The sequence below is a fragment of the Parendozoicomonas sp. Alg238-R29 genome, assembly GCF_947331445.1.
Classification (GTDB): Bacteria; Pseudomonadota; Gammaproteobacteria; order Pseudomonadales; family Endozoicomonadaceae; genus Sansalvadorimonas.
In genome coordinates, this window is the sequence record NZ_CAMZOG010000007.1 from 1 (window position 1) to 57,671 (window position 57,671).

Below are 57,671 nucleotides of genomic sequence, written 5' to 3' on the forward strand. Positions count from 1 at the left end.
GGGTTGTGATGCTACGTGTTCGACGAGGCAATAAAATCGGTACTGCGTTAATTTACTCGACCGATACAGAACTGGAAGCCATGACAATTATCGAGTACTACAAAGCCAGGTTTCAGATTGAATTTATCTTCCGTGAAGCCAAGCAATACACTGGATTGATGGATTGTCAGTCTTGTCGGAAAGAAGCGATTCACACTCAAATCAACGCATCATTTTCAGCCTTGAATCTTCTGAAACTAGCTGACCGGGAAGAGAAAAACACGTGTGATGAAACAGTGATTTCGATTGCCAGCTGGAAGCGTCGCATGTTCAACCGCCACTTGATGTGCAGAGTTTTTGAGAAGTTAGAATTACCCTTGAGTGATGAAAAAGTCAGGGGTGCTTACGAGCAGCTGAGTAACTATGGAGCTATCGCCGCCTGAAAGTGTCCGCGGTATTGTGAATAGATAGAACGAAAAAATGTCCGGTACGACGTTGCAATGTTTATTCAAAATCATAACAAGCAAGGCTTTACTCTCATCGAGCTGATGATCGTTGCAGGAATTATCGGAATAGTTGCCGCCATCACCATTTCCGCTTATCGGCTTCGTTCGATTCTTGCCGGTGAGGTTTTACCTCTATTAAAGAAAGCAGCCAATGATTAAACCGAATACTATCCCCTCTGGGGACAACAGTTATACCGATGGGGTAGAAGTCACTAACAATGATCCTTGTTCCAATCAGGTAATTCCCCCTTCGGCTACATATTTTCTTCAGATTTCAGGAAATCATGCTTAACTGAATAGGTGACAAAAAGTGCACGGATTGCGTCCATGATCGAAAAAAAGGCGAAAAAACAAGGATTTACTCTTATTGAGCTGATGATCGTTGTAGCCATCATCGGCATCATCGTTGCCATGGCGCTGCCTGCGTATCAGGCCTACAGAGTTCGGTCTATTATTGCTGGAGAGATTCTACCAATACTAAAAAAGAGCGCCATTGACTTAACAGAATATTACGCATACAACAGCTCAATCACTGGTTACTGCAACACATATCAAGCAGATATAAACGTCGCAACAACATATATTTCCGATATTCAGTGCAATCCAAAAAGTGGGAGCAATCCCGTTCGATTTGTCGCCAATCTGAATTCAAGCATGATGCCAGGCGATTTTCCAAGCGATGCCCGCGTTCAATATTTCCCAGTCATTACCGAAGGCTCTATCCATTGGCACTGCGCTTATCACTCTGATGCCAATCGTCATCAGATTCCACAAGAGTACCTACCAACATCTTGCCGATTCAATGTTGCTGCAGGGCGTCTTTCTGTGAATGGCGTGGATGTCACTGCCAATGGCCTGTCCGCCGACCCATAGTTCCAGTGATAACCGGCCTTTTCCCAAGCATCGCCAGACTGCTGCTCTACCCTCTCCTGTGAATCACATCGTTAAACAGCTATTCGTACTCAGCCCCAAGGCAGGTATACTTGTTCGTTTCGATTTCCCGCCTCCAGACTGAAGCTGCATTATGGAAAAGACTTACAATCCGAGTGCCATCGAGAGCACCTGGTACAAAACTTGGGAAGAGAACGGCTATTTCGCGCCGTCCGGCTCAGGCACCCCCTACAGCATCATGATTCCGCCGCCGAATGTCACCGGCAGCCTGCACATGGGACACGCGTTTCAGGACTCCATCATGGACGCCTTGACCCGCTACAAGCGCATGCGGGGCAACAACACTCTGTGGCAAGTGGGTACCGACCACGCTGGTATCGCCACACAAATGCTGGTTGAGCGCAAGGTGATGGCTGAAGAAGGCAAAACCCGCCACGACTACGGTCGCGACGCCTTCACCAAGAAGATCTGGGAATGGAAAGCCGAATCCGGTGGCAACATCACCCGTCAGCTGCGACGTCTGGGTGCGTCTGTCGACTGGGACACCGAACGCTTCACCATGGACGACGGCTTTTACAAAGCTGTGCAGGAAGTATTCATTCGTCTGTACGAAGATGACCTGATCTACCGCGGCAAACGTCTCGTCAATTGGGATCCTAAACTGCACACAGCTATTTCTGACCTGGAAGTAGAAAACAAGGACAAGCAGGGCCACATGTGGCATCTACGCTATCCGCTGGCAGATGGCCAGAAGACTGGCGAAGGCAAAGACTACATCGTGGTTGCCACCACCCGACCAGAAACCATGCTGGGTGATACCGGTGTTGCCGTGAACGCGGAAGACCCTCGCTATAAAGACCTGATCGGCAAAGACATCGTTCTACCACTGGTTGGCCGTCGTATTCCTATCGTGGCCGACGAGCACGCAGACATGGAAAAGGGCACCGGCTGTGTAAAAATCACTCCGGCCCACGACTTCAACGATAACGAAGTCGGCAAGCGCTGTAATCTGCCCATGATCAACATCATGACCCTCAACGGTGATATCTGCGACGAAGGTCAGGGCTTTAACATTGATGGCAGCCTGAACAACGACATCGATACCACCATCCCTGAACAGTTCCGAGGCCTTGAGCGTTTCGCTGCTCGTAAAGCTATTGTTGCTGCCTTTGATGAAGCTGGCTTGCTGGAAGAAGTCAAAGATCACGCGCTGGTTGTGCCTTATGGCGATCGTTCTGGTGTGGTTATTGAACCTCTTCTGACAGACCAGTGGTTTGTGCACACAGCCCCTCTGGCAGAGCCTGCGATCAAAGCTGTTGAAAACGGCGATATCCAGTTTGTACCCAAACAGTACGAGAACATGTACTTCTCCTGGATGCGTGACATTCAGGACTGGTGTATTTCCCGCCAACTGTGGTGGGGCCACCGAATTCCAGCCTGGTACGATAACGAAGGCAAGGTTTATGTTGCCCGCACTGAAGTGGAAGCTCGTGAAAAGCATGGTCTGGGTGCAGACGTAGAATTGCGTCAGGACGACGACGTACTGGACACCTGGTTCTCTTCCGGTCTGTGGACATTTGGCACCCTGGGCTGGCCAGAACAGACTGAACGCCTTAAAACGTTCCACCCAACCGATGTTCTGGTAACGGGCTTCGACATTATTTTCTTCTGGGCTGCCCGGATGATAATGATGACCATGCATTTCATGAAAGATGAAGATGGTAAGCCTCAAGTCCCCTTCAAGAACATCTACGTACACGGCCTGATCCGCGATGAGAAAGGCGATAAGATGTCCAAGTCCAAGGGTAACGTGCTTGACCCTCTGGATATGATCGACGGTATTGATCTGGAATCACTGGTTACTAAGCGCTGCGGCAATATGATGCAGCCGCAACTGGCCGCCAAGATTGAAAAGAACACCCGTAAAGCCTATGCCGACGGCATCGCACCTCACGGCACCGATGCCCTGCGTTACACCCTGTACTCACTGGCTTCTACCGGCCGTGACATCAACTGGGACATGAAACGCCTGGATGGTTACCGCAGTTTCTGTAACAAAATCTGGAATGCCTCACGCTATGTTCTGCAAAACACTGTAAGTGAAGAGACTCTGGAAGCAGCTGGCGGTAAAACTGTCGAGATCACTGAAGCCATGAAGGCAGATTGCGGTGTTGGTAACGACGATGTAGAGCTGACCTTGGCTGACCGCTGGATAATCTCCAAGCTGCAGCGTGTTGAAGCGCAGGTTGCCAAAAACATTGACGACTTCCGCCTCGATCATGCCTCCCAGAACCTGTACGACTTTATCTGGAACGAGTACTGCGCCTGGTACCTTGAACTGTCCAAGCCTGTCCTATGGGATGACAATGCACCAGAAGCCCGCAAGCGCGGTACACGCCAGACTCTGGTTCGCGTTCTGGAAGCAATCATGCGCATTGCCCATCCGTTTATGCCTTATATCACTGAAGAAATCTGGCAACAGATTAAACCTTTAGCTGGCGTTGAAGGCGAAACCATTATGACATCGGCTTATCCTGTCGCGGATGAGAGCAAGATTGATGTGCAGGCTGAAGAAGATATCGAATGGTTGAAAGGCTTTATTTCCGGTATCCGTAATATTCGTGCCGAAATGAACATCGGCCCGAGCAAGCCTCTGGATGTGATCCTGCGCAATACTTCTGAAGAAGACCTGCGTCGTCTGGAAGATAACAGCACCTTCCTGACTTCACTAGCCAAGCTGACAAATCTCACTGCCCTGAAAGAAGGTGAAGAAGCACCTATGTCTGCCACTCAGTTGGTTGGCGAGATGGAAGTTCTGGTACCAATGGCTGGCCTGATTGATAAAGACAAGGAAATTGCCCGCCTCAATCGTGAAGTTGAAAAGCTGGTCAAAGAAGTCGCCCGCTTTGAAGGCAAACTCTCTAACGAAAAGTTTGTTGGCAAGGCTCCAGCTGCGGTAATTGAGAAGGAAAAAGCTAAACTGGAAGATGCTCGTGCTGCTCTTGGCAAGATGGAAGAACAGCTGTCAGCGATTAAGGCTCTGTAAACTTATTCTTCTGAAGTTACCTTCTTGAATCTTAAAAGGCGCTGTTTCTACGGCGCCTTTTTTCTAGAATCAACCTGCTTGTTCCGTTGCAGCCTGCCTTTGTTTTACTGTCAGAATGCTGCGCTGTTCCATAATTCGAACAATATTTTCAACCGCGACATCTGACATTTCCCGGTTTCTCTTTTCCAGCAAAGGTGCACCAACACGGAACAACCCCCTCACCTGATAATCCAGATTGCGAGTATAGCGAACACCTTTCTCACAGGGCTCAAACTGATAATGGAAATTAATCACGGCACCAACGGTATGCGCTCTTACCTTCCACGATGAAAAAGGCTCAACTTCGAGCACTTCATAGTGCAAATGTTTGGTGAGCATAATCGGCAAGCTTTTAAACAAACGTATTTTATAAATCTCAGAATACTCGTCGCCCACTCTAAGAGGCGTGCCCTGATTCGTCGCAGAAACAGAGTTGGGATGCCACTCGTGCCAGAGCCATGGCTGAGTCAGATACTCGAACAGTTCCTGTGGGGTACAGGCAATTTCAACTATATGCTTGATAATAGCCATGGCAGTTCTCTGTTTTTATTCTTGTTATAAGCCTGAGATGTTCACAGCTTCATTGCCTGATGTCTAGGTTCTGTTGAATCAGTTGCAGCTTTCAAGAAACTTCATAGTCCTCTCTTTGGCTAACGCTTCTACTTTTGGATAATAATCATCGGGAAACTCCTCCATATCAAAATTATGGGGAGCATCATAAATTTCTTCCTGAATAACACTATAACCAGCCTTTTTATTAATCACTGTATTAATGTTCTGACAATTCTCCATCCTGCATAGCGAATCCCGTTTCCCTAAAATCATAAGTGTTGGTATAGCTGGCCACTTCCGGAGCCAATGAAAATAAATGCCCGGCCTGCAACTGGGATAATAAAGAACAACTGAACGCACACCATCTAACAGGTTAATGGGAGTATCTTTCGCTCCCGGTGGGGTTTTTCGGAAATAAGCCAGTGTAAGTGCCTCCAGAATTGTAGAAGCACCATGGGAATAACCCACAAGGGACATATTGGATGAATCCACCTTCGGTTCTCTGTATGCAGCATCCAAAGCCACATAAACATCAACAGCCCTTACGGAGGGAGTCAGTGCATAGCCTTGCGTTACACGCTCCTGAAAAAGGTGCATAACCCAGTGCTTTTCTTCCTCTGTGTACTTCGTTTCACAGCTGGGCATTTTATTGCGGACATTCTGAGGTAATCCGGCCAGAACTCTTTCCTGTGAGTAACTGTCTACCACCATCACTGCGTACCCACGGCTAAGGAAGAATCTCCTGCGTTTTTCCATAGTTACGGTATGAGCGGATGAAACACCATGAAACAGAATCACCAGTGGATATTTCCCAGGCAGTTCTCCCTGGCTTTGTCTCGGGTAATAGAAAGTGTAACGAGTGGATTCTTTGATATCTCGCCAACTGCGCCTTTCAGGACACAGCGCATCGTGATAACCAGTGAAAATGAAGTTGGTACCCAAACAGGCGGCGTCGTATAGATCCCCCGATGGAGTCGTCCAGCTCATTGCAACAAGCAACAGATACTGGGCGTACTCCAGCGGAGACATTACAGGTTAATTCGCGGCTGAAACAGGCAGCTCGCAGTCATAAGTGTATTCCCAGTAGAGCTTATGCTTATGATCCTTGCCGTAAGAGCAACATTTCAGAGCCCCTTCTGCATCAGGACTTCGGGTGCAGGTTGACGGATCAACAGCCAGTAGAACATCGCTACTACCACCAGTAATTTCGATTGTTGATTCGCTGAAGTGTTTATCGAACTTATAGGTCAACTTGTAAAGGTCGGAGATACTGCCAGCCTGAATGGTAAAATCACCCTCTGCTGAATGGGCACTATTAGTGACTTCACCAATCTTTGCCGTATCACCAGGCTCAACCGTCGTTGGGCTGTCAAATACTATACAACGATTACTGTCTTTCTTAATCGCACTGCAACCAGGAACAGTCAGTGGCATCCCGGTATGATCAACCAGTGATATTGTGGCTTTATAAGAATCACTATCTCCGGCTGAAACAAGTGGAGCGCAGAACAGTCCCAAGGTAATTCCTGCAGCAAGGAAACCAGTAAAACCAAGCTTTTTCATACCAACCTGCATTTAGTTGAGGAAACCTGTGTCAGAAGATAGCTGATTTCTCTCAAACTGCCTGTTAGATGCAGGTGAATTGTGTTTCAAATAAAAACTACGAGCAACAAGCTTATTGTTCTATTGCCGTAGTGTCATCCAGAAATTCTGTTTGTTCACTCTCCCCCTCTGGGAGAAGCGTTTCTTCCTCATCTTCTTGCCACTCCTGGCCACTTTCTTCCTGTTCGGTTGCGGGTGAAAGGTTTTCAGAAGGGGTAACATCAGAAGGTAAATCAGTCTCCTGTACGGGCTCGTCATCTGTATTAACGTCAACGGAAGTGGATTCCCGCCCTTCTCTGACAGACTCACTGTTAGATTCTGAGTTACTTGAATCATATGGCTCAATCGGGCCTTTCGGCAGATAAACTTCTGGTTCTGGTGTGACTTCGGGCTGAACAACGGGAGTTTGTTCTACGGTTTCCTCGTTTACAGGGGATGGAGGAACTATCTGCTGTTCTTCTAATTTTTTAACAGCTTGCTCAACCGGTGCTACAACTGATGCTACAACTGGTGATTCAGGCTTTAATTCAACATCCTTCTCTTCTTTTCGTTCGCTCTTTTTCTTATCAACAACTTGAGATTGGATAGGACTGAGGCAGAAGTTCTTCACCTGATGCTCACTGTCTGCAGCTCCTGTTGCTGCACTGAAACCAAGATCAGAAAACTCAGTGTTAAAATTCAGAGCCACATCAATAAGTTTGCGATCACCACTCCAGGCTAAAACCCGATTAGGCAACACATGAATCTTCAAGGGTACCCAGGCTCCGTGAGTGTATGACTGGCGGAAAGGGTTGGTCTGAAACGTCAGTCCAGAAGCTTCCCTGAAGCGTATCCGGCGCTGACCATAGGTGGGCATCTGAACAGCATAACCCCCACCAGAGGCAGAGAAGCCCATAAAATTACCATTGGGAGGCGTTCCGTAACGGCTACCGTCTTTATAAAAGAAAAAAGAGATGCCATCCGCAGAGTTCCAAACATGCTGGGGGCCGCCATCCTCATCAAAGGTGCGAAACTCAAATGTTGCTTCAAATGGAGGGCGAATCGGGCTTCTGAGAATCGCAGCCACAGCCCCGCTAAAAAGATTATCCGGCAGGAGGCTTAACACTCCACCCTTTATTTTTGGCCAGTCAATCGCTGGCTTATTTCTGGAAAACAGCCAGTTACTCTCTTCAAAATTGAAACAGGTTTGAGTACTTTGCACAGCCTCATCTGTTTGTTCAACGGGTAGCAACGGTGCAGCCAGTGAAACCTGACACCCCAGCGCCAACAGACTGGTGGCCAGAGCCTTTTTCCAGAGCATAATCCATACCTTTAAAGAAACTTCAGCAGATAAGGAAAATGTCGGCAGCCCGGCAGCCAATGTGAGACCTAGCGAAGGTTTCGTCTTCTGGGAACTGGAGGCGGTGGAGTTGAAGGTGAGCCGTCACCCAAATCAGGATCAATCGTTGAGAGATTCAGCACCCCATCATCCTCAAAAGTCTTACGTACACTAAATATCCCCGCATGGTCTGTCTGCGGACGACAAATGTGATTAATCATCTGTGTGTGTGTGATTCCGGCGTCCTGCAAAGCCTGCATTAAGTCACTCATATGCAAGCCTTTAACATTGCGATCTATCAGCAGGTAATCAAAATCATTCACGGCACCTTCATCACGAAACTTTGCCAATTGTTGAGCGGCCATTGCCGGTTGAGTACTAATAGAGCCATCAAGCGCGTAATCAGTAACCTCACGCTGAATGCGCCCATAAATTTGTGAGTCATCTTCAAAACGAGCCCTCCCTGATGCCAGCCCATTAGCAAAAGTGGCCGTTCTTGACTTCAGAACATTATCTCTCACTCCTGCAAACAGCATGGTTGTAGCCGGATTTTTCTGGAATTTTGGCCGTTCATGCCAGCCTTGCCCGTGACTTGAGAGAAAGACCCGATTTTTAGGCTTTCCATCAGGCGAAGAGGTAAAAATATAAGCGACCTCTTTTCCCCCGATTTTTATGGGAATCGTTTTCACCCCATATTCAGACTCCAGCCGTACACGCTCAGTAGCATCAAGACTGGGAGTGTGGTTAAGCCTCAATTGGCTGTCTTTTCCAGCGTATTGCCGGGCCTGCTCAATCATTGCATCACCTGGAGTTATCGCTTTGGCAATTTTAGGGGAACGAGCTGGAGTTCGATCTGGAACACGCCTTCTTGGTTTTGGTGTAGGGCGTGGCTGCTCTGGCCTCTGCGACCTTCCCGGGCCTGACCTTCTAGGAACCAGCCTTTCAGAAGGGCCATGGGTCAGAGACTGCAGTAAGGAAAGATCAACAGGCATATCATCAAGGTCCGAAGTTCTCTGAATATCCTGAGCCATGGCAGCTAAACGCGGCTCGGAAATCTCGCCCCTGATAACCATTTGCTCAACATTCTGGGAAAACGCCGCTAGTTTTTGAGAATCAGCCACCACTTCAGGCTTTCCGGAATTAATGAAATAAAATACCTGCCTGATTTCAGGCTTCACATTCGCCGAGGGGCTTCGGCTCAACATATCTGTCGCCGTTACCGCCTCGAGAATATAGCGCCCCGGCACCTTTCTTTTGCTTAATTCATTTGCCAGCTCAAACTTTGCCTGATCTGGAGGAATGCCTTTGTGCTTACCAAGAAAGTCTCCTGCCTTTCGCACTGCCCAGACTAAACGAACAGTATGCAGAGAGTTCCCGGATAATTTGCCACCATCAGTCCAGGCCAACTGGCGTAACTCCGTGTATGGAAAGTCAGGCTTTAACAGCAAACTGTAGAGAGCAGAGTCACCACTATCACCATCATAGAAACCAGCTTTTATATTGGTCGCGACATCTGATGCCGTGTGGGGGGTGTCATGAATTGCTGGCATGGATATAGACCGAGATAAGCTGGGCTCAACATGAGCTTTCTTAATTCCTCTATCGAATATCTCTTTATTGACTGACGTCAGATCATTCAGGCTTGAAGAGCGTTTTGTTTCCAAATTGCCCCGAAGATGCCTGACAAAATTACTCAACTTACCAATTTTTCGCCCAAATCGGCTGCGCAAGGCCTGTGTAATTGAGGGCTTCTTACGTTCAAGAACAGGAGATGATGGTGCACTCGAAACATCACGAGGAGAAGCATTACGGGGAGGTACTGCTGGGCCATCCATGACTTCACCAAAAGGGGCGTTATTTACCTGAGTATAGATTCATCCGCTCACCCAAGAGCCTTTGACATCCTGACATAGTGCCCAAAAAACGTCACAACCCGGCAATGGAGAAAGTTTCCAGGTAATACAACAGTGCTACTATTGGCGCCAGTTACAGGCACTCACCCGGAGTACTCCATGAAGCGTATCGCGATTTTTCTTTTCCCCTTGTTATTTTCCTTCTCAATTCAGGCAGCTGATACTGAAATTGCCGGAGTGAAACTCACACCTTCTATTCAGGAAGGTGGTAAAACTCTGCAATTAAACGGGGCAGGTATTCGTTCCAAGTTTTTTATCGATCTTTATGTCGGCTCCCTTTACACGCCAAAGCCAGAGAAAAATCCACAGGTAATTCTTGATGGCAAAGAGTTAGCTGCCGTGCGTCTTAATATCATCTCTGGCCTGATTACTTCCGACAAAATGGTTTCTACTGTTGAGGAAGGCTTCAAGGAAGCAACGAACGGAAATGTAGCGCCTCTTAAAAAACGCATTGATGAATTCCTCGGTGTATTTACCCAGTCGGAAATTAAAAAGGGTGAAGTGTTCACAATCGTTGGTGAACCCGGTGTTGGTGTCGCCGCCTACCGTAATGGAACCAAAGCTGCTCAGGTAAAGGGTGATGATTTCCGTAAAGCCTTATTTGGCATCTGGCTGGGTGATAAACCAGCCGATAAAAAACTCAAAAAAGCCATGCTGGGTAGCTAACACCTAATTGAGAACGCCCCCCCACACTTAATCCTCTTAGCTTGCCGTTGGTTTTGCACCAGCCGGCAGGCTAAGATTTCCTATTTAAGCCAGAACTTCCTTCTAGAATTTCCTTATAGTTCTCGCGCTTAATTGGGTGGCTGATTTTAGTATTCATAAAGTTTTCTCCACCCAAACTTTTTAACCATTCATTCATCTCAACCCTACCTGACTCTGGTACATCATCACGAGCCAGCAAAGTTCTTTGCACCATCCATTGGAGATAAGAGAGTTGAACCCTGTGACCCTTTTCTCCTCCCACAGTAAATGGCCCTTCGCCCACAACTCTGGAAACTCTTTTGGCACCAGGATGAGATTCCACGTAACGATCTACACCATCAATCACTGTGCGACAAAACTCAAACTGTTCTGCAAGGATACTCTGAATAATTGGTTCCAGACTTTCAGGAATCTCGTCATCAGGTAAGAACTCACCCGCTCCTGCTTCCGGATCCAGTAACCGATCAAACCACGCCCGCACGGAAGGGGAGTTATCGAACAAGCAAGTTGTGCCCGGATCTCTGTACAGGTGCGCCCACAGTGGCCCGAACAATGCAAAATCTCCAAGGCAGGGTTTTGTTCCCAGTACAAATGGATATTGTTTTAGATGCTCTTCAAGTAGCTGCAGAAAGCGCATCGTATACTTTTCCAGACCTTTTGCCGCAGCGCCCTCAATTCCCAGCCTGGGCATATAGCTTCTCATTTTTCGGCCAATGGTTTCTCCAACCTTCTTCCTCAAAAAATTGGGAGCATAAGGTAAGCTGTTTTTTCCAAACTCACTGATCGCAAACTTATAGTTTTCTGGCGTTGTCCAACGATAATGGAGAGCCGACATACACAGCCACTCATCTCCATGAAGCTCAAGAAGATTGGCCACTAACTTCTGCTTGGGCGTTTCAGGCAAGACAGGGTTTTCAGGGTAACGCTGCTCAAACAGGTCAATAATCTCACTGGAATCCTGCCACCACTGACCATCCGAAGATTCGACAACCGGCATCACCATTTTCCCAACGTGCCTGGGAATCTGTTTGCTCAGCTTATATATCCACGGCGCCTCTTCAGTAAAAGGAATGCCTTTGTAGCGCAGATAAGCCGCTGTTTTCTGGGTATAGGGAGAAACCTTCCAGCCGTAAAGAATGTAGTTGTCCGGCATACCTGCTCCTTCTGCATTTTTTATGAATACACTGCCAGAATATGGCCGACCGGGCTATTGCTGCTTCAATCGAAAAGTTATCCAAACCGGACAACTAACCAGACTTTCCCATTCGCCATAGGTTATATTCCCCTCCAATATTTTTCTGTAGAACAACTGGCTCATGCTTAGTTACCGACACGGTTTTCACGCCGGCAACCATGCCGACGTCCTCAAACATCTGGTTCAGTCTCTGGTGATTGAACATTTAGCCCGCAAAGACAAACCTATTCGCTATATCGATACTCACTCCGCCACCGGTGGGTATTCTCTGAGTGACAGTTTCGCCCAAAAAACCTGCGAGTGGGAAGACGGTATTGGTCGGCTGTGGGGAAAAGACAATCTACCAGAGCACCTTTCTACCTATCTGAATGCGGTTTCAGCATTCAATAACAATGAAAAAGAACTGAAACTCTACCCCGGCTCACCAGCTCTGGCTGCCGAGCTTTTCCGCCCATATGACAATATTCAGCTCTTTGAACTGCACCCGGCTGACAGCCGTGAACTTGCCCGTAACTTCAAGGGTGATCGAAGAGTGAAAGTCACCCAAGGCGATGGGTTTTCAGGGCTCAAGGCTCTGCTCCCTCCCGTAGAAAGGCGAGCATTGGTATTGATTGACCCACCTTACGAAGTGAAAGATGACTACAACGCAGTTATCAAGACTCTGAAAGGAGCACTGCAACGCTTTGCCACGGGTGTTTATGCTGTTTGGTACCCGGAAATTAACAGCGAGCATTCACGCATGTTTCCTCACAAGCTAGAACGCTGCGGCGCCGATCGCTGGCTGCATGTCACCATGCAAGTTCGGGGAAATAATACCGAAGGAATGTTTGGCAGTGGCATGTTTGTGATTAACCCGCCCTGGCTGCTTGAAAAGCAACTGAAGGAGTCACTTCCAACAGTTGTGAAAGCTCTGGCTCAGAACCCTGACGCAGGGTTCACAATTAAAACTAAAGGATTGAACTAGGGGGGACACGATTAAAAATCGAGCCCTGCATTCCCAAAAGTTTCCAGGGTAAGACGCAGCTCCGCTGGACTACTTGGTAGCCTTCAAGGAGCTGCAACGCAGCCATAGAGGCTCTCGGCAATGCCCTTCGGGTGGCGCTGAGTTGTATGCTTAATTGAGAACGCCCCCTAGTCTGATTCGGGAGAAGAGGTGGAAGGTGCTTTCTGCTCTTCTTTTTCCGATTCTTTCCCCTCAAGGTTGTCGATCATAAAGGCCATTATGTGAGCCATTATGATACCGGTTGTCCAGATTACAATGGACTGAGACACCCCGCCAATCACAAGAACATCCCAGGGTTTCGCCAGTTCATTTGAAAACAACCCCAAAGCGTCTGGCCAACTGGTAAACGAAATCGTAAAAAATGCTGTGGTACCACAAGTGGTTGCTGCGGCATTTGAAAATCGCATACGAACATGGGGTTTATGGCTTAGCACAGCAGCCCAACGGAAAACTCGAATATCGATATACCCGCCTACATTCACAGCAACCAAGGCACCAAGAAATATAGTGAAAGGTAACCCTGCAATTATTGAGCAGATAAATGCAACAACCGTTGGAATGACCAACATGTGCCAGAGGGATTTACGAAACTCAACACCAGCCTGCTCAGCATAGTGCTGAACAAAAGAGCGGGATACATCCAATAGCGGGATAACACTTAATGCCGAGAAAGGCACCCATATGTCAATTCCAAACCAGCTCCCCAAAGAAAAAGGTATGGCTGATCCATATTGAGCAGCCACTGAAGCAACCGAAAAAAGCACCAGCCATAGGAAGTATTTATTTATAGCCGCCATCAAAATTCCTATTACTGTTTGAACACTTCACCGATGCGCTCGGTGAACGAATAAACAATATAGCAGTAAGGTAAAGCGCCCTCTTGCTAATGATTTAAGATCGGGTCTGGCTGACTTACCTCCAACTGAACGGCTGGCATTAAGATTGGTTTTCCGTAACGCCACAACCCTGATGACGCTAAAAAGCCCGTACCAATTACACCTTTTTCTTTGCTGTAAAATACCGCCAGATAACCTTTTGAAGAAGATGAAGAAGAAGAGCTCCACTCCAGGATTAATTGATTACCCCGACAGGTTAGGGTTGAAGGAGTAATGTTATAAGAGGAAACATGACTGGCTGACGAAACCAAAGCCTTGGGCGGAGTTTCTGAATTATTCAAACCAATAGGAACAGTTATCTCCAGTGCTCCTTGAGCAGGGTCGTGTATGGTTCCCTGATAAAGTCCTGCAGGAATAGTGCAGTGTCCCCCTTTTCCTCCAGCAATAACCTGCCCTCCCATCCCCCTCAGAGGGTAAGTCGAAGTGTTGCCTATCAAGGGAGTTGTCAGCATGCCTGTTAAAGCTCCAGCGGCAGGAAAACTAAAATCATAGAGGTGCATTTCCAGGAGATACTTTTTCAATGCCCACCACCAGACCCAATACCCAACCCCTGCAGTATCGAAACCAGTCAGCCAATTTACCCCTGTGTGGATTGCAGTTCCCGACCCCAAGATCTTTTTTTCTCCCAAGCGAACCACCTCCAGAGTCTGGGCAAAAAACTTTACATCTGTCTGGTGCCTGTAGAGATATACTCCCGTATAAATAAGGGCGGTTATTGTCGCAACCGTCAGCCCATTCTTTACCCCCCATCGAGCCCAACTTGCATCCCCTGTATAAGACCCAGTGGCATCAAGCTTTGAAAGTGCCCGGTTCCAGACCAGAGCCAGAGTTAAAGAGTGGTAAGAGTCACCGGCTGAAAGCTCAATAGTGTCGCCGTAACACTGAATATTTGATGAATTGCTATCAAGCCACACTTCGTAGGAAGCGGGATAATGGTGCGCGTCCATCCCTGCCAGCAACCGATAGGTTCCCCTGACATCTCCAGATGAGGTAACAGTAAAATTCAGGCTGTCGTAGCCGGCACCAAGTTGCTGAACATTATAAAGTCCGGCTGGCACCGAACAGGGTGTTTCACTGGAAAACCAGCCAGCCTGTGAAACCGCAGCGCCGAAACCAAGCCCCCCAACCCCACAAAGCACCAATCCCCGTAGCAGGGAAGAAAGAATGGCCAAAGCTCGCATTTCATCACCCCTGAATCTTTACAAACCGGGGAAGAGTAGTTGGAGCTGGAAAGCTACGCCATTTCAGGCTGTAGGGATTTTGTTACTGTTAAAAACCCAGCCAGTGCCTTGCCTTTTCTTTGCGTATTGCCCGGGCTTTTCCCGCGACAGAAAGCAGCTGTTTATCCCTTTTCCAGGCACGTAGTTCGTCTTCATCGGTAATAATGCCCATCACATCATCCAGAAGACTCATCAAACGGGGTTCAAAACCAGCCATAGCCAGCCCGGCAGCAGAAGGTTCTTCCTGCAACTGACAACCTTTTAGCAAGTGAAAATAAGCCAGCGCTTGTTCCACCATCTCAACCACTTTCTGGCTGTGGGCCTTTCTGACCACCATCCCGAGCAAAGCTGCCTGAACATGAAGATCTTCACACATGCGGAACGGACGAATGTAATTCAGGTAACCATCCCCCGGCAGCACCTGTTCAGAAGACACCTGAATACCCTCCATAACTACTGAGGCATGGGGCACTTCCGGCACAATGGAGAGAGCAGGCATGTCCTGAAGCGTTAATCCTGCCGTATCTGCCTCCAGAGTTAACATCCTTAATTGAGGCCGGCCGTCGAGCTGCTCACCTTCCCGGGCAGCAATGACCAGAACATCAGCCCCAGTGCCACCAGAGACAAACTGTTTCTTCCCAGAGAGATTCCAATTGTTTCCAGATTGCTTCAGTTCAGAGTGAATTTTTTTCGGGTGCCCACCGCCGGATTCGGTAATACAGAGTGCAAGAATCGAAGAGTTATCAATATATGAAGGAAGAAGGCTGCGAATCGCCCACTGGTAACCGCCAGCAAAAGCCCAGGCGACCCGATCTGCGCGGCAGCCATCATAGAAGGCCTGTTCCAGCGTCCCCCTTTCAGGAGATGATAATGGTATTCGACGCTCTTCCTTCTGCCAGAAGGCTTTCCAGTCATCGAAGCTTTCGCATAGCAGCACTTCATTTCGAAGAATATCCGCAAGGGCTTTCATTATTTTTATTCCCACCTCTGGCCACAGTGCCCGGAAGCATAACAATCCCGCAGAGAATGAGTAAGAACCACAATACTCACCGGAACAAGGTCAGGTCACATATCCGTAACATCTCCGTCATACAGCCGTCATCGCAGATTCATAGCCTGTCCCTGAAACTTCATCATCAGGTAAATTGTATGGAATCAGCAAAGCGCTCAGTGGCCTCACCGGAATCTGGCCTTATCGCCGGTTTCGCAACCAGCACACAGGATATGGAAGACGTTTTCCGCCTGCGCTTCGAAGTGTTTACCAACACGTTTAACGGAGATTTTGATTCTCAGTCCACCCAGTGTTTAGACACTGATCTGTTTGACGCGCACTGTAAACACCTGATTGTTCGGGATGCCAAGACTGAAGAAGCCGTTGCAACAACCCGTTTGCTTGGGGATGAAGAAGCCGGACTAATTGGTCACTTCTACAGCCAGGGCGAATTCTTCCTGCCCGGTATGACAGAGCTTCCCGGCAAGATTCTTGAACTCGGGCGCACTTGCATAAAAGAGCAATACCGGGACGGTGCTGCAATCTTCACCCTCTGGCAAACCCTCGCCCGCTTTCTTGCAGAAAACAAGTACCGCTTCCTGATCGGCTGCGCCAGCATCAGCATGGATGATGGTGGTATTCAAACCGAAGCCATCATGAAAGATATTCGGGAAAAATACCTTAATAACACCCGTATCAAAGCGATTCCCAAAGTGCCGGTTCCACAGCTCACGCTTCCCGAAAATGTAGTGGCACGCCCACCAGCGCTTTTAAAAACCTATCTGCGCCTGGGTGCCAGAGTGTGTGGCGAGCCCTGCTGGGATCAAGAGTTCGGCTGTGCGGATGTTTTTATCCTGCTGGATATGCACGAACTTTGCCCCCGCTACGCCCGCCGCTTTCATCTTGAAAACTGGAAATCCTAACTTAGGAGATTAGCCCCATGACGATTGCACTGAGAGATACAACCGCAAGTAGTCAGACGGTGTCTTCTGATGTGCCAGACTCTGTACTCGAGAAAACAATAACCTTTATGCGCAGGCTGTTTCGCAGCCTCGCAGTCGTTTTAGTTATTCTGCTGGGAATTGTTCTGGCCTGCTGGTTACAGCTGCTGATATGGGCAGACAAAACCCGTCCGGTGTCTGCCAGAACAAACGCTGTCCGTTTGTCTCTGAAGCAGTGGTGGCTGGGGCAGCTATGCCGCATTCTGGGATTAAAAATCCACCGAAAAGGTGGCCCATGGACAGGCCCGGTACTTATGGCCTGTAATCATATTTCCTGGATGGATATTCCTATTCTGGCCACCAGCGTACCGTTTCATTTTCTGGCTAAGTCAGAAATCCGGAAATGGCCCATCATTGGCTGGCTGGCAGCTGTAACGGGGACTTTGTTTATTCGCAGAGGTTCAGGAGACAGTTGGAGCATTACCCGACAATTGTCTAACTACCTGAGTCAGGGAAACAGCATTCTGTTTTTTCCGGAAGGAACAACCTCTGACGGCAGCAAAGTTTTACCTTTTCATAGTCGCTTGTTTGAAAGTGCAATAACCAGTGATGTGGTTATTCAGCCAATCACCCTGGCTTACTGCGAAGCTGGCCTTTCTCACTCAAAAGCGCCTTTTATTGGAAATGACAGTCTTGTGCCTCATATCTGGCGCATTCTCGGGGAAAAGCAGATTCATGTTCATCTGCAATATCACCCTCCGGTAAAAGCCAGAGACTTGAAAGCGAAAGAGTTGGCTTTAAACACTCAGGAAACAATATCTAAAGGGCTGGAGACAATCTTTCCTCTATCCTCGTATGCAAACAACCAAAGAGAACAGACGGTAAAAAGAACGGCTATCCGTTATGTAGATAGCGATACAGTGATAACACCGTCTCATTCTTAATCTTTTTAACCCAATAAAAACGCCGCGGTTCTGAAAAGAGTCACGGCGTTTTTGTATTAATGGTCGATTTTAACTTTCGAGCATTGTCACTGGGTCAAATTCAGCAATTTTGGCTTTCCACTCTTCCGGGCCAGTCTGGTGAACAGAACTGCCACGGGTATCCACAGCCACTGTAACGGGCATATCTTCAACATCAAACTCGTAGATAGCCTCCATTCCCAGTTCAGGGAAGGCCACAACTTCTGCCTTCTTAACTGCCTGAGCCACTAGATAAGCGGCTCCACCAACAGCCATCAGATAAGAAGCCTTGTTGTCTTTGATCGCTTCGATGGCAACAGGGCCACGCTCAGCTTTACCGATCATGCCAATCAGGCCGGTTTCTTCCAGCATGGTGCGGGTGAACTTGTCCATACGGGTAGAAGTTGTAGGACCAGCAGGGCCAACAACTTCATCTCGCACAGGGTCAACCGGGCCAACGTAGTAGATAAAGCGGTTGGTCAGATCAACCGGCAATTTCTCACCTTTCGCCATCATATCGACCATCTTCTTATGGGCGGCATCACGACCAGTAAGCATCTTACCGCTGAGAAGAACAGTATCGCCCGGCTGCCAGGCTTCCATATCTTCTTTAGTAATGGTGTCGAGATTCACACGGTGAACGTTTTCACCGACTTCCCAGCTGATATCAGGATATTCATCAAGACTTGGAGGCGTCAGCTCGGCAGTGCCACTGCCATCCAGTACAAAGTGGGCATGGCGGGTTGCTGCACAGTTAGGAATCATAGCAACCGGCAAAGATGCTGCGTGAGTTGGGTAATCTTTAATTTTGATATCCAGAACTGTAGTCATACCGCCCAGACCCTGAGCACCAATACCCAGTTTGTTCACCGCATCAAAGATTTCCAGTCGTAGTTCTTCAGCACGATTCTGTGGCCCACGCTCCTGCAGCTCGTGAATATCAATAGGATCCATCAGGGATTCTTTGGCCATTACGGCAGCTTTTTCAGCAGTACCACCAATACCAATACCCAGCATGCCGGGAGGACACCAGCCAGCGCCCATGGTTGGAACGGTTTTTACAACCCAGTCCACAATGCTGTCGGAAGGATTCAGCATCACCATCTTGGATTTGTTTTCAGAACCCCCGCCCTTAGCAGCAACCTGGAAGTCCACAGTATCGCCGGGTACCAGCTGAACGTGAATAACCGCTGGAGTGTTGTCTTTGGTGTTCTGACGCTTACCCGCCGGGTCAGCCAGAATAGAAGCCCGCAGAACATTATCCGGATGGGTATAAGCCTGACGAACACCTTCGTTGATCAGATCTTCCAGACCTTTCTCTGTTTCAAAGCGAACATTCATACCCACTTTTACAAAGATGGTCACAATTCCAGTGTCCTGACAAAGAGGACGCTTCCCCATGGCACACATTCGGGAATTGATCAGAATCTGAGCCATGGCATCCTTGGATGCCGGAGATTGCTCCCGCTTCCAGGCGTCATGGATACTCTGAATAAAATCAACGGGATGATAATAAGAAATAAACTGCAGAGCGTTCGCAACACTCTGGACGACGTCGTCTTCACGAATAACGGTCATGCTGGCAACCCCACTATCAGGCAATACTTTGCACTATTTTCAGGCGATGACTGGTACTGCTTAGACACAGCCACATTTTTCATAATTCGAGTTGGTGGCATGCTTTCACAGCATTCTGGCGCGGCCATTATATCACCGGGATTTTCGCTGTCTGCCAGACGATTTGAAAAAACCATTAAAGCGCCGATGTAGACACAAAACACCCCGTCTTTGACAGGGTGAATAATCGTCTATAGTTACTCGGTTGGGCTGAAAAAGCACGGATGCAGCTATGAAGAAACTGGCTTTAGGCTTGGCAATAGCATTATTGAATCCTTGGGCTTCTGCAGAATCCCTCAGCACAGGCACACCTTCCTATCTATTCCAAATTCATGGTTCAAATACCATCGGTGCCGAGCTGGGCCCGGCTCTGGTTAAAGCTTATTTAGCGAAACGTGGCTGCAACAGTGTGACCACTGAGCAGCTTGGGAGCTACGATCTGGCTTTGAAGTGCAAAGATAATGAAGACAAACAGTTTGCTGTAAGAATTGTCTCTAAAGGTTCCAATACTGGTTTTAAAGCCATGGATAGGGGGGATGCCGACATAGTCGCATCCTCAAGAGCCGTGAAACCAAAAGAGATAAAGTTACTCTCCAGCTTGGGCGATATAACCGCGCAAACCTCCGAAATAGTTGTCGCACTTGATGCTGTTGTCATCATTGTGAACCCAAACAACCCTGTAAACAGCCTGACTATCAATGAGATTGCCAGAATCTTTAAAGGTCAATATGGCAACTGGTCACGGATAGGCAAAGGAAACGGGCCAATTCGGATACTGGCACGGGATGAATCATCAGGCACCCGTGACACCTTTGACAACCTGGTTTTAGGAAAGGGCGTTCAAATCTACAATCGACACATGTCTTATATCTCCAACGAAGCTCTTTCCGAAGAAGTCAGTTCTAACAAAAATGCTATTGGGTTCTGCAGTTACAGCACAATTGAAGAGAGTAAAGCCATTTCCGTGGCCATGGCCGGTGGAGCGGCTATTTACCCTGATAGCGTGAATATATCGACAGAAGATTACCCCCTCTCCCGAAGGTTGTACTTTTATATGCCTGAAGGAATAGAAAACCCTGACGCTAAAGACTTCCTCGAATTCGTAAAAACTGATTCTGCGCAACAGGTTGTTGAGCAGAGTGGCTTTATTCCCGTCAACGTACAAATTCTGGATGGCAGGGATACTTATGCTTCCGGGCGTTATGCAAGAGCCATAAGGGGTTATCAAAGACTGAGTATTAACATTCGCTTCTCTATGGGAGGCACCTCAATTGATAACTTCGGGCATCAAAGCGTCCTCCGCCTTGCACGATTTATGGAAGAAAACAGAGGCAACCTGTTACTGCTGGGTTTTTATGGGCTGTCTGAGGGAAAAAATGATAAACGATTTTCAGCAGAAAAAGCCCGTAAGGTCAGTGAGGCACTCATTGAGGCTGGGGTACGAAAAAGTAAGATTATTATTCGGGGGTTGGGTGATGAACGCCTTTTATCCTCTGGTGTGAAAGCATCAGATAATAGAAAAAACATCCGGATAGAAGTCTGGTTTAAACCCTGGTTTTCAGGGCAATGATTTCAACAGGTTGGCTTATACTGGATTCAACGGCAGAGGCTCTACGCTTACGCTTGGAAAATTATGCTGGAGGCATGGAAGCTTTATGAACAGCTTAACAAAACTCTTTAGAACGGGTTTATTCTCCTTTTTTACCAGCATCTCCTTTTATGGTACAGCTCAGGCAGAGTGTGGAGCCGTTGATATTGCGGACATGAACTGGGAGTCAGCCACGTTTATTGCCCACGTTGATCAGTTTATTCTCGAGAATGCCTATGGTTGCGAAGCCTCTCTTGTACCAGCCAATACACAAACGACCGGCGCTTCTCTAGTCAACAGTGGGAAACCTGAAGTGACTCCAGAATTCTGGAGTTACGCCATGAAAGAAGATCTGGACAAAGAAGTCGAAGCCAAAAAGATCCGCTACGCTGGCACCCCCTTTGCTGATGGCGCCATTGAAGGTTTCTGGGTTCCAAGTTATATGGTGGAAGCCAATCCCGAACTGACCACAATAAAAGGTGTTTTGGCCAATGCTCATCTGTTCATGCCAAAAGATAACACTAAAAAGGCTTCCTTTTATGGCTGCCCTGAGGGGTGGAATTGCAACATATCTTCTTTGAATTTATTCAAGGCATTAAATCTGCAAAGCGTGAATTTCCAATTTGTAACCCCACCAACAGGAACAGACCTTGATATTGCTCTTCAGGAAGCCTACGAAAACAAAGCTCCCTGGTTTGGTTATTACTGGTCGCCCACTGCAATACTTGGACGATACAAAATGGTAATGGTGGACTTTGAAACCGGTGTTGATCACGCAGAATTCAAGCAATGTACCTTGAAGCCTGATTGTAAAAATCCAAAAGTGACGATGTTCCCTACTCCTCTGGTACAAACAATAATCACCGAAGAGTTCGCTAAACGCGCCCCAAAAGCATCTCAGTACCTTTCTCGCAGAGGGTGGTCAGATAGTCAGATGAACGAAATTCTCGCCTGGATGGAAGCAAATCAAGCGGATGGCGTAGCAGCCATGGAGCATTTCCTGAAAAACTACCAATCCACATGGGTCAAGTGGGTTGATGGCAAGGCCGTAAGAGATATTCGGGAGGCTCTCAACGAGCTTTGATACTAGTAGCTCACATAGGAGCTGTTTACGAATCTCTTTCAGCTGAATACACTAAAGCCGACGCCTTATTCTAAAAAGGTTGCATCCATGGCTGAGATTCAATTCGGAGAACAGACACTCTCTTGTTCTCCCGGTGAAACTGCGCTGGATACACTTCTAAAAAACCATATACAGATTCCCTGGTCTTGCCGGGCTGGGCTTTGTCATTCCTGCCTTGTGCAGGCTACCTCTGGCGAAATTCCTCTGGCCGCTCAACGTGGGCTGACTGAGGAGCAGCGTTCCGACAATCTCCTTCTCGCCTGCCAGTGTATTCCTGAAACAGCTTTAACATTGCAGCCGCTGCGCCGCGCTCTGCAACCTTTACAGGCCATTATTACTGATACCCGGCTGATTAACCCGACCTTGCTGGAATTAACATTCTCCCCCCGGCTTCCCATTAATTATCATCCCGGCCAGTTTCTCTCTTTATCTCTGGAGAAGCATGATTACGGAAGCCGTTACACACTGATTTCCCGCCCATGGGCCGAAGCTGATCTACGGATTCATGTCACCCGCAAAGTTGGTGGTGGTTTGTCCTCATGGTTATTCGATGAGGCTAAACCGGGACAAACAATCTGGGTTAAAGAGTTAGGCGGAGAGTGCTGCTACCAACCAGACAATAACCAGCCGTTAATAGTTTTTGGCGCTGAGGTGGGTATCAGTGCAGCTTTGGCTATTGCTGAAGATGCCCAGTGGCATCAGCACAAAGCGCCGGTTCAGGTCATGGTCAAAGGTGATACTGAAGATCATTCCCATAAACTTCCCGATGATTCAGTGTTAAAAGTGAAAAGCAGCAATCTGGAAGTAACGGCAGAGGCCTTGATGAATACACCGGCCAATCGAAATGCTCGCTGGATACTTCTTGGTAAAGCCAAACCTGTGCTCAGGTTAACCTCCTGGCTCGGTGAGCAGGAGGTACCAGCACAGAATATTCTCCCTCTGGCTTACCGAACAGGAAGTGCTCTATCTCCCTGAGCATTCTGTTTATTCAGAATAAGTGTCTGGAATCACTGTCACCGGTGTTGTGATTATGAAATCCGGCTGTGATGGTTGTTTATAAGTAAACTCCAGAAACCAGGATTTCCAGCCCTTAACCGGGGCTTCAACCCGAGCCAGAACAACACAAGTTCGCTCTGAGCTTCCGCACTCAACCTTTATTGGTACAGCCTGATACGCCAAACCAGCAGGCTTTAATGTCGTCATCCGAAAATCACGGACTTCTGGATTAATAACCTGCCAAAGTTTTACTTCATCCGGCTTGCCACTCACGGTTACTGAAACCTGCCGCCCTACTGTATTCTGACTCAGAATGGCTGGTGGCTGCTGCCCGGAAACCAGATAATTCACATAGCTTACAATGGTATCTGTCACCCGCTGGATATTTTCCCGGGAAATATAATGTCTGGCGTTTGGATAAGCTCTCATCCACTTTGGGCCCATAAGTCCTGACCAGTAAACCCTGCTGCTATCCGGTGGAAAGAAGTCATCACCTGAGGCGGTGACAACATATTTCGGCAAAGTTAAATAATCACGATAAAACCAGGGATCAACCTTGCTCATCAGCTGATTCATTTCCGACGTATGCAGTCTTGTCAGAACATTTTGATTTTCTGAAAGGTAAGGTTGCAGAGGTGGAATCCAACCTTTATAAACCCGGTGAAGATGATCCAGACATTCCTGAACATTCAGAACATCAATCACCATGGGGATAACAGCCTGAACCCGCCGGTCAACCGCAGATGTCAGCCATGCTGCCCAGCCTCTTTTCGACGCGCCAGTCAGGATAAAGCTCTCTGGTGCACGACTTCCTAACCGCTCATTTAAAAGTTCCTGCACAGCATTCATAGCTTTAACAACAGATTTAACCATTGGAAACTGAATGGGGCAGTCACTGCACTCCGGATCATTCAAACTGGCAACCCAGCTCCGGGCAACAAGGTCATCTTCTTTTCGAGGAGCTTCATTATTCAATGACAAATATTGCTGCGGCACATCACGCAGATTAATAACAACCGAACCCGTTAATGTCGCTAGATCTTCAAAACGCAATTCATCAGAAATATCGGCAGTAGTATTATTATCCCGCCCATAATGAACGCCACCGTTCACATGCAGCACCGCAGGCTGGCGTTTCACATCAACGGGAATATAAACAGTAATACGGTGTTGCCAATGAGGGTGATTACTTTTCAGGGAATCAGGACTCCAGCTTTGTGAAGTCATGGTGAGATCAACAATATTTAAGCCATCAATCTGCCGGGAACCCAGAACACGCCACTGAAAATGAGTGTCAGGCTTGTTGATATATTCAACCAGCGCTCCACTGGTTGCTACAACCCGCTCACCAGACATAGAGAAGCCTGACAGTATCAATGTCAGAAAACTGGCTGGTAAACAGTAAAGCAAGAACGGTTTCTGCGATGTCCTGATCATTCTCATTTTTAGCCATATCTGTATTTTAGCGGGAAGTTTAGTCCACATGGTGCGATACTGGCGCCGCGCCAAATAAGAAACAAAGGCTACCTATGACCGACCTGATAAAAACCGAGCGCCGGGGAAATATTCTTCTTCTCTCCATCAGCCGCCCGGCGCGAAAGAATGCCCTGAGTCACGCTATGTACACCAGCCTGGCTGAGCCTATAGAGCAAGCCGCATCAGATAGCTCTATTCGTGCCATAGTCCTGACCGGCACGCAGGATTGCTTTACTGCTGGCAACGATCTGGGAGACTTTCTGGAAAAGCCCCCCACAGGAGAGGATTCTCCGGTTCTTCGCTTTATGCTTGCTCTTCTTGAATGCCCAAAGCCTGTTATTGCTGCGTTGAACGGAGTGGCTGTTGGTATTGGTACAACCCTGTTGCTTCACTGTGATCTGGCCTATGCTGGCCCGGAAGCCAGACTCCAAACACCTTTTACCCGCCTCGGCCTGTGCCCGGAGTATGGTTCCAGCCTTATCCTTCCTCAGGTTGTTGGCCATCAAAGAGCGTTTGAAATGCTGATTCTTGGGGAAACCATTAATGCCGAGCAGGCTCTGGCTTATGGTTTGGTGAACGAGGTCAGTGAAGATTACCTGGAACTGGCACTGAAACGTGCTGAACAGGTCGCGGCTCTGCCACCTGCCTCAGTTCGCCTCGGTAAGAAATTGATGCATTCCGAAAACCGAGCACAGATAATTAAGCAGATTAAAGTTGAGATGGCTGCTTTTGGAGAGCGCTTGTCCTCAGGCGAGGCCAAAGAAGCTTTCACGGCCTTTATGCAGAAGCGCCAGCCGGACTTCAGCAAGTTTGAGTAAAACTCTCAGGCCGGGGCAACCCGGCCTTATTGCATTTCAGAAGATTCCGTGGAATTTACAAACATCCCTCTCCAGTTCCCAACTTACAGTTGATACTAGGCTCATTTAAATAGATGCCGTGTCATGATTTTCAGAACGGTGAACTTTGATGACATGAAGCCACTGTAAATCAGCCAACTTAAGAAGCTTTTCTAACGCCTAGCGGCTTTCAGAACCATTAGAAGAACTTATCGCGACACTCTTACTTCAGCGGCCCCCTTATTGTTTTCGAAGTTGTACGGGGATGTTTTTTCTTCAATGCCTTTTACTGAGTAGATACCAGAACCATGGGAACCAATCTCATGCGCACACTACTAAGCATGATATCGGGAGAATCAGAATAGCCTTCTTCCATCCATGAGGCGGGATGAACAGGAAAGTCAGAAGCCTCAATGCTTGGTCGCATCCTTGCTATACCAAAACAGTTGTCTTCTCAGCGTATCAGAACCACCACCAGCTACTGGTTTCAGCGGTTTTATCCAACTGCTCCTGAGCAACATCAATGTCGGGAGCTGAAACTAGTTTCAGTGGCTGCAAACGGCGGGACTGCATTAATTCATTTTTTGCCGATTTCCAGGATATAAACTGCATAGGGCCATCACCCAACAGGCTTTCACCAGCGTTTGGATCATAAGGAGGGGATGTAAGCTCTGAGTAACGCAGGTAGTAAGTCTCTCCGCCTTTGGCATCAAGAACAAAACCGCCTATGCGGTTAAAATTTACCGGCTGATTTTCCAAGAAGGTATCTTCCATAAAAAACAGATCCTGGCCAAAAGCTGGTCGCTTAACAACAACTTGATATTGCCCGGGTTCCATACTGAATAAGGCATAGCCATTACTTCGGACATTAACGGCTGCTTCACCATTTATGTACACGGAAGGCGCTTCCAGCTCTTCCTCTGCCCATTCACTGTAGGGGCGATAAACGATCAAATAAGATCTGTTTTCCGGGGATTGTGGTACAGGCTTAAATTTGGGGCCATCAACAGGTTTAAGGAACGCACCGAAGGAACGATCATAATCCATTGACGTACAGCCAGAGAGTCCGGCAAGTAACAGGCTGAATACAACAAATTTCCTGATCATTCTTATTATTCTCCCGTCAGGAGCGGTTTTATTATCAGGCTCAGATAATACCAGTCTCCGATACGGATTGGTTGACCAATCCGTTCACAGTTCTGTGACTCAAAGCCAATTGCACAGAAACTGTAACCTGTAGAGTGTCTGGTGTGAAAGTTCAAATACTGGCAAACTGATCATCTCTGTATAAATCAGTGGCCTGGTGAAGGGTTCCCGAGCTGTCAGAAAACAATAATAAGAATTGAAATAATAATGGACAAACTCCACATTCTCTTATTTTCACTGGCTGTCAGTCTTTCGGCACCTGTTGTCGTGGCAGAGGAAGATAACCCAGATGTTCCTCTCTATGATATAGGCGACAACTTCCACCAGTATCCACCAGATTACCGTGAGCCAGATCCTGAGGCTCCAGTTCGTTATGGCCGAACGACCTCCAAATCTTTCCCGCTGCAGGCTCTTGAGCAGGATGAACTTGCAGAAGCTCAGGTCCCGGGAGCTTTGCAGGCTACTGCTGCCGGTGAAGCACTGAGCCAGCAAGAGTCTGAACTTACGCAAAGTGATGGAGCTATCACTATTGAAGAGCTGGAGAACACCGGCATAGGTTTTGATACAAACCTTCCAACCGCGAATGCCACTGTGAGCAACACATCAACCGTTACTATTAATAACCAGACCTATAATGCAGGCGGCACATCGAATGTGAATGTTCAACTTGATGCGGTTGTCACAACACGAAACTAGAACCTTAAAACTAGTCAGGATGGCTCTCAAACCACTCTTTCAAAGCTCTCCTGACACTCTTTGCTTCAATAATAAACTCTGGACTAACCGCCTCATGCCTGATACGAATATGGTTATCCAGGGTTTCTAATCGCCGGATATCAATACCAGAATATTAATACCAATCTGGATATCAATATTGTTGTTGCGGATAAATTCAATCATGGCCAGGGTCGGCCCATTGAGAATCTGTTGGCACTGATACATGCCCGCTCTCCGAAGTCGTGTGGCACTGCTCTGATCATCAGGTTATCGACGCAAGCTCCCGGTTATTGAAATATGTAGAATCAAGGAAGGTTCTGATATGACACGCCCAGCAGGTTTTGAGCGAAAAGAGATTCTGGAACGAGCCATGGATCCATTCTGGCGAAATGGCTATGAGGGTACATCCCTCCGACAACTGGAGGAAGCCACCAGCCTGAATCCGGGAAGCCTTTACCACCATTTTCGCAGTAAGGAAGAATTGTTCCGGGAAGTGCTGATTCATTACATAGAAAATCACCTTCTTTCCCGCCTCGCTCACTACTTGACCCATCATCCGCCCCTGGAAAGTCTGAGGCTGTTTTTCACCACCAGTTATCGTCGGGAATATATTAAGGAATACCGCTGCGGGTGTTTGTTGGTACTGGCCATGATGGAGGGACAGAAAGAAACTTTATCTCCCCTGCTTAAAGATGCTCTTGGTCGCCTGGAATCAGGCTTTGCAGACACATTACTTGCTGCAGGAAAGCCTGCAGCCTGTGGCCGCATACTTCTTGATAACTATTTGGCGCTCCAGTTGTCAGGACACTTACTCGGAAGCCAGAAAACACTGGATAGCTATGTTCGAGGCATCTTCGCGTTTTTGCCCAGCGAACAACGAGAAAAGCAGTTACTGCCAGATTAACCACTCACAGGTTGCCGCCATAGCTGTATAATTATGCTCTTTGCCTTCTGTCAGCCACAGCGAATAATGAGCCTATTTCAGTTATGAGCATTACCAACCTGATTGTTCACCGGATTGAACGCCGCCCCGATGCTGAGAGTTCTGAGCTGCGCACCCGGGCAACCCCTCTTGCCAGTAATAATATCTGCGAAAGTTTTCTGGAAGATCTGATTGCGTCCTACAACAAGAAAGGCGACAAAGGCCACGGGGCATTTGGTGGTGAAGCCACCGTGTTCCGCACCCGGCTTGAAGATTACCTGGAAGAGCGCCTCTCTTTTACCGAGTTCAGTCTCACTGTTGCAGAGGGTTTAAAAGAAAAACTGGATGAAGCCGGCATGTTCCCCGGGGGCTTTATACTGGTAGCGCACTATGTCAGTGGGCTGACCAAATATATGATTGTTGCCACTCTGCCACCGGCTACCAGCACGACTATTACCGAGCAGCTGGAGTTGTCTGATACAACCCACCTTGATCTGGCACGTTTGAGCCTTGCTGCTCGTATTAACTTGAGTGAATGGCAAGATAACCAGACCAGCTCTCGCTATATCTCCTGGATCAAACCCAAAGCTGGCCGCAGACTCAGTGATTGCCTGACCACATTTATTGGTTGCGAAGAAACTGGCGACACCAAAAAAGATACAACCAAGTTAATGAGCGCTGTATCGGATTACTGCAAAACCATTGAATCAGACACCGAACGCAACGATGTTAAGAAAAAGGTTTTTGAATACTGCGATGGACAGCTGCAGGAATACAAAACTATCTCAGTGGGCGAACTTTCCGCACACCTGAACGAAGATGCACCGGAAGGTTTCGAGCGTTTTATAAATACCCGGGATTATGATGTAACACCGAATATGCAACCAAGCCGCAGTCAGCTGAAGAAACTGGTTCGCTATACTGGTCGGGACAAAGGGATTAATATTGCCTTTGATTCCGATGTCTACGGAAGCCGTGTTCGTTACGACAGGGAGCGAGACAGCATTACAATTATCGGCGTTCCAGATACTTTAAAGAAACAGCTGGAAGAGGGCTAATCCCTGTTGAGAAAACTATTGCCAGAACAATAACCGGAGGCAAAGCATGAGCACACACCGTCGCATTCGAGTGTGGGATATTCCAACCCGTTTGTTTCACTGGCTGCTTGTACTTTGCTTCGCCGGTCTCTGGTACACCGGCACAGAAGGCGATATGGATCGCCATGTTCTGCTGGGCTACACAGTTCTTGGTTTACTGTTGTTTCGTATTGGCTGGGGGCTTGGTGGCGGCTATTTCAGCCGATTTAAAGCATTACAGCTTTCCCCTTCTACAGCCCTTAATTATCTTCGTAAAGGAATGAAAACCGATTACCCCGGACACAACCCTCTGGGCAGCTGGGGCGTAGTAGTCATTCTTACAGGAATGTTTGTTCAGGTTGGTAGCGGGCTGTTTGCCAACGACAGCATTCTCACTGAAGGCCCTTTAGCTCAATTTGTAAGTGGCGATACCAGTGACTGGCTAACAACCATTCACTCCCTGAACTTCGATATTCTGCTCTGGATTATCGGCTTTCATGTTGCAGCTGTGCTATTTCATACAATGATCCACAAGGAAGACATCCTGCCCGGCATGATTACCGGTCGGCGGAATATTCATAGCCGCTACCTGGAGCCCTCACCCAGCTCCTGGGAGTTCTTTACTGTGCTTGTACTGTTTGCCACCATGGTTATCACATGGCTCTCTGATCTGGCATAAGCCTTCTATAAGGACGTTTCAGGATCTCCCTCCAGTGCCGATATGACCTGCAGTAACCCCCTGACGATAAAGGAAGTTTCAGGGCTTAGGGAGACTAAGAATGTCCATGCAGGTTGGAGGTGGAGGCGGTGTTCGCCCCTTAGGCCCTCCTACGCAACAGCCGCAGGTTCAGCAACCTGCAACCAAAACAGATACGCAAGCTCCCCAGACAACACCGGGGCGGGCTGGTCAAACCCTGCATAACGTCAACAGCTTCAACAGCCAACCAGTTAGCAATGATCTGGAACAACTCCAACAATGGCTCAACAAGCTGAAAGGCGGCAATCAACCTCAGCAAACTCCCGCCCAACAAACAGCAATATCGCCACAAGGCTCCAATCTTCAACAGGCTCAGCAGAATGCCCAAACAGCCACTGCACCACAGCCCACGGCCACTGGTTCCTCAGAACCTCCATCTACACCGATTGGAGAAACACCGCCAACGCCTGCGCCAACCCCAGCCCCAGCCCCAGCCCCAGCCCCAGCCCCAACAGAAAAGCCGGTGGGAACACAAACTGAAGCTCCAAAACCACCTCCTGAGGAACCCTTGGAGCCACCGCCTCCCCCCCCTCTGACTAAAAACCAAAAGGCCCTGTTAAACAAAGGGCTTGAGAAACTTGGGGGCACACTGGGCATAGGCAAGGCAGACCTTGCGAGGCTGACTCATGCTAAAGCTACATCCAACGACGCTCTTTATTTCTATCAGCTAGGAAAATTGGAAATCCCCCCAGGTAGTGCAAAAGACAGGCAACTCCAGACTGGCCTACGTAAATTATTCAGTGCTATTAACAGCCCAGGACAGCCTATCGCCGAAGCAGTGAAAACAACCATTGTCCTGGATGACGTGACCAAGCTTGCTGGCTCCAAAGCTATCAACCTTCCACCCACCCTGGTTGTTGATCTGGGTGCATTAACGAGCAATGAAGCTGATCGTTTCGTGGCATTGGCTCAGGCTGTTGGAGTCCCTGTGCAAAAAGCAAAAACTTTGCTCAAGGGGTTTGCTGCACTAGGGCAACAATTTGACATAACTCCTTCAGAACTGGATTCAATCCTTGGGAATGCCTCCCGAACAGTGAATACGACTATTTCTGTAGAGATGCAGAAAGCCGCACGATCCATGGGAATCTCCCCGGAGTTGTTCAATGATCTTGCTAACGCTGCGCTCACCAAAGACAGTAAAAAGTTTGCTTCCATCGGTCAGCAAGCCGGATTAAGCAGAGATCAGATCAAAAACATTCTCCCTAAAATAACTAACGCTCTTTCTTCCCTTGGCAAGAACCCCGTCATCACAGGCGAAAAACTTCTGCGCTTCACAAAAGATACTTCTGTACAGAATCAGATTTATGCAGCAGGTAAAGCAGTTGGTCTTTCTCAGTCTCAAAGTATTACGCTAGCCGCCACATTTGTTGATAAAGGGCTTTCCGGGTACTCCGGCCTGGCACAGGAGTACGGCCTTAAAGGTAATGATCTCTCCCTTCTTAACAAACTGCAGAATATTGAAAAGCAGCAAGGACATAATGCCCTGAGACTGGCTACTAATAATGTGGAAAGTATTATTGAACAGCAGGCCCTGGCCCGTGAACTTGGCCTTCAGACAAAATCTATCGGTTGGGGTACAACTTTCAAACCAGCACCATTGAAGCCTCCCAGCCGTGGACCTTTTGATTTCTTCAACAAAATCCGCAGTGCTATCCAGTCTTCCTTGAACAACGTAAAAAAAGCTGGAACTGAGGCTGCACAAGCAGTGACGAAAGCAGCACAAGCAGCGCAAGCAGCGGCACAAGCAGTAGATACTGCCAAAGTTCAGAACGAAATACGTTTTGTGAAGCTCTCTGACGAGCTTCAGAATGTGCGCCAGAATATTAACAAGCTGAAAAAGGCAGCAAGTCATCCACTTATCCGGCATTCCCACCCACATGTGTATGACAAGTTGAGGGGGCTGCAGAATCAAGAACACAACATTAAAGCAGAGCTCGATAAAATCAAAAATGCCGGTCATGCACCTTCAGCAACAAGAGTGCGGGAAATTAAACTGATCGATAAGCTGGATGCTATGAAAGAAAGGCTTGCCAAAATGGAATCACTGGCGAAAAAAAATTCATTCCTATCTATGTTCCACCAGCCAGCCATTAATGATTTAAAGGCTAAGATTAAAACCTTAGAAGAACGCCTCGAAAAGCTCAGGTAAAGGATTAAACGATGGCCAGCCCAGATATTGGACGATCAGCACAACGGGTTTTCAAACACTATAAAAAGCATTACAGCGATATAACAACCCTGTTTGAGCTTTCCAATCTGTCATTACCGTCTTCCCCAGCCATCAGTAATGAACTGCCAGATGACGTGCTTGCCTTACAGCAAAAAGCAGATCAAAGCCTTGAGCAACTCAAGCAATATACAGCCGATGTTGATGCTCTCAATAACATAGACCCAAGCCAGCTTCAATCCAAAAACCCAGAGCTCTGTATGGCCCTGGTTAACTATAAAAAAGATCTGGATGTACTGTTTTCGGCCATTCAGGCTGTTAAAGCCAAAGCGCCAAAATCAGCGAGCAAGAAGGGAAAACGAGTCAGAACCCCCAAATTTTGATTCTGACTCGTTAAACAAACATTACTTATTCTTGAACTTCTTATGGCAGGAGCCGCAGTTATCCGCCATAGCTTTGAAAGCCGGAACACTGTCTTTCATATTACCACTGGCCGCAGCAATCTTGAGCTTGCCCGCATGGTCAGCCAGTTCTTTCATCAACTTATCAAACTCAGCCTTATCTTCCCAGATTTCAGGCTTAGCCTTTGAATCAGAAGTGAGGTGTTTCTTTTCAAAGCCTTCACCAGACCATTGCGTCACAACCGCCAGACGGTCTGCATCACTCTGGAACTGAGCAGCATCAAAAGGCTTCTTCCCTTTGATCATCGCACCCATATCACCAAAGTAGGTGCCTACCAGCGCCATATGAGCTTTACGCAGGTAAACTGCGTCGTCATCCTTTCCAAAGTCCATAGAGTGGGCAGATACACCTGCGACCATCATCATAACTGCAAACGGAACCAGTCCTTTTGCAAGCACTTGTCTTACAACAGCTTTGTTTAACATCATGGTGTGCCTCATCTGGCGGTGTTATTTGATTTTGTTCTTCAGGGTCTCACCAGCATAGCTCCCATACTCTGGTGATACAAAAACATCTGGTCATCAGTAACAACCTTCATTCTGACTTCCACCCGGCAGGGGAATCACCGGTACACGGCCTTCAGCAATATTCTCCAGAAAACAACCATACTGATGCCGCGCCGCTTCCTGTTGAAATACTACGTGATGCCCCGACTTAATTCCATCTTCAGGGTAGCGGACAACAGCTACTGTGCGTCCATCCCTGTTACCAGAAACCGGAGAAAACCATTGTTGATATCCTGCTGTTTTTAAATCGGGTAATAATTGCTCAGTTTCTGAAACGTTTAACTCAGGACCAAAAAGATCAGTACCAAGACTTACCAGTAGAGGTTTTTGATTAAATAAGCCAACCCAGTCATCAAAGTGCCCCTCTACTATCAAGGTGTGTGGAGCCGTCGCCTGTGCTTCAGGTTCTCTGATCCAGCGGGCAGCATTGATGGAAAAATCGACCGGAGCCAACGCTTGCTGAGAGAGTAACCACAATGGATGAAAAGGATCATTCACCACATCGTTTTTACCTGTGAAGAAAAACAGGGGCTCCAGTATATTTCCCAGAGGGTCTTCCCCAAGAACAGAGAGGTGCATAACAAGCCCAAGGTTATAGCTACCAGCACCACTGCCAATCACACCTTGAAAGGGCACAGGGTCAATAGCGGCCTGAGCAATTCCCGTCATCGCCCCGAGAGACTGCCCCATCACAACCTGTGTTGTTGCATCAAATCTTATTCGTCCATCCTCACTCAAAACGCCCGGGCAAAGTGAAGCATCAATATCGAGATTATTAACCAATCTTCGGAACAACACCCTTTCAATAACTGACTGTTCAAAATTGCCTCGCATAGCCAGCAAATTCATAAAGTTATAGGTTCCGATATTGAGCGAGAGTCCGGGTATTAAATCTGCAATAGCATTGAGAAAACCTGTGCTGTCTTCATGGTCAGCACCCATATGTCCACCCATACCCGCTGTCGCCCAATTTCTCTGGGCTGCAACCTGAGATGGGCTGCCCTCCGTTGTGAGGGTTCCATCAGAAAGTGTAACTCCTCGGTCATGGGCCTGTGTCGCATAACCTGCAGTTCCATGGTTATAAAACATCATCGGATAACCGGAAGCCGGCATGGGAACTCTTGGCACAGTCACAACTAGCGGTGTTTCCCGGAAATATTGCACCTGTGGATTATTCACACTGTCATACTTAATGCGCCCTCCAGTCAGGGCGTAAGGAAACAACCCCGACTGCAAGCCTGGCACCTGCCATTGAGAACCCAAAACACAATATTCCGAAGTTACATCCAGTAGCTCAAAATCAGACGTAGGTTGTGCCGGAGCTTGCTCATCAGCCCAGCGAGCCAGGTTCTGCAACGAAGATGATGGGTTACCTGTAGTCCATACAGTTGCTCCCACAATGTCGTTCACTGCTATTCCATCGAGTCGCAGCTGATCTTTAAGGGGCTGATAGATCGTTAAGGCACGTTCAGCGTCGTCAAAATCAATCGTCTTATTTACATGATGGGGGTTAACGCCCTCTAAAAGAGCAGTAAGAACCGGATTAGGAACCAGATTCTGGGCGTGCTCCGGAGAGATCTGCCTGGTTACAACAAGCGCATATGTATTATTTTCCTTTAACGGCTTCCCTGCAGGTAACACCTGTAATAATCCATCAGGACGATATTCATCACCTTTTTCACGATAGGAAACTCTTATAGGAAACCGTTTACCACGTTCATAAGAGGCGGAATCAATATCAATAAGCTGAATAGCGGCATGGGTGGATACATAGTCTTGCGGACTTTCTTCAAATGAGAGGTAAGAAGCTGAAATGCCCCCACCAAAACGCATATAAAGTGGAAGGTTAGGGGCAAAACCAAAATAATCCTTCTCCGCCCATCTCACATAATTACCAATGGTTGCATTCAGGGGGTGTGGAAAGCGACTGAAATTAATTGAACCATCGTCATTGCTTCGAATATCTGATGGAAACCCAGCATCAAAAAATCCCTTCTTGCCACTCACATCCAGAATCATTTGCTTATCTTCATAACATCCCTGAAGAAACAGGAGACCGGTGAGTAAAGTAGAAATATTAATTAAGCGAAATATATCCATATATTACCTATATTATTATTTTTAGCCCTAGGCTCTGTTGAAAGAAGGTAACACTGCATTTAAGGAATAGTAAATCAGGCTTTTAATATCCAGCTAATGCATCATCAAGCCTTTCCCAACACTTCATCTTGTAGATAAAAGCCCCTTCGCCTGTTAGTCTCGCTAAAAAAACAAACCCAAGAGTTAAAATCATGTCAGTCACCCTTGTTACCGGAGCTACAGGCACTGTCGGCTTCAATATCGTGAAATATCTCCTGGAAGAGAATCGTACAGTAAGAGTTCTGGTACGAGATATTAAGAAAGCAAAAAAACTGCTACCTGAAGCGTGTGAGTTTTCACAAGGGGATATCACTGACATTCAAAGTATTGAGCAGGCCATGACAGGTTGTGATGTGGTTCATCATGCGGCGGGACTTCCCGAACAATGGTTTAAAAACCCGGACATTTTTACCCACGTAAATGTTAGCGGAACCCAAAATATGCTGGCCACAGCGAAAAAACTTGGCGTAAAGAAATTTGTTTTTACCAGCACCATAGATGTTTTCGAAGGTCATGCCCATCAGCTCTACGACGAATCAATACTGGATACCAAACCCAAAGGCACATTTTATGAACGAAGCAAGCAAGCGGCTGACAAGCTTGCTGTAAAAGCCATGAACGATGGTCTGAACATTGTCTTTATTCATCCATCTGCAGTGTATGGGCCAGGGCCAGACATCCATCATTCAGTCGGTATAAATGAAGTTATTACCAAAGTCAGAAACAATGATATTCCTTTACTGCTACCCGGTGGATTTCCAGTCGTTTATAGCGAGAATGTAGGCAAAGCTCATGTTGCCGCTGAGAGCATGCCATCCGGCAGTCGTTATATTCTCAGTGATCAGTACGTTACTCTTACCGAGCTTGTTGGGCTTATTCACAAGCAACTGAATATCAAACGTAACATTCCGCATGTTATGCCAGTTTGGGTTGGTTCAGTCATTGCAACCACCGGCGAATGGATTGCTGGTCTTATTAATAAAAAACCACTGATTGCCAAAGGTGAGCTGACTTTTCTGCAATGGCAGGCGATTCCCAATGGCCAGAAGGCCACAAAGGAACTTGGAATCAACTATGTCGGTTTACAGGAAGGTCTGCAGAAAACAATAGAATTGCAGGATGCTTAAACTGCATGTCGGCCAAGTTGTTATGTTTACTCTTGGCCGACATTCAATGCCTTTCATAGCTTAGACCTATTGATCACTGTTCCTTGATCTTCTGAACTCGATCCAACCAGCGCCAGCAAAAAGCCCTGCTGCACCAGCTACAGCACAAAGAGTTCCAAAAATACTCACTGAAACATAAGGCGTAACCGTTCGGTTTAGCCACTCAATGGTTGGTCTGGTTTAGGGTCTTACTAACAATTTCTCCTTGAGTTTAATCTGATGAGGTAAACCAGACTTTTACTTTCGATAGACAAACGTGCCAGAGTTTGTGTTCCTGGTTAAACAGAAAACGGCCTGCATACACAGGCCGTCTGATTTTTTAAAAACATTCTATTTCGGCTGTTACTCCTGATATTCCTCTACAGGCACACAAGCGCAGAATAGATGCCGGTCACCATAAACATTGTCGATACGGTTTACAGTTGGCCAGAACTTCTCGCCACCGCCAAACTGAGCAGGATACACAGCTTCCTGTCGGCTATAAGCACGATCCCACTCACCAAGAATATCAGCCTGGGTATGGGGAGCATTGACCAGAGGGTTATCGTCTTCTGGCAGCTCACCTTTCTCAACTCGATCGATTTCCAGACGAATGGAGATCATGGCATCCACAAACCGGTCAAGTTCCGCTTTGCTTTCGCTTTCGGTTGGCTCAATCATCAAAGTTCCGGGAACCGGGAAACTCATGGTGGGCGCATGGAAACCATAATCCATCAGACGCTTGGCGATATCCTCTTCACTGATACCAGACGTAGCCTTGATTGGACGAATATCAATAATGCACTCGTGAGCGACACGATCATTACGGCCGGTATAGAGTACTGGATAATGCTCACCCAGACGATCAGCCAAGTAGTTTGCCCCCAGAATAGCTACAGCTGTTGCCTTCCTTAAACCTTCGCCGCCCATATTGCGCAGGTAAGTCCAGGAGATTGGCAGGACTGATACAGAGCCCCAAGGTGCAGAGCTGACAGCTGTATTTCCTGAATCTGGACCATCCAGATTAATCACCGAGTGATTGGCAACAAAAGGCTTCAGATGAGCTTTAATGCCGATAGGTCCCATACCTGGACCACCGCCACCATGAGGAATACTGAAAGTTTTATGCAGGTTCAGGTGAGAAACATCAGCACCAATTTCACCAGGCTGGCTAATGCCAACCTGCGCATTCATGTTGGCACCATCCATATAAACCTGACCACCATTGTCGTGTACGATATCGCAGATTTCGCGAATCTCTTCTTCATACACACCATGGGTAGAAGGATAGGTAATCATCAAACAGGACAGCTGATCACCAATTTCTTCCGCACGCTGCTTCAGTTCAGCGACATCGACGTTACCATAGTCGTCACAACCGGTAATCACAATTTTCATACCGGCCAGCATTGCTGAGGCTGGGTTGGTTCCGTGGGCAGAAGAAGGAATCAGACAAACGTTACGATCATGATCGCCGCGGCTTTCGTGATACTTACGGATTGCCATCAAACCAGCGTATTCACCCTGCGCGCCTGAGTTTGGCTGCATGCAGATAGCATCAAAACCAGTCACGGCTTTCAAATACTCATCCAGTTCAGAAATCATTTCCCGCACACCTTCTGTGAGTTCAGTTGGTGTAAATGGATGCAGATTTCCGATTTCCGGCCAGGAAACCGGCATCATTTCGCTGGCAGCATTGAGCTTCATGGTGCATGAGCCCAGAGGGATCATGGAGTGATTCAGAGCCAGGTCACGGTTTTCTAAACGTTTCAGGTAACGCATCATCTCTGTTTCAGAGTGATAGCTATTGAAAACCGTATGGGTCAGCACAGGTTCACGTCTGAACAGTTGTACCGGAATGGAAGAAGAAGTTTTTTCCTGTAAACCCGTATCAATGGTGTTTACGTTCAGGGCATGACCTTCCCCAAGAACAACATCCCACAGAAGAACGATATCATCACGACTTGTTGATTCATCGAGAGAAATACCGATCAGGTTTTCGTCTGTTTCGCGCAGGCAGATACCAGCTTCGCGGGAACGCTTAACAATGCCGTCTTTATCTTTGACTTTCAGAGTCAAAGTATCAAACCAAGTGTCGTTTACCAATTCAACACCCTTGCTCTTGAGGCCAACAGCCAGAATGTCGGTTAAACGATGAATGCGCTGAGCAATCTTCTTCAAGCCATCGGGGCCATGATAAACGGCGTAGAAGCTTGCCATATTGGCTAACAACACCTGTGCCGTACAGATGTTACTTGTGGCCTTTTCCCGACGGATGTGTTGTTCGCGGGTCTGCATAGCCATACGCAGTGCTTTATTGCCCCGGGTGTCCACGGATACACCGATCAGGCGCCCCGGCATAGAACGTTTGTGCTTATCACTGGTGGCAAAGAATGCGGCGTGCGGGCCACCATAACCCATGGGAACACCAAAGCGCTGGGCGCTTCCCAGTACAACATCAGCACCCAGTTTGCCGGGAGCTTCCAGCAGCATCAGGCTCATAATATCGGCCACAACACTGACAATAGTTTTGTTGGATTGGAGACTGGCAATTAACTCCTGATGATCACGAACATCACCCCAGGTGCTGGTGTAAGCCAGTAACGCGCCAAATGCATTCTGCTCTGAGGCTTTTGCGGCAGGGCCAACAACAACCTCAATATCAAAGCCTTCGGCTCGGGTTTTCACTACATCGATAGTCTGAGGATGGCAGTCTTCATCAACATAAAAGACATGAGACTTCTTGTTTCTGGATACACGACGGGCAAGGGACATTGCCTCACCAGCAGCTGTGCCTTCATCAAGGAGGGAAGCGCTGGCCAGATCCAGACCTGTCAAATCAAGGGTTAATTGCTGGAAGTTCAAAATCGCTTCCAAACGACCTTGAGCGATTTCCGGTTGATACGGTGTATACGCGGTGTACCAGCCCGGATTCTCCAGAACATTACGCTGAATAACCGGAGGAACAATCGTGTTATGGTAGCCCATACCGATAAAGCTGCGGGCAGGTTTGTTCTTGCCTATTAAACCTTTCAAATAAGATAGAGTTCCCTGCTCTGTATGGCTCGGCCAGTCTAGCGGTGAATACTTTTGCAGAATGCTGCCCGGTACAGTGTTGGCCAGCAGGGACTCCAGACTGTCTTCCCCCAAAAGACCAAGCATAGCTTTGATATCTGCATCACCTGGGCCGATATGACGGCGAATAAAATCTTCGCTGTTCTCCAGCTGATAAAGAGATGATGTGGTCATAAAATCACTTACCGTTCTTATATAGTAAAAAGCCCCGGTACTCGCGATGAGCCCGGGGCTTTCAGATTGTCAGTTCTGAAACCTGGCTCAGTTACTCGTCTTCACACACAGCTGCATAAGCTTCTGCATTGAGAAGTTCACTCAGTTCAGTTTCATTGGAAGGCTTCATACGGAAGAACCAGCCTTCTGCGTAAGGGTCGCTGTTAGCCAGCTCAGGGGTTTCTTCCAGGGCATCGTTGATGGCAACAATCTCACCGGATATTGGCGCATAAATATCGGAGGCAGCCTTCACAGATTCAACAACGCCAGCTTCATCATCTGTAGCGAGCTCCGCACCAACTTCTGGCAGCTCAACAAAAACGACATCGCCCAGCGCTTGCTGTGCGTGATCGGTAATACCGATGGTTACAGTGCCGTCTTCTTCCCGACGAATCCACTCGTGAGACTTCACATAACTCAGCTCTGCAGGAATATTGCTCATGGCCTGATCCTCTGAAATGTAATCAACTATTCATCAATGCAATGACGTAACAAACTGTCGAGGGTACGCAACTGCACTTCATTTCTTTTCGTTTTACCCTAAATAGGGTTTAAAACAGCTGACTCTAATCAACATTAGTGTCAGCTGCTGAAAAAGTTGCCTGCACTGCCGTGCAAACGGTAATTCAGTTACTCAAACACTTTTTTACCGTTACGGACGAAAGAAGGTTTGATAACACGAACGGCGACAAGTTTACCGCGCATTTCCACCTGCGCATTGTCAGCTGTGCCAGCTGGAACCCGGGCCATGGCAATAGAATGCCCCAGGGTAGGAGAGAATGTGCCGCTGGTAATCACGCCCTCACCAACACCTTCAACGACAACTTTCTGGCCATGCCGGAGAACACCACGCTCCTCCAGAACCAAGCCTACCAAGCGATCCCAACCTTTCTTTTCCCGAATGGCAGACAGTGCTTCACGTCCAATAAAATCCCGATCCGCAGGTTCCCACGCTACACACCAACCCATATTGGCTGAGAGTGGGGTAATGGACTCATCCATGTCCTGACCATACAGGTTCATACCGGCTTCAAGGCGCAGAGTATCGCGGCAACCCAATCCACAGGGGCTCACACCTGCACTAGCGAGAAGTTTCCAGAATTCTGCCGCTTCTTCTGAAGGCAGGGTAATTTCCAGGCCATCTTCACCGGTGTAGCCCGTACGGGCGATCAACCAGCCTTCACATTCTCGCCCCTCAAACACTTTCAGGTCACGAATAACCTCAGCCTTGGCTGGAGAACAAGCCTGTGCGGCCAGCTCACGGGCTTCAGGCCCCTGCACGGCAATCATGGCAACACCGGGCTGCTCGGCAAGAGTCACTTCAAAAGCTTTTGCCTGTTTGTTCATCCAGGCCAGATCTTTCTCACGGGTTGCACAGTTCACAACCACCCGGTAACCCCAGGACATGCGGTAAACAATCAGGTCATCAATCACTCCACCTTCAGCATTCAACATGCCACTGTAGAGAGCTTTGCCATCGAAGGTGAGACGATCAACATCATTCGCGAGAAGATAACGAAGAAATTCCCGGCACTGAGGGCCAGTGACATCCAGGGCAGTCATATGAGAAACATCAAACATACCAGCTTTCTGGCGAACAACATGATGTTCTTCCATCTGGGATCCATAGTGCAGCGGCATATCCCAGCCGCCGAAATCGACTATTTTTCCGCCTGCTGCTTCATGAACAGCGAAAAGAGACGTCCGGCTACCCATAGAGTGTCTTACCCCTAGAATGAAATCGTTTTGAACCTGAATAAGGCTATAAAACAGGCAACAAGCAGCTCATAAACACCGCTTCTGCATAATTGGTTTGCGCATTCTAAAGGCACACATTCGTTTACTCAAAGAGCATTTTTACATTGTTTTTTTCTAATTCAAGCAGATATAAACAAATGGACTGACTAGGTTTAAACTGGCGAGCTGCATGGTAATGACAGAAGAGAATTCTATACAACTCGCAAAAACAGAAGGATTAACCGACTCTTGATCGGCGGATTAGAAAAATTACCGGAATCATTCCAGCCACAATCAAACTGATTGCAGGAAGGGCTGCACGCTCCCACTCGCCTTCGGCTGTCATTTCATGAATTCGAACAGCCAGTGTATCCCACCCAAATGGACGCATGAGAAGAGTCGCAGGCATTTCTTTCAGTACATCGACAAAAACCAAAAGCATGGCAGTAAGCAAGCCAGGCATGACTAATGGAAGATAAACTTTCAGTGAAACTGAAAATGGCGAGTGCCCGAGAATACGAGCGGCTTCATGCATGGAAGGCTTCACTCGTTCAAAAGCATGGGCAACTGGTTTCAGGGCCACAGCAAGAAAACGAATCAAGTACGCCAGAATCAGTGCAATAACACTACCCAGAAGCAATTGCTCTACAGGTAAGCCCATCCATTGTTGAAGTGGAGCGATAATTTCATTATCCAGAAATCCGAACAACATCATAACAGCTACAGCAAGCAGCGCTCCGGGCATGGCATAACCCAGCCCTCCCACACGCTCAGCAAATCTGGATAGTGCGCCCGGTTGAAAACGCCCGCCCAAAACCAAAACAGAAGCCGCTGCTACTGTTGCCAGGGCAGCAAATCCCGCCAGCAATAACGTATTCAAAACAAGGTCGGCATAACGTGCATTAAAATCATTCCATGCATGAGTATAAACCCACCAGCACAACTGAATGACCGGCAGTAGAAAAGCCAGCACAAAAACTGTTCCGCAAAAACCACTGGCAAGCCAAGCCTGAATCCCTGTTAAGCGCTGGCGAGGCATAATGCGCTGACGCTCACTTTGGGCAACACTGTGTCGCCCCTTCAGCTGCTTCTCAACAACCAGAAATATTACGATAAATACCAGTAGTACAGATGCCAACTGCGCTGCAGCTTTCAAGTTAAAAAAGCCAAACCAGGATTTATAAATCGCCGTGGTAAAAGTGTCGTAATTAAAAACCGAGACTGTGCCAAAATCAGCCAGTGTTTCCATAACCGCAAGAACAGTTCCACCAATAATTGCCGGGCGGGCTACAGGTAAAGTCACCCGCCAGAAGGTGCGTAATGCTGACATCCCCAATAATCTTGAAGCTTCATACAATGAACGCCCCTGACCTTGGAACGCACCACGGGCGAGCATGTAAACATAGGGATAAAAAACCAAGACCAGCACGGTAACAACACCAAGTGGAGACCTGATATCAACCCAGGTAAAACCATCAATATTTTGCCGCATCCAGCCCTGCAGCGGGCCGCTGAAATCAAACACGCCTAAATAGACAAAAGCCAGAACATAGGCAGGAATAGCAAAAGGCAGCATCAGTGCCCATTCCAGCCAGCGCCGCCCCGGAAATTCACAAAGCGAAATCAGTGCAGCCAAAGCTGTTCCAAGAACCGCAACCCCTGTTGCCACACCGAAAACCAATACAACTGTATTCCAAATCAATCCGGCCAGTTGTGTTTCAACAAGGTGTTGCCAAACATCAAACTGAATATCCCGCCAGCTGAAAATCAAACTACCAAGAGGTAACAGAACAAGAGCAGCAATAGCGAGAGTGAGAAGAGACAAGGGTTGTTTGAACAACGCAAAAGCCGACAGGTGTTGTTTTAGCAACACCCATCGGCCAGAAAGGGAAGTGCCCGGCACAGATACCGGGCTTGGTGTTTGAGAATAGGACATCCGTTTTTAAAACTACTTTTCGTAAACGGTTTTAGTTGTAGTGAACCTTGTCCATCAGTTGAATGGCTTTCGTTTGCTTCTCACCGGCTACAGCAATATTCAGCTGGTCTGCTTCGAAGCTACCCCATTCAGCAACCAACTTAGATGGTGCGATAGAAGCGTTGGCTGGGTACTCCATATTGCTGTCTGCAATAATGCGCTGCGCTTCTTCAGTGCTCATCCACTCCAGAAAATCAACGGCAGCAGCTTTGTGCTTGGCATAACGGGTCACACCAGCGCCAGAAACATTGACGTGTACACCAGAACCGCCCTGGTTTGCCCAGAACAGTTTTAATCCATTGTCAGGTTTTTTCTTCTGCAAACGACCAAAGTAGTAAGTATTTACAACGGTCACATCGCAGACGCCTGCAGCAACGGCTTCCATTGCTTTGGTGTCATTACTGAACACTGGAGCTGCCAGATTATTAACCCAGCCTTGCAGAACCTGTTGGGTTTCATCTTCACCCAGTCGTTCAACCATGGTGGCAACCAGAGATTGATTATAAACCTTTTTGGAAGTACGCAGGCAAAGACGACCTTTCCAGCGGGCATCAGCCAGATCTTCGTAACCTTTCAGCTCATCGGCTTTTATGCGATCAGCGGCGTACACCAGTGTTCTTGCACGAACAGACAGTCCAAACCAGTCACCATTATCCGCACGGAGGTGAGATGGAATATTTTTTTCCAGAGTGTCAGATTTCACAGATTGAAGAACACCCTGCTTACTGGCTTGCCAAAGGTTACCTGCATCAACGGTAATCAACAGGTCGGCGGGAGTGTTTTCACCTTCTGTTTCCAGACGAGCAAGCAGAGGACCAGCCTTATCGGTGATATAGCGAATTTGGGTTCCGGTCTTTTGGGTATACAGATCAAACAGGGGCTTAACCAGATGCTCTTTACGAGCACTATAGATCACCAGTTCTTTACTCTTGGCAGTTTCCTGCGCACTCACTGGCTCTGATGCAACAACAACTGCAGCAACGGTTGCTGCAACAATACCCGATACCCACGCGGCCATTTTGGCTTTCATGGATAACCCCCCTTTGGAATAACACAACGATTAATTGCGCAAATACTAATTATTCTCATTTAGCTTTGCAACACCATTTGTTATTCCCAAAAAAAGGGCAGCCGAAGCTGCCCGTTTAAACATGAAATAGAAGTGGCCTTATTCTCCAGAGTCAGCTGGTTCTGGCATTGGTGGCATCATATGCTCCATGCCCGGTGGCATATCTCCCATACCGGGCATTCCCATTCCATCCATACCGGGAGGCATACCATCCATTCCTGGCATGTTCTGCATCTGCTCCATGACCTGATTTACGGACTCACGAACCGTATCAATCATGGCCTGGAAGCCATCAGTAAAGCCTCTGTGGAAAACAAGAATCGCTTTGGGAGAACCAGGTTCAGGCTCATCAATAGCAGACTTCCCGGCATCCTTCGGCCCATCGCCACCAAATAAGGATTCCATTGAAGTCGGTAGAGTAAGGGCTATTGCACGACCAGACATATAACCGCTGATATAGCTGTTTTTCAGAATGGCATTCGTCGGGTCACCCTGACGGCTTGCATTGTAGGCAGCAGCAGCCTCACACCAGCGGTCACGGTATTCATTATCCGTTTCTTCACCTTCAGTGCATTCGTATTCAATAATGCCCTGGGCATCAAGAACACCGATATAACCACTTTCATAACCATTAGCGGCAATGGGTCGGCTCTGAAGATTATCAATTGCAGGAGTTCGCCCCTGCATGGCATCGAGACTCCCCAGTTTCCAGGATTCAATAAACTCGTCGCGTGCACTGGTATTGTCAGCCTGAAAATTATTGTTTTCTTTCCAGTCTTTCAAACCTCGACACCAGAAGCGCTTATCTGGTGTCATACCCGAAGAATCGTCACAGTCGTAGCCTACAACTTCACTGGGGCGGATATCTTCAATGGTCACCCGTTCAACATCCTGCTCAATAGGCGTTACAGTCTCAGTCACATCCTGTTGTTCTTTATCATCATCCTCGTTTCCACATCCCTGAAGCATGATTGTTACAAACGCAGCCATGACAACAGCCATAACCGCTGGCAGTGATTTCACTGCACTGGAACATCGGGTCATATCAGTACCTCTTCTTTCTGAACCCGGAGCTTCGCTCCGGCCCCCTCGCTCCCCGTTATCCGGGCAGGCTCTTTGATGCGCGAAGGGAAATATAGTTCAAAGTACAGAGGTACTAGATTCAAGAAATACTGGTATCTGTTACTTACTGTTTCTGGAGATTTCAGGCAGATCTCCTCGCAACCCCATGGCGCGGCTGACAATCTCTTGTTTTAACAACGGAATCCGGTCTGCCATATTTAACCCAGTGTTACGAAGCCAGCGAAACAGCATGTGGTCGCTGTGAAACAGCCGCTGCAGACCTTCCATAATTCCTGCCATAGCCAGATTATGGCTTTCGCGGGATCTTTGATAACGATCCAGAATATGGGGAGCAGAAAAGTCTTCTTCGCGAGATTGCGCCCGTTTAATCTCTTCTGTCAGGCTGGCAACGTCCAGTAATCCCAAATTTGCCCCCTGCCCGGCCAGGGGATGAATGGTATGTGCAGCGTCACCAATTAATACCACCTGCCCCCGATAATACTGGCGGGCATGGCGCTGTCTGAGTGGGTGACATAAACGTTCGCCTGCGCTGATTATGCTCCCGAAGCGCCCTTCAATAGTGCTACCCAATGTTGCCAGAAACTGCTTATCAGGCAGTTTCATTATTCTTCGGGCTTCATCAGGAACCAGAGACCAGACAATTGAGCAGAAGTGTCGCCCATCAGAAGATGATGGCAGCGGTAGAAATGCCAAAGGCCCGGTATCCAGAAAGATTTGCCAGGCCGTCCCTTCATGGGGCTCTTCTATCTCCACTGTTGTGACAACTGCGTGGTGAAGATAATCCCACTCCCTCATAGGAATTCCTGCCCAGTAACGAGCTCTGGAACCAGCACCGTCAGCAGCAATTAACAACCTCGTGTGCAACTGACTATCATCCCAAAGCCTGAGGCTGACGCCATCATTTTTTCCCTGCCGCAGCCCCTGGATCTCAATACCACTTAATAACTGGATATCTGATTTCAGTAACCGGGAAAGTAAGGCATTACGAATAATGCTGTTTTCAACAATGTGTCCGAGGTGATGAACATTCAGCTCCGATGCTGAAAAGGAGATAGAGCCGGTACCCGCAGCATCCCATACATACATACCGGAATAAGGACATGCTCGCTGACTGTGAATATGCTCCCAAACGCCAAGATGTTTCAGAAGGTTGATGGAAGCTTCAGTTAAAGCGCAAACCCGCGGATCAAATTTGTCGTCGCTCAGAGTTCCGCTGGAAACTTCCAGTGAGCCCGCGTCAACCAGAGCTATATTGAGGGCTGTATTTTCAAGAGCCAGAGCCATGGCAGCACCAACAATGCCACCACCCAAAATGATAATATCGTAGTCCCGCGTCATACTGCCTCAGTACTCATCATCACGGATATACGGCACCACTTGACTAGGGTCTGTTGAGGTTTTGGCTTCGAGCTCAGCATTTCCGAGGGCTTTCATGGTTATACCCGGAGGGCACTATAGGGCACAGCGTTGCCGGAATGCTTACTTCCTTTCAAAACGCTGAAACGCAGCCATGGAAGCCCTCGGGAATGCCCTTCGGGTGGCTATAAAAGCAGCCATCTACCACGTCAGTCTTGCTCAATGTAGAACAACTACGATTTTCACAAGCCTTTCTCACAGCTGGTTGCTTTTATAGCCACTGAGCCGAAGACAAAACCTCAACAGGCCCTAGAGCGGGCCGCACTATCTTTTTCTTTTTAGAAAGTTACCGGCCAAGTCCCATTGCCTGCCGGGCGAACCAATCGCGTAGGGGGAACAGTAATTCCATACTCAACAGCCCGGCATTCCGAATACCTGCCAGCGCTGCTGAGCTGTTAGAAAACAGACTGACCACCTGATCACTAAAACCGATGGTCTGCTGCTGATCCAGCTTCCTGCTCTCTACATAAGACAACAATGTATCCAGACCACCCAACTGCTTTCCTGCTTGGTTGGCATCAGCCAGCACCTGAGCCAGAATCTGCACATCCCGTAAAGACAGGTTGAATCCCTGACCGGCAACCGGGTGTAGACTATGAGCTGCATTCCCAAGAACGACTAATCCGGGCCTCACCTGCTCCCGGGACTGCCGCAATGACAGAGGATAGCTGAAACGCTCACCAACCTTACTAAATCGTCCTAACCGGTAACCGAACCTGTCCTGAAGTTCCTTTAAAAAGTCTTCATCCACCAGCTGCATGCGTTCATCGGCAATAATTTCAGGCATTGTCCATACCAAGGCACAATCACCACCAGCCCTGGGCAATAAGGCCATAGGGCCTTCATCGGTGAAGCGCTCATAGGCCACATTCTGATGATGACGGGCTGGAGATACATTGGCCACAATAGCTTTCTGGCCGTAGTCGCTCACATCAACATCCACTCCAAGGGTTTCTGTTAAACCTGAACGCCCACCATCGGCAAGAATCACTAACCCGGCAGTCAGCGCCTTACCCTGCTCCAGTTCCAGTGTCATCATTTCAGGATCAGGAATCAGGCTTTTCACCTTAACCGGGCACAACCACTCAATACCCTCTGCCTGCTGCACCTCAGATAGCAAAACCCGCCCCAGCCAGCTGTTATCCACAACATAACCCAGCGCTGGCACATTGTGTTCGTCTGCATGGATTCTGGTCATGCCAAAGTGACCACGATCCGATACATGAATGCTGTTTATTGGCTCAACATTAGCGGCGACACTTTGCCAAAGGCCAAAACCTTCAAATATCCCTCTGGCACCTTCCGCAAGGGCAGTCGAGCGGCCATCATAGCTTGGCTGCCAGGCATCCACAAACAGCGACTCATCCGGCATCGCCACTGCTTCTATCACCACAAGCGACACATTGTCCGGCAGAGCGTTTCTGAGGCCAACGGCCAGTGTAGCGCCAACCATTCCACCGCCAATAATGGCTATATCGTAGTGGTCCTTCTGCATATCTGTTCTTAGCTCCCCGATATCTGGGCTCAGTGTACTCTTCCGGGCCGATCTGACAAAACAGTCAGTAAAACAGGCAGAAAGAAAACTCCTGCAATAGTCGGGGTCAAACCGTCATACCCAAACGATTCGGCAGATTCGGCATGGCTACACCTTTACTTGGATCATCTAACAATTCTCGAAAAAGAACACGTGCATTTGGCCTTTCCTTTGACAGGCAGGGCAGTGAGTACCTTTCAAGAAGAGTCAAAGTGAAGCGCACAACACCTCATATTCCTCGTCCTGACTATAAGCCGGGAATGGCCCGCAAGATATGGGAGGGAATTATGAATAAGGTGTGGCCCACTGATCCGACATACCTGATCAAGTCAGGTTCCCTCGATGATATAAACCATTGGATAAGCCACGGAGGAGATCTCGACTACGTTGATGCAGCGCAAAACACCATTCCCCACCTACTGGCTATAGGAAGAACCCAAAAATCCACTCCCTACGAAGTCAGGCCCATCACCAAATCACTGTTCCAATATTACTCACAGGAACAGATGGAAAAACTGAGTGTGCAATCCAATGGGGATTTTCGAACCCCCTGGCATGAACTATCTATGACCTGCAAGGCCAGCTCAACCTTTGCGCTACATTCCGCCGGTGTGGTTATCGCTGAAGAAATGATCAATGCCGGAGCCTCACCTCTGATAGCACGATCACCTGAAAAACCTGAAGACTTTCCGGCTGTTAGTATTCTGCCTCGCATTGCAGGTTGCCCGCAGCTTATCCGAAAGCTTATAGAGATTGATAGCGAACTCACTCTGGGTGGAGAAGATGGCAATACTCCTCCTCACCTGAGTGAACGATATCCCACATTACTTTGGGCTGCTATTAACCAGAAGCAATACTCAGCACTGAGACACATGTTAATTCAGGGAGCAGAATACTCTGACGAAAGCTCCCCCGTTCATCCTTTAATGCGTGATATTCGTTTGTGGCATATTGACAGAGACTTAAGAGCCTGTGGAAGAGTTCTCTGGGATCAGAACCGACTCCTGCCGAGCAATGAAATTCATGCAGACTTAATGACAGCTTTAGATACCTGGGAAAAACAGCTGACGGATGCAGAAAAATTCCCTCAGCCTCCACAAAACAGGAGGGAGGTTTTAGACGTTAAAGAATCCCTTGAAATACTGTTAAAGCTTACCCCTCATATCGACCGCCCACTTGAGGTACTTACATCTGATGGTGATAAACGCACACTGGGAGAAGGTTTGCTGGGCACTCTCGAAAAATCTTATCCACGGCTGTACCAGACTGCCTGTAAAATTCCAGAGATCATTCAATTTCCAGGGGCTAAGTAGAGTCAATCAACAGCACTCCCAGCCCCAAAGTCATTTAACCCATCAATGCTTCAATGGCATCAACAGTTTTTACAACACCTGCCGTAAGAACTTCGTTGCCAGTTTCTGTAACCAGAACATCATCTTCTATACGAATACCGATTCCACGCCAGCGCTCTTCAACATCCTGATTATCTGGTGAAACATACAAACCAGGCTCAACGGTTACCGCCATGCCGGGTTTAAACAGAATAGACTCGCCATCTTCCTTGTGATGACCAACATCATGCACATCCATACCCAGCCAATGACCGGTGCCGTGCATGTAGAAAGCTCGGTATGCCTCTTCTTTAATCAGCTTGTCTTTATTGCCAGCCAGCAATCCCAACTCAAGCAACCCTTCAACCAGTTTGCCCAACGCAGCCTTATGGAATCCATCAAAGGGTTTACCGGGAGCAACTTCATCAATAGCGGCCAGCTGGGCATCAAGCACTACGTTGTAGAGTGCTTTCTGCTCAGGAGAAAACTTACCGTTAACCGGGAAAGTTCGGGTAATGTCTGCAGCGTAATGATCCAGCTCACAACCAGCATCAATCAGAACCAGATCACCATCTTTCAGCTCACATTCATTCTCGGTGTAATGCAAGATGCAGGCATTTTCACCACCACCAACAATGGTTGTATAAGCAGGGTGACGAGCACCACTCATAGCAAACTCATGGTGAATAGAGGCCTCAAGCTGGTACTCCGTGACACCAGGCTTGCACTCTTGCATAGCGCGAGTGTGCGCTCTGGCGCTGATTTCACCAGCTTTGCGCATAAGCGCCTGTTCTGCGGGGGATTTGATCATGCGCAGGGTATGAAGCAACTTGTCACGATCCTCAATCTGCTCAGGAGCAACACCGCCCTTCCGCTCTTTGGCACGAACTTTATCCATCCAACTCCAGAGCTGTTGATCGAATTCTTTATTCGCACCGGGGGTGTGATAAACAGACGTGCGCTGATCTAACAAACCAGGCATCTGTTCATTCAGTTCACTGATTACAAAAGCCTGATCGAAGCCATACTCTTTCACGGCACCAGCCTGACCAGCCCGGCGACCATTCCAGATTTCCATCTCACGGTTGCGTTCGCGGCAGAACAGGACAGACTCCCCCTCTTCCCGCCCGGGAATCAATACAAGAACAGCTTCTGGCTCACCAAACCCTGTGAGATACCAGAAATCACTGTCCTGCCGGAAGTGATATTCACAATCTCTATTGCGCACTTTTTCTGTGGCGGAAGGCAATACCAGAACACTTCCCTCTTTCAGGGAATCCAGTAACGCCCTGCGGCGCTCTGTATAAATTTTCTGATCAAGTTTCATTAGTGAATTGCGTCACTTTTATTTGCTTGAGTTTCCTGTACAGCTTTATTTTCCTGACTTTCACCGAATAACATCAGGGTAGCCATACGTACGTATTCACACACTTCAAAAAAGTCTTTCTCGGAATCTTCGGACTCTTCCAGATCATCTGCCTGCACCTGAGCGATCTGAGCCAGATCATTCAGTACACCGGTAGCCTCTTCAGACAGTTTGGAGCCAATGACACCAGCCGCGCCAAACCCTGATAAAAACCCAGAACACCACTGCCCTAAAGCATCTGTTCTCTGACCAACAGTTTCATCGCTCTCTGGCAACAAAAGGCTGAAGGACAAATCACTGGCAGAAATATCTCCCAGCACCACATCATAAAAATCTACAAGACCGGCGCGAACCCGCACACTCATTTCATCAGAAGTGGCCATCTGTTCAGCGGCAGCATCCAGCCAGCTTTTATGATCTGGCCGCAAACCGGCACAGAGCTGACCGCACAGCAAGCCATGTAACTGCGATGGAGGAGTCATGGAACGAACCTCCACAAACAAATCTGCCAGTTTGTCGAAACTAAAAGGCTCCAGTCGAGTTTTCGCTTCACTCATAGTGAAAATCTCTTTCATAATTCTCGATATATTAATGTATCAACCCATGATGCAAGTCGATCTTTTTTTCACAAATTCAGACTCTTGTGCAAACTTATATTGTCCGTCTGCCGGAAGTGGGGATATATTTACTCTTTAAAGGATCAATAAACTGCCACGATTCATGGATTCCAGCGAACTGAACGATCACAACATAAACGAGCTTGGCCGAAAGATCGAAGAACTGATCACTCTCTGCCAAAATCTCCGGCACGAAAACCAAGCCCTGCGTTCTGGCGAGCAGCAGTGGAAGCAGGAGCGTGCCCAGCTCATTGAAAAAAATGAGATTGCACGCACCCGGGTCGAAGCCATGATCGGACGACTCAAGACCCTGGAGCACGAATCATGAGCACGGAACGTCTTACAGCCACGGTTAATATCCTGGACAAAGATTACCGCATCACCTGCCCTCCGGAGGAGGAGGCCAGTCTGCTGGAATCTGCACGTCACCTCGACAGCAAAATGCGGGAAATTCGCAATAGCGGTAAAGTGATAGGGGTCGAACGCATTGCCGTTATGGCAGCCCTTAACATTGCCCATGAGATGCTCCGCAGCGGACAGAAAAATCAGCTCCAGAGCAGCGAAACCCAGGAGCAGATCGACTCCATGCTGAAAAAACTGGACGGTGCCCTGCAGAAAAACCATGAACTTGAGCTGTAATCAGCTCTGTAAGTACTCCCGACAATTTGTGTTTTTCATAACGATAAAGCATAAAAAGGGGCTGGCAGCAGCCCCTCTTCTGCCGATATAATCCTGTTAAGGTTCCCTGGTTTGTACGCCAGTCTCGTAACGTCCCTGAGGCTTTGAATACATATCCCGGCGGCTCCTCGAGAGTAACAAGCGTGCATGTCCGCCTCGGGTTTTACCCTTGAAGCGGAAAGCCCATGTTATTCCAGCAGCTACCACCTTGAAGCAATGCTTCAAGGGCCACACAAGACAGCGGCAGAGTGGGGAACCTTACTCACACAGAACCCTCCACAGTATCTGCTCGACATGCGTTTAAAGCTTGTGCGTTCATCTCATTTAGTCTTATTCGCACCACTATTTATAGATGGTAAATTTTATAGATGGTAAATTGTTACACCATACAACAGCACACAGGCTAGAAGGGCGACCTGAACAACAGGACGTAATCTGCGAAGCACACTTGGAAGCCTGCTTTCTCCATAGATATAAAAGGAGGTCACCAGCATCAGGCTACCTGAAACAAGGGCTGCCACTCCCCAGAATTCCGTAGGGTGTTGCACTCCATACCAAAACACATTCCAGCAACCCGCCAGAAAAACAATTGCCCGTGCACTTTTCCGGACCGTCACCGGAAGCTTGTTGAAAGAGTTGAGCACAGGCAAACGACTAGAAAAGAGTAACCCAATGACCATGCTGCTGGTCATAGTTGTTCCCATTGGCAACATGTTGTACATCCTTTGTTGAGTTGGATCACAGGGAAGAACTCCCTGTTCATATTCAAGCATACGGACAGGCGTGCACTTTAGAGTCAACTGGCCTGGGGCATGTTCACAAAGGTTTCTAGGGTAAGATGCAGCTCCGCTGAAATTCTGATTGCCTTTCAAGGAACGGCAACGCAACCATAAGAAGAACTTTGGGGAGTGCCCTTCGGGTAACTCTGAATGCCATCATTCGTGGCCACTGAGGCGCATACTTAATTGAGAACGCCCCCCGGAAAACATGACCGGACAAAAGCTACCCCCACAGAAAACTCATAAAGTTGCTATAGCTTGTTATGCTTTGGCAGATTATGTTGCCAGATACGATAACAGAACCTGAAACCAAGTCTCACATGAATCAAAATAACAACCAGTCACCCGAGCACGTAAAACAACAAAAGAGCGATCTTCGAAAACAGCTGAGAGAGAAACGTCGGAGCCTAAGCCCAGATCAGCAGCAGACGGCGGCTCAAAACCTTTTTGAGAATTTACTGACTCATCCAGCCTATACAAACAGTGAACATATTGCTGTTTACTTGGCCCGTGATGGCGAGATCGATCTGAAGTTTGTCGTTGAAGATGCTCGAAAAAAAGGCAAGAAAATTTATCTGCCTGTCGTTGATTCACAAGGCAGCGGCACCCTGACTTTTCTTCCATGGGAAGACGACACGATTATGGTGAAAAACGAAAAATCATTTGGTATACCTGAGCCAGATAGCCGTCTCTATGAAGCCCATCCAGTACAAGACCTTGATCTTGTGCTTTTGCCGTTAACAGGCTTTGACCCTTCCGGGAAAAGGATTGGTATGGGTGGTGGTTTCTATGACCGTACTTTCGCGTTTATTAATAAGGATACGAAATCCAGTCAGCCACTGCTTATTGGCGTGGCCCATGAATGCCAGAAGGTAGACAACATTCCTTCCGAAAGCTGGGACATTCCTTTAATGGGGATTGCAACAAACTTACACTACTACTCCTGAACGAGCTTACCCTGATCAGATTTTATTTTTCTTCTTATAACACTCGGTAGCCTCCGAGTGTTAACCAAGCATCTGGGCGGTTGCGGTGGTTACAACGCCAAGAGCAAACACAACCATCATGATGTGAAGCGGATCAATCTTGAACATACTACCTCCAGGTAAAACAGTCCTGGCTTCCTGCGCACATACTCATCCCTGTATGCTCACTCTGAGCATTTCAAAACACGTCTAAGGCAAAAACACTGCCAAGATAAGCTATGTTACATTTCTAAAATTATAAAGAGAAAATAGTGAAGAAATTGTGACTTGATGCAAAAAAACACCTTTCCTGGGCGGTTTTATAACTAACAAGCCACTATTCACTGGCAAAAGGGCATATACGACAGTTACTTGTCAGCTGAGAAAAAGCTTATATGCACTGTTATCGCTCTCTTCCCAGAAGTGGTAACCAATATCGTCCAGGAACTCTGGAATTTGGTGCCGCTCCCCTTCTGGAACCTGAATACCAACAATAACACGCCCATAAGCCGCGCCATGGTTACGGTAGTGGAACATGGAAATATTCCACTGTGTGCCAACACGTTTCAGGAAGTTTAATAACGCACCGGGGCGCTCTGGAAATTCAAAGCGATAAACAACTTCATTATCAACGTCAGGGGCGTGACCACCAACCATATGCCGTACATGAAGTTTAGCCACTTCATTGTCAGTCAAATCTTCTACAGCATATCCAGCGTCAGTGAGGTCCTCAATCAAACGCTCCCGGGTTTCTGTTTCCGGATGCATCTGAACACCCACAAAAATACAGGCATCACGGTTATCAAAATAGCGGTAGTTAAACTCAGTGATATTCCGGCGGCCAATGGTTTCACAGAAACGCCGGAAACTACCGGGCTTTTCTGGAATGGTTACAGCAAGAATAGCCTCTCGACCTTCACCCAACTCTGCACGCTCAGACACATAACGCAGTCGGTCAAAGTTTACATTTGCACCGCTGGCTATGGTGACAAGATTCTTTTCCGTTATCTGTTCCCGCTCCACGTATTTTTTGAGTCCGGCAGTAGCCAGAGCCCCGGCCGGCTCCGTAACTGAACGGGTGTCATCAAACAGGTCTTTCACCGCAGCACAGATTTCATCTGCATTAACCGTGATCACTTCATCAACACACTCACGACAAATGCGGAATGTTTCTTCGCCAATCTGAGCAACTGCAACACCATCAGCAAACAGTCCAACCTGCGGCAACACAACACGCTCACCAGCTTCCATGGCTGCTTTCAGGCACGCGGATTCTTCATATTCAACACCGATAACCAAAGCATCCGGCCGCAGGTATTTCACATAAGCAGCAATACCGGCAATCAGGCCGCCACCGCCCACAGGCACAAATACCGCATCCAGGTCGCCCGTGTGCTGGCGCAGGATTTCCATACCGATAGTTCCCTGACCAGCAATGGTGTCCTTGTCATCGTAGGGGTGAATAAAGCTAAGACCTTCTGTTTCTACAAGGCTCAAAGCGTGGGCCAGAGATTGATCAAAACTGTCTCCATGGAGAACGACTTCTCCTCCACGGGAACGTACACCTTTGACCTTTATATCCGGCGTAGTGGTTGGCATAACAATCACGGCCCGAATACCCAGCTCTTTTGCTGACAGCGCAACACCCTGAGCGTGATTACCCGCTGAGGCACACACCACTCCTCTGCTCCGCGCTTCTTCGGAGAGCTGAATAATATTGTTATAAGCACCGCGAATTTTAAATGAGAACACTGGCTGTAAATCTTCTCGCTTAACGAGAATATTGTTCTTCAACCGTTCACTGAGAAAGGGCGCAAAATGTAACGGGGTTTCTACCGCCACATCATACACGCGCGACTCGAGGATTTTCCTGATGTACTGAGTAGGCATAATCGTCCGCAGTAGCTGTTATCTATTCTGACTTTTGTATATTGATCTTCTTAATGTCAGGACATTGTACGTAACCACTGTCTTTGTGCCTAATTCCATTTCAGGATTTTCAGTTTTCGCTTTCAGGTTACAGGCGTCGCCCTGTGTAAACAGGACTCGCTCAGGCTCTATATCGCAAGCAAAGTCATTACGACTGGCTTTTTTGTAATCGCCCAGCTCCCCTTCTGCTGGAACAAAAAACTTGATTGAACCACTCTTCTGCAATTCCGTTGCCGCAGAGATAAAACGCGCAGAAAAATCTATACCGTCCACATGCTGGATATGAAAAATACCATCAAGAACATGCTGCCCTGATGACGTCACAAGTTCTTTCAATGGAAAGCCAAGCTTGGCGGCGGCCGACTCGTGAGCGAGACTGGCATCGGCGCAAACCACAGCCGCTATTGATATACGGCCATTTAAATGTCGCACCAGCTCATCCGCGCCTTCATTAACGAGTACCACAACCCTCCCTGAAGGGTGGAACCAGTAATTTACCCTATTGTAATAACACTCCTCCCAACTCTTCCCTTATAATCCTGCTTTCGCTCACACATCAGGATTTCAATCCATGACTCAGGATGAACTCAAACAAGCCGTCGCCCAGGCTGCTTTGGATTACATTCTTCCTCACCTTGAATCCGATATGATCATTGGTATCGGGACCGGTTCTACAGCAAATTGTTTTATTGATGCACTGGCCGAAGTAAAAGATCGTTTTGATGGTGCCGTCGCCAGTTCTGAGGCGAGCGCCGAACGACTGAAAAGCCATGGAATCCCAGTGTATGACCTGAATAGCATCTCTGAGCTGCGTTTCTATATAGATGGTGCAGACGAGAGCAACGATCACCTTCAATTAATCAAAGGTGGTGGTGCAGCCCTGACCCGGGAAAAAATCGTTGCCGCAGTGGCAGAAGAGTTCATCTGTATTGCAGACGAATCCAAGATGGTGGACGTTCTGGGTACCTTTCCGCTACCCGTGGAAGTTATTCCAATGGCGCGAAGCCATGTTGCCCGGGAACTGGTTCGTCTGGGCGGGGACCCAGCCTATCGCGAAGGTGTCGTTACCGATAATGGCAATATTATTCTGGATGTCTGGAACATGGCAATTACCGACCCGGTTGGTATTGAACAGTCCATTAACCAGATTACCGGTGTTGTGACTAATGGCCTGTTTGCTAATCGCGCAGCCAATGTTCTGATGCTGGGAACAAAAGACGGCGTGAAAACCATTACCGCTTGATATTGCTTTCCAAACCTTATCGCCTTCTGAACACTGCCTTTTCAAGTACTACGGATACAAATTCCTTCTGTATCCGTAGTTTATACAACAGAAAAATTTCTTCCTGCTCCCCTCTACTAAAACGTCAAACACTATATATGTAGTGTTTTATCAGAATTAAACGCCTTTAAACGCACTGTTTTCGAGCAAAAAACAACAGAAAAACCTTTGATAAAGAGAAGTCAATGGC

General features: G+C 47.9%; 50 protein-coding genes, 1 other RNA gene and 1 pseudogene. 25 read left to right on the plus strand and 27 right to left on the minus strand.

The window, feature by feature from the left end:
* The 4 genes from QMA35_RS02905 to QMA35_RS02920 all read left to right on the plus strand — a co-directional run.
* The coding region (locus QMA35_RS02905) for a transposase (RefSeq protein ID WP_281645631.1) at positions 1-422 on the plus strand (422 nt) is incomplete at its 5' end.
* A gap of 57 nt (positions 423-479) precedes the next feature.
* Positions 480-644, plus strand: a complete 165-nt coding sequence (locus tag QMA35_RS02910) for a prepilin-type N-terminal cleavage/methylation domain-containing protein (RefSeq protein WP_281645632.1) — start codon at positions 480-482, stop codon at positions 642-644.
* A 168-nt stretch (positions 645-812) separates the two neighbouring features.
* Complete coding sequence (locus QMA35_RS02915; protein WP_281645633.1) at positions 813-1,358, plus strand: prepilin-type N-terminal cleavage/methylation domain-containing protein; 546 nt, start codon at positions 813-815, stop codon at positions 1,356-1,358.
* A 151-nt stretch (positions 1,359-1,509) separates the two neighbouring features.
* A complete protein-coding gene (locus QMA35_RS02920) occupies positions 1,510-4,422 on the plus strand; it encodes a valine--tRNA ligase (protein WP_281645634.1) in 2,913 nt (970 codons plus the stop codon).
* Between the two features lie 69 nt (positions 4,423-4,491).
* On the opposite strand, the gene QMA35_RS02925 is transcribed toward QMA35_RS02920, so the two are convergent.
* From QMA35_RS02925 to QMA35_RS02945, 5 genes are all read right to left on the minus strand, one after another.
* On the minus strand, positions 4,492-4,992 hold the full coding sequence (locus QMA35_RS02925; protein ID WP_281645635.1) for an SRPBCC family protein: 501 nt from the start codon (positions 4,990-4,992) through the stop codon (positions 4,492-4,494).
* Between the two features lie 78 nt (positions 4,993-5,070).
* Positions 5,071-6,042 carry a hypothetical protein gene (locus QMA35_RS02930; RefSeq protein WP_281645636.1) on the minus strand — a complete coding sequence of 324 codons (972 nt, stop codon included), beginning with the start codon at positions 6,040-6,042 and terminating at the stop codon, positions 5,071-5,073.
* A 6-nt stretch (positions 6,043-6,048) separates the two neighbouring features.
* A complete protein-coding gene (locus QMA35_RS02935) occupies positions 6,049-6,576 on the minus strand; it encodes a hypothetical protein (protein ID WP_281645637.1) in 528 nt (175 codons plus the stop codon).
* Positions 6,577-6,688: 112 nt separating this feature from the next.
* Positions 6,689-7,915 (minus strand): hypothetical protein, encoded by a 1,227-nt coding sequence (locus QMA35_RS02940; RefSeq protein WP_281645638.1) that lies wholly within the window; start codon positions 7,913-7,915, stop codon positions 6,689-6,691.
* Between the two features lie 68 nt (positions 7,916-7,983).
* Positions 7,984-9,768 (minus strand): hypothetical protein, encoded by a 1,785-nt coding sequence (locus QMA35_RS02945; RefSeq protein ID WP_281645639.1) that lies wholly within the window; start codon positions 9,766-9,768, stop codon positions 7,984-7,986.
* A gap of 177 nt (positions 9,769-9,945) precedes the next feature.
* On the opposite strand from QMA35_RS02945, the gene QMA35_RS02950 reads away from it, so the two are divergent.
* Positions 9,946-10,512, plus strand: coding sequence for a chalcone isomerase family protein (locus QMA35_RS02950; protein ID WP_281645640.1), 567 nt, complete (start codon positions 9,946-9,948; stop codon positions 10,510-10,512).
* 70 nt (positions 10,513-10,582) lie between these two features.
* Here the strand turns inward: QMA35_RS02950 and QMA35_RS02955 are convergent, their stop codons facing one another.
* The gene (locus tag QMA35_RS02955; RefSeq protein WP_281645641.1) at positions 10,583-11,704 is read right to left on the minus strand and encodes a glutathione S-transferase family protein; all 1,122 of its coding nucleotides are present in this window, start codon (positions 11,702-11,704) and stop codon (positions 10,583-10,585) included.
* A gap of 163 nt (positions 11,705-11,867) precedes the next feature.
* On the opposite strand from QMA35_RS02955, the gene rlmJ reads away from it, so the two are divergent.
* Positions 11,868-12,710 carry a 23S rRNA (adenine(2030)-N(6))-methyltransferase RlmJ gene (rlmJ, locus tag QMA35_RS02960; protein ID WP_281645642.1) on the plus strand — a complete coding sequence of 281 codons (843 nt, stop codon included), beginning with the start codon at positions 11,868-11,870 and terminating at the stop codon, positions 12,708-12,710.
* A gap of 167 nt (positions 12,711-12,877) precedes the next feature.
* On the opposite strand, the gene QMA35_RS02965 is transcribed toward rlmJ, so the two are convergent.
* The 3 genes from QMA35_RS02965 to QMA35_RS02975 form a co-directional block, all read right to left on the minus strand.
* On the minus strand, positions 12,878-13,546 hold the full coding sequence (locus tag QMA35_RS02965; RefSeq protein ID WP_281645643.1) for a hypothetical protein: 669 nt from the start codon (positions 13,544-13,546) through the stop codon (positions 12,878-12,880).
* An 86-nt stretch (positions 13,547-13,632) separates the two neighbouring features.
* Entirely contained in the window at positions 13,633-14,826 is a 1,194-nt protein-coding gene (locus QMA35_RS02970; RefSeq protein WP_281645644.1) for a hypothetical protein, read from the minus strand.
* Positions 14,827-14,914: 88 nt separating this feature from the next.
* Positions 14,915-15,835 (minus strand): acyl-CoA dehydrogenase family protein, encoded by a 921-nt coding sequence (locus tag QMA35_RS02975; RefSeq protein WP_281645645.1) that lies wholly within the window; start codon positions 15,833-15,835, stop codon positions 14,915-14,917.
* A gap of 179 nt (positions 15,836-16,014) precedes the next feature.
* On the opposite strand from QMA35_RS02975, the gene QMA35_RS02980 reads away from it, so the two are divergent.
* Together QMA35_RS02980 and QMA35_RS02985 are read left to right on the plus strand one after the other, a co-directional pair.
* Positions 16,015-16,779 (plus strand): GNAT family N-acyltransferase, encoded by a 765-nt coding sequence (locus QMA35_RS02980; RefSeq protein WP_281645646.1) that lies wholly within the window; start codon positions 16,015-16,017, stop codon positions 16,777-16,779.
* 17 nt (positions 16,780-16,796) lie between these two features.
* Positions 16,797-17,741, plus strand: coding sequence for a lysophospholipid acyltransferase family protein (locus QMA35_RS02985; protein WP_281645647.1), 945 nt, complete (start codon positions 16,797-16,799; stop codon positions 17,739-17,741).
* A gap of 69 nt (positions 17,742-17,810) precedes the next feature.
* On the opposite strand, the gene QMA35_RS02990 is transcribed toward QMA35_RS02985, so the two are convergent.
* Positions 17,811-19,337 carry a fumarate hydratase gene (locus QMA35_RS02990; RefSeq protein ID WP_281645648.1) on the minus strand — a complete coding sequence of 509 codons (1,527 nt, stop codon included), beginning with the start codon at positions 19,335-19,337 and terminating at the stop codon, positions 17,811-17,813.
* 271 nt (positions 19,338-19,608) lie between these two features.
* Between QMA35_RS02990 and QMA35_RS02995 the strand changes: the two genes are divergently transcribed.
* The 3 genes from QMA35_RS02995 (at position 19,609) to QMA35_RS03005 (ending at position 23,062) form a co-directional block, all read left to right on the plus strand.
* Complete coding sequence (locus QMA35_RS02995; protein ID WP_281645649.1) at positions 19,609-20,946, plus strand: substrate-binding domain-containing protein; 1,338 nt, start codon at positions 19,609-19,611, stop codon at positions 20,944-20,946.
* 85 nt (positions 20,947-21,031) lie between these two features.
* Complete coding sequence (locus QMA35_RS03000; protein WP_281645650.1) at positions 21,032-22,048, plus strand: glycine betaine ABC transporter substrate-binding protein; 1,017 nt, start codon at positions 21,032-21,034, stop codon at positions 22,046-22,048.
* An 87-nt stretch (positions 22,049-22,135) separates the two neighbouring features.
* Positions 22,136-23,062, plus strand: a complete 927-nt coding sequence (locus QMA35_RS03005; RefSeq protein WP_281645651.1) for a 2Fe-2S iron-sulfur cluster binding domain-containing protein — start codon at positions 22,136-22,138, stop codon at positions 23,060-23,062.
* Between the two features lie 9 nt (positions 23,063-23,071).
* On the opposite strand, the gene QMA35_RS03010 is transcribed toward QMA35_RS03005, so the two are convergent.
* On the minus strand, positions 23,072-24,439 hold the full coding sequence (locus QMA35_RS03010; protein ID WP_281645652.1) for a PhoPQ-activated protein PqaA family protein: 1,368 nt from the start codon (positions 24,437-24,439) through the stop codon (positions 23,072-23,074).
* A 173-nt stretch (positions 24,440-24,612) separates the two neighbouring features.
* On the opposite strand from QMA35_RS03010, the gene QMA35_RS03015 reads away from it, so the two are divergent.
* Complete coding sequence (locus QMA35_RS03015; protein ID WP_281645653.1) at positions 24,613-25,377, plus strand: enoyl-CoA hydratase; 765 nt, start codon at positions 24,613-24,615, stop codon at positions 25,375-25,377.
* A 480-nt stretch (positions 25,378-25,857) separates the two neighbouring features.
* On the opposite strand, the gene QMA35_RS03020 is transcribed toward QMA35_RS03015, so the two are convergent.
* Positions 25,858-26,502 carry a DUF2846 domain-containing protein gene (locus tag QMA35_RS03020; RefSeq protein ID WP_281645654.1) on the minus strand — a complete coding sequence of 215 codons (645 nt, stop codon included), beginning with the start codon at positions 26,500-26,502 and terminating at the stop codon, positions 25,858-25,860.
* A gap of 246 nt (positions 26,503-26,748) precedes the next feature.
* On the opposite strand from QMA35_RS03020, the gene QMA35_RS03025 reads away from it, so the two are divergent.
* The 6 genes from QMA35_RS03025 (at position 26,749) to QMA35_RS03050 (ending at position 32,563) form a co-directional block, all read left to right on the plus strand.
* Positions 26,749-27,237 carry a hypothetical protein gene (locus QMA35_RS03025; RefSeq protein WP_281645655.1) on the plus strand — a complete coding sequence of 163 codons (489 nt, stop codon included), beginning with the start codon at positions 26,749-26,751 and terminating at the stop codon, positions 27,235-27,237.
* A 343-nt stretch (positions 27,238-27,580) separates the two neighbouring features.
* Positions 27,581-28,162, plus strand: coding sequence for a TetR/AcrR family transcriptional regulator (locus tag QMA35_RS03030; protein WP_281645656.1), 582 nt, complete (start codon positions 27,581-27,583; stop codon positions 28,160-28,162).
* 83 nt (positions 28,163-28,245) lie between these two features.
* The gene (locus tag QMA35_RS03035) at positions 28,246-29,238 is read left to right on the plus strand and encodes a nucleoid-associated protein (protein ID WP_281645657.1); all 993 of its coding nucleotides are present in this window, start codon (positions 28,246-28,248) and stop codon (positions 29,236-29,238) included.
* 46 nt (positions 29,239-29,284) lie between these two features.
* Positions 29,285-29,935: a cytochrome b/b6 domain-containing protein gene (locus QMA35_RS03040; RefSeq protein ID WP_281645658.1), complete on the plus strand. Its 651-nt coding sequence runs from the start codon at positions 29,285-29,287 to the stop codon at positions 29,933-29,935.
* A 100-nt stretch (positions 29,936-30,035) separates the two neighbouring features.
* Positions 30,036-32,162, plus strand: a complete 2,127-nt coding sequence (locus QMA35_RS03045) for a hypothetical protein (protein WP_281645659.1) — start codon at positions 30,036-30,038, stop codon at positions 32,160-32,162.
* An 11-nt stretch (positions 32,163-32,173) separates the two neighbouring features.
* Positions 32,174-32,563: a hypothetical protein gene (locus QMA35_RS03050; protein ID WP_281645660.1), complete on the plus strand. Its 390-nt coding sequence runs from the start codon at positions 32,174-32,176 to the stop codon at positions 32,561-32,563.
* A gap of 21 nt (positions 32,564-32,584) precedes the next feature.
* Here QMA35_RS03050 and QMA35_RS03055 read toward each other — a convergent pair whose 3' ends face one another.
* Both QMA35_RS03055 and QMA35_RS03060 read right to left on the minus strand, forming a co-directional pair.
* Positions 32,585-33,070, minus strand: a complete 486-nt coding sequence (locus QMA35_RS03055; protein WP_281645661.1) for a cytochrome c — start codon at positions 33,068-33,070, stop codon at positions 32,585-32,587.
* A gap of 93 nt (positions 33,071-33,163) precedes the next feature.
* On the minus strand, positions 33,164-35,248 hold the full coding sequence (locus QMA35_RS03060) for a hypothetical protein (protein WP_281645662.1): 2,085 nt from the start codon (positions 35,246-35,248) through the stop codon (positions 33,164-33,166).
* Between the two features lie 191 nt (positions 35,249-35,439).
* On the opposite strand from QMA35_RS03060, the gene QMA35_RS03065 reads away from it, so the two are divergent.
* Positions 35,440-36,414 (plus strand): NAD-dependent epimerase/dehydratase family protein, encoded by a 975-nt coding sequence (locus QMA35_RS03065; RefSeq protein WP_281645663.1) that lies wholly within the window; start codon positions 35,440-35,442, stop codon positions 36,412-36,414.
* Between the two features lie 381 nt (positions 36,415-36,795).
* On the opposite strand, the gene gcvP is transcribed toward QMA35_RS03065, so the two are convergent.
* The 8 genes from gcvP to ubiH form a co-directional block, all read right to left on the minus strand.
* Positions 36,796-39,681 carry an aminomethyl-transferring glycine dehydrogenase gene (gcvP, locus tag QMA35_RS03070; RefSeq protein WP_281645664.1) on the minus strand — a complete coding sequence of 962 codons (2,886 nt, stop codon included), beginning with the start codon at positions 39,679-39,681 and terminating at the stop codon, positions 36,796-36,798.
* Between the two features lie 91 nt (positions 39,682-39,772).
* Positions 39,773-40,162: a glycine cleavage system protein GcvH gene (gene gcvH / locus QMA35_RS03075; protein WP_281645665.1), complete on the minus strand. Its 390-nt coding sequence runs from the start codon at positions 40,160-40,162 to the stop codon at positions 39,773-39,775.
* Between the two features lie 188 nt (positions 40,163-40,350).
* Positions 40,351-41,436, minus strand: coding sequence for a glycine cleavage system aminomethyltransferase GcvT (gene gcvT, locus QMA35_RS03080; RefSeq protein ID WP_281645666.1), 1,086 nt, complete (start codon positions 41,434-41,436; stop codon positions 40,351-40,353).
* 259 nt (positions 41,437-41,695) lie between these two features.
* The gene (locus QMA35_RS03085) at positions 41,696-43,393 is read right to left on the minus strand and encodes an iron ABC transporter permease (RefSeq protein ID WP_281645667.1); all 1,698 of its coding nucleotides are present in this window, start codon (positions 43,391-43,393) and stop codon (positions 41,696-41,698) included.
* Between the two features lie 31 nt (positions 43,394-43,424).
* Entirely contained in the window at positions 43,425-44,462 is a 1,038-nt protein-coding gene (locus QMA35_RS03090; RefSeq protein ID WP_281645668.1) for an extracellular solute-binding protein, read from the minus strand.
* Positions 44,463-44,600: 138 nt separating this feature from the next.
* A complete protein-coding gene (locus QMA35_RS03095) occupies positions 44,601-45,545 on the minus strand; it encodes a hypothetical protein (protein WP_281645669.1) in 945 nt (314 codons plus the stop codon).
* A 138-nt stretch (positions 45,546-45,683) separates the two neighbouring features.
* On the minus strand, positions 45,684-46,922 hold the full coding sequence (locus tag QMA35_RS03100; RefSeq protein ID WP_281645670.1) for an FAD-dependent monooxygenase: 1,239 nt from the start codon (positions 46,920-46,922) through the stop codon (positions 45,684-45,686).
* Positions 46,923-47,286: 364 nt separating this feature from the next.
* On the minus strand, positions 47,287-48,495 hold the full coding sequence (ubiH, locus tag QMA35_RS03105) for a 2-octaprenyl-6-methoxyphenyl hydroxylase (RefSeq protein ID WP_281645671.1): 1,209 nt from the start codon (positions 48,493-48,495) through the stop codon (positions 47,287-47,289).
* 251 nt (positions 48,496-48,746) lie between these two features.
* Here ubiH and QMA35_RS03110 point away from each other — a divergent pair, with 251 nt between their 5' ends.
* Positions 48,747-49,847 (plus strand): hypothetical protein, encoded by a 1,101-nt coding sequence (locus tag QMA35_RS03110; protein ID WP_281645672.1) that lies wholly within the window; start codon positions 48,747-48,749, stop codon positions 49,845-49,847.
* Between the two features lie 34 nt (positions 49,848-49,881).
* Here the strand turns inward: QMA35_RS03110 and pepP are convergent, their stop codons facing one another.
* The gene (pepP, locus tag QMA35_RS03115) at positions 49,882-51,192 is read right to left on the minus strand and encodes a Xaa-Pro aminopeptidase (protein WP_281645673.1); all 1,311 of its coding nucleotides are present in this window, start codon (positions 51,190-51,192) and stop codon (positions 49,882-49,884) included.
* Positions 51,192-51,788 carry a UPF0149 family protein gene (locus QMA35_RS03120; RefSeq protein ID WP_281645674.1) on the minus strand — a complete coding sequence of 199 codons (597 nt, stop codon included), beginning with the start codon at positions 51,786-51,788 and terminating at the stop codon, positions 51,192-51,194. The genes pepP and QMA35_RS03120 overlap by 1 nt, the downstream gene beginning before the upstream one ends.
* A 163-nt stretch (positions 51,789-51,951) precedes the next feature.
* On the opposite strand from QMA35_RS03120, the gene QMA35_RS03125 reads away from it, so the two are divergent.
* The 3 genes from QMA35_RS03125 to ssrS all read left to right on the plus strand — a co-directional run bounded on the left by QMA35_RS03125 (position 51,952) and on the right by ssrS (position 52,785).
* Entirely contained in the window at positions 51,952-52,176 is a 225-nt protein-coding gene (locus QMA35_RS03125) for a TIGR02449 family protein (RefSeq protein ID WP_281645675.1), read from the plus strand.
* A complete protein-coding gene (locus QMA35_RS03130; protein WP_281645676.1) occupies positions 52,173-52,487 on the plus strand; it encodes a cell division protein ZapA in 315 nt (104 codons plus the stop codon). Before QMA35_RS03125 ends, QMA35_RS03130 begins: the two co-directional genes overlap by 4 nt.
* Before the next feature lie 100 nt (positions 52,488-52,587).
* A non-coding RNA gene (gene ssrS, locus QMA35_RS03135) (6S RNA) lies at positions 52,588-52,785 on the plus strand.
* Positions 52,786-52,888: 103 nt separating this feature from the next.
* On the opposite strand, the gene QMA35_RS03140 is transcribed toward ssrS, so the two are convergent.
* Positions 52,889-53,299, minus strand: a complete 411-nt coding sequence (locus QMA35_RS03140; RefSeq protein WP_281645677.1) for a hypothetical protein — start codon at positions 53,297-53,299, stop codon at positions 52,889-52,891.
* A gap of 326 nt (positions 53,300-53,625) precedes the next feature.
* Here QMA35_RS03140 and QMA35_RS03145 point away from each other — a divergent pair, with 326 nt between their 5' ends.
* Entirely contained in the window at positions 53,626-54,252 is a 627-nt protein-coding gene (locus QMA35_RS03145; protein WP_281645678.1) for a 5-formyltetrahydrofolate cyclo-ligase, read from the plus strand.
* Positions 54,253-54,645: 393 nt separating this feature from the next.
* Here QMA35_RS03145 and ilvA read toward each other — a convergent pair whose 3' ends face one another.
* Together ilvA and QMA35_RS03155 are read right to left on the minus strand one after the other, a co-directional pair.
* A complete protein-coding gene (ilvA, locus tag QMA35_RS03150) occupies positions 54,646-56,160 on the minus strand; it encodes a threonine ammonia-lyase, biosynthetic (RefSeq protein ID WP_281645679.1) in 1,515 nt (504 codons plus the stop codon).
* Between the two features lie 306 nt (positions 56,161-56,466).
* A pseudogene (locus QMA35_RS03155) lies at positions 56,467-56,661 on the minus strand (IS1595 family transposase); the annotation flags it as partial.
* A gap of 109 nt (positions 56,662-56,770) precedes the next feature.
* Here QMA35_RS03155 and rpiA point away from each other — a divergent pair.
* On the plus strand, positions 56,771-57,442 hold the full coding sequence (gene rpiA, locus QMA35_RS03160) for a ribose-5-phosphate isomerase RpiA (protein WP_281645680.1): 672 nt from the start codon (positions 56,771-56,773) through the stop codon (positions 57,440-57,442).
* The last annotated feature ends 229 nt before the right edge of the window (positions 57,443-57,671 follow it).

Excerpts from the sequence above, each read along its gene's own strand:
- QMA35_RS02915 (WP_281645633.1), top strand. The coding sequence starts at position 813 with ATGATCGAAAAAAAGGCGAAAAAACAAGGATTTACTCTTATTGAGCTG.
- QMA35_RS03090 (WP_281645668.1), bottom strand. The coding sequence starts at position 44,462 with ATGAAAGCCAAAATGGCCGCGTGGGTATCGGGTATTGTTGCAGCAACC.
- QMA35_RS02955 (WP_281645641.1), bottom strand. The coding sequence starts at position 11,704 with ATGCCGGACAACTACATTCTTTACGGCTGGAAGGTTTCTCCCTATACC.
- QMA35_RS03015 (WP_281645653.1), top strand. The coding sequence starts at position 24,613 with ATGACCGACCTGATAAAAACCGAGCGCCGGGGAAATATTCTTCTTCTC.
- QMA35_RS03055 (WP_281645661.1), bottom strand. The coding sequence starts at position 33,070 with ATGATGTTAAACAAAGCTGTTGTAAGACAAGTGCTTGCAAAAGGACTG.
- rpiA (WP_281645680.1), top strand. The coding sequence starts at position 56,771 with ATGACTCAGGATGAACTCAAACAAGCCGTCGCCCAGGCTGCTTTGGAT.
- QMA35_RS03060 (WP_281645662.1), bottom strand. The coding sequence starts at position 35,248 with ATGGATATATTTCGCTTAATTAATATTTCTACTTTACTCACCGGTCTC.
- rlmJ (WP_281645642.1), top strand. The coding sequence starts at position 11,868 with ATGCTTAGTTACCGACACGGTTTTCACGCCGGCAACCATGCCGACGTC.
- QMA35_RS03085 (WP_281645667.1), bottom strand. The coding sequence starts at position 43,393 with ATGTCCTATTCTCAAACACCAAGCCCGGTATCTGTGCCGGGCACTTCC.
- QMA35_RS03010 (WP_281645652.1), bottom strand. The coding sequence starts at position 24,439 with ATGTCTGGTGAGCGGGTTGTAGCAACCAGTGGAGCGCTGGTTGAATAT.
- QMA35_RS03035 (WP_281645657.1), top strand. The coding sequence starts at position 28,246 with ATGAGCATTACCAACCTGATTGTTCACCGGATTGAACGCCGCCCCGAT.
- QMA35_RS02920 (WP_281645634.1), top strand. The coding sequence starts at position 1,510 with ATGGAAAAGACTTACAATCCGAGTGCCATCGAGAGCACCTGGTACAAA.
- gcvP (WP_281645664.1), bottom strand. The coding sequence starts at position 39,681 with ATGACCACATCATCTCTTTATCAGCTGGAGAACAGCGAAGATTTTATT.
- QMA35_RS02930 (WP_281645636.1), bottom strand. The coding sequence starts at position 6,042 with ATGTCTCCGCTGGAGTACGCCCAGTATCTGTTGCTTGTTGCAATGAGC.
- QMA35_RS03020 (WP_281645654.1), bottom strand. The coding sequence starts at position 26,502 with ATGATCAGGAAATTTGTTGTATTCAGCCTGTTACTTGCCGGACTCTCT.
- QMA35_RS03025 (WP_281645655.1), top strand. The coding sequence starts at position 26,749 with ATGGACAAACTCCACATTCTCTTATTTTCACTGGCTGTCAGTCTTTCG.
- pepP (WP_281645673.1), bottom strand. The coding sequence starts at position 51,192 with ATGAAACTTGATCAGAAAATTTATACAGAGCGCCGCAGGGCGTTACTG.
- QMA35_RS03045 (WP_281645659.1), top strand. The coding sequence starts at position 30,036 with ATGTCCATGCAGGTTGGAGGTGGAGGCGGTGTTCGCCCCTTAGGCCCT.
- QMA35_RS02940 (WP_281645638.1), bottom strand. The coding sequence starts at position 7,915 with ATGCTCTGGAAAAAGGCTCTGGCCACCAGTCTGTTGGCGCTGGGGTGT.
- QMA35_RS03065 (WP_281645663.1), top strand. The coding sequence starts at position 35,440 with ATGTCAGTCACCCTTGTTACCGGAGCTACAGGCACTGTCGGCTTCAAT.
- QMA35_RS02980 (WP_281645646.1), top strand. The coding sequence starts at position 16,015 with ATGGAATCAGCAAAGCGCTCAGTGGCCTCACCGGAATCTGGCCTTATC.
- QMA35_RS03050 (WP_281645660.1), top strand. The coding sequence starts at position 32,174 with ATGGCCAGCCCAGATATTGGACGATCAGCACAACGGGTTTTCAAACAC.
- ubiH (WP_281645671.1), bottom strand. The coding sequence starts at position 48,495 with ATGCAGAAGGACCACTACGATATAGCCATTATTGGCGGTGGAATGGTT.
- QMA35_RS03040 (WP_281645658.1), top strand. The coding sequence starts at position 29,285 with ATGAGCACACACCGTCGCATTCGAGTGTGGGATATTCCAACCCGTTTG.
- QMA35_RS03140 (WP_281645677.1), bottom strand. The coding sequence starts at position 53,299 with ATGCTTGAATATGAACAGGGAGTTCTTCCCTGTGATCCAACTCAACAA.
- QMA35_RS03120 (WP_281645674.1), bottom strand. The coding sequence starts at position 51,788 with ATGAGTGAAGCGAAAACTCGACTGGAGCCTTTTAGTTTCGACAAACTG.
- QMA35_RS02935 (WP_281645637.1), bottom strand. The coding sequence starts at position 6,576 with ATGAAAAAGCTTGGTTTTACTGGTTTCCTTGCTGCAGGAATTACCTTG.
- QMA35_RS03095 (WP_281645669.1), bottom strand. The coding sequence starts at position 45,545 with ATGACCCGATGTTCCAGTGCAGTGAAATCACTGCCAGCGGTTATGGCT.
- QMA35_RS02970 (WP_281645644.1), bottom strand. The coding sequence starts at position 14,826 with ATGCGAGCTTTGGCCATTCTTTCTTCCCTGCTACGGGGATTGGTGCTT.
- QMA35_RS03100 (WP_281645670.1), bottom strand. The coding sequence starts at position 46,922 with ATGACGCGGGACTACGATATTATCATTTTGGGTGGTGGCATTGTTGGT.
- QMA35_RS02985 (WP_281645647.1), top strand. The coding sequence starts at position 16,797 with ATGACGATTGCACTGAGAGATACAACCGCAAGTAGTCAGACGGTGTCT.
- QMA35_RS02965 (WP_281645643.1), bottom strand. The coding sequence starts at position 13,546 with ATGGCGGCTATAAATAAATACTTCCTATGGCTGGTGCTTTTTTCGGTT.
- QMA35_RS02950 (WP_281645640.1), top strand. The coding sequence starts at position 9,946 with ATGAAGCGTATCGCGATTTTTCTTTTCCCCTTGTTATTTTCCTTCTCA.
- QMA35_RS02925 (WP_281645635.1), bottom strand. The coding sequence starts at position 4,992 with ATGGCTATTATCAAGCATATAGTTGAAATTGCCTGTACCCCACAGGAA.
- gcvH (WP_281645665.1), bottom strand. The coding sequence starts at position 40,162 with ATGAGCAATATTCCTGCAGAGCTGAGTTATGTGAAGTCTCACGAGTGG.
- QMA35_RS03030 (WP_281645656.1), top strand. The coding sequence starts at position 27,581 with ATGACACGCCCAGCAGGTTTTGAGCGAAAAGAGATTCTGGAACGAGCC.
- QMA35_RS03145 (WP_281645678.1), top strand. The coding sequence starts at position 53,626 with ATGAATCAAAATAACAACCAGTCACCCGAGCACGTAAAACAACAAAAG.
- QMA35_RS03000 (WP_281645650.1), top strand. The coding sequence starts at position 21,032 with ATGAACAGCTTAACAAAACTCTTTAGAACGGGTTTATTCTCCTTTTTT.
- QMA35_RS02945 (WP_281645639.1), bottom strand. The coding sequence starts at position 9,768 with ATGGATGGCCCAGCAGTACCTCCCCGTAATGCTTCTCCTCGTGATGTT.
- QMA35_RS02990 (WP_281645648.1), bottom strand. The coding sequence starts at position 19,337 with ATGACCGTTATTCGTGAAGACGACGTCGTCCAGAGTGTTGCGAACGCT.
- ilvA (WP_281645679.1), bottom strand. The coding sequence starts at position 56,160 with ATGCCTACTCAGTACATCAGGAAAATCCTCGAGTCGCGCGTGTATGAT.
- QMA35_RS03005 (WP_281645651.1), top strand. The coding sequence starts at position 22,136 with ATGGCTGAGATTCAATTCGGAGAACAGACACTCTCTTGTTCTCCCGGT.
- QMA35_RS02910 (WP_281645632.1), top strand. The coding sequence starts at position 480 with ATGTTTATTCAAAATCATAACAAGCAAGGCTTTACTCTCATCGAGCTG.
- QMA35_RS03125 (WP_281645675.1), top strand. The coding sequence starts at position 51,952 with ATGGATTCCAGCGAACTGAACGATCACAACATAAACGAGCTTGGCCGA.
- QMA35_RS03130 (WP_281645676.1), top strand. The coding sequence starts at position 52,173 with ATGAGCACGGAACGTCTTACAGCCACGGTTAATATCCTGGACAAAGAT.
- gcvT (WP_281645666.1), bottom strand. The coding sequence starts at position 41,436 with ATGGGTAGCCGGACGTCTCTTTTCGCTGTTCATGAAGCAGCAGGCGGA.
- QMA35_RS02995 (WP_281645649.1), top strand. The coding sequence starts at position 19,609 with ATGAAGAAACTGGCTTTAGGCTTGGCAATAGCATTATTGAATCCTTGG.
- QMA35_RS02975 (WP_281645645.1), bottom strand. The coding sequence starts at position 15,835 with ATGAAAGCCCTTGCGGATATTCTTCGAAATGAAGTGCTGCTATGCGAA.